60 protein-coding genes and 1 pseudogene (2 of these 61 only partly in view) are annotated in these 57,671 nt (G+C 40.8%); 2 read left to right on the top strand and 59 right to left on the bottom strand.

Translation table 11 applies throughout. The features are described from left to right. The 27 genes from BPOF4_RS05765 to BPOF4_RS05635 all read right to left on the bottom strand — a co-directional run. A protein-coding gene (locus BPOF4_RS05765) for a PhoH family protein (protein WP_041822273.1) crosses the window boundary here: on the bottom strand, positions 1 to 230 show its start. 745 nt of this gene lie to the left of the window's left edge; the window shows 230 of its 975 coding nt (coding positions 1–230); its start codon is at positions 228 to 230; its stop codon lies beyond the left edge, outside the window. Continuing rightward, positions 230 to 1,417: a sporulation protein YqfD gene (gene yqfD, locus BPOF4_RS05760; protein WP_012958143.1), complete on the bottom strand. Its 1,188-nt coding sequence runs from the start codon at positions 1,415 to 1,417 to the stop codon at positions 230 to 232. The genes BPOF4_RS05765 and yqfD overlap by 1 nt, the downstream gene beginning before the upstream one ends. 36 nt (positions 1,418 to 1,453) lie before the next feature. Continuing rightward, positions 1,454 to 1,738, bottom strand: coding sequence for a sporulation protein YqfC (yqfC, locus tag BPOF4_RS05755; protein ID WP_012958142.1), 285 nt, complete (start codon positions 1,736 to 1,738; stop codon positions 1,454 to 1,456). 122 nt (positions 1,739 to 1,860) lie between these two features. Then, positions 1,861 to 2,427 (bottom strand): hypothetical protein, encoded by a 567-nt coding sequence (locus BPOF4_RS05750; RefSeq protein WP_012958141.1) that lies wholly within the window; start codon positions 2,425 to 2,427, stop codon positions 1,861 to 1,863. A 37-nt stretch (positions 2,428 to 2,464) separates the two neighbouring features. After that, a complete protein-coding gene (floA, locus tag BPOF4_RS05745) occupies positions 2,465 to 3,469 on the bottom strand; it encodes a flotillin-like protein FloA (protein WP_012958140.1) in 1,005 nt (334 codons plus the stop codon). An 18-nt stretch (positions 3,470 to 3,487) separates the two neighbouring features. Next, complete coding sequence (locus tag BPOF4_RS05740) at positions 3,488 to 4,828, bottom strand: NfeD family protein (RefSeq protein ID WP_012958139.1); 1,341 nt, start codon at positions 4,826 to 4,828, stop codon at positions 3,488 to 3,490. Positions 4,829 to 5,008: 180 nt separating this feature from the next. Continuing rightward, entirely contained in the window at positions 5,009 to 5,452 is a 444-nt protein-coding gene (locus BPOF4_RS05735) for a GatB/YqeY domain-containing protein (RefSeq protein WP_012958138.1), read from the bottom strand. 21 nt (positions 5,453 to 5,473) lie between these two features. Beyond that, positions 5,474 to 5,647, bottom strand: a complete 174-nt coding sequence (gene rpsU / locus BPOF4_RS05730) for a 30S ribosomal protein S21 (RefSeq protein WP_003323311.1) — start codon at positions 5,645 to 5,647, stop codon at positions 5,474 to 5,476. 251 nt (positions 5,648 to 5,898) lie between these two features. Continuing rightward, positions 5,899 to 7,107 (bottom strand): ABC transporter substrate-binding protein, encoded by a 1,209-nt coding sequence (locus tag BPOF4_RS05725; protein ID WP_012958137.1) that lies wholly within the window; start codon positions 7,105 to 7,107, stop codon positions 5,899 to 5,901. 38 nt (positions 7,108 to 7,145) lie between these two features. Further along, complete coding sequence (locus BPOF4_RS05720; RefSeq protein ID WP_012958136.1) at positions 7,146 to 7,853, bottom strand: ABC transporter ATP-binding protein; 708 nt, start codon at positions 7,851 to 7,853, stop codon at positions 7,146 to 7,148. Beyond that, positions 7,840 to 8,610, bottom strand: a complete 771-nt coding sequence (locus BPOF4_RS05715) for an ABC transporter ATP-binding protein (protein WP_012958135.1) — start codon at positions 8,608 to 8,610, stop codon at positions 7,840 to 7,842. The genes BPOF4_RS05720 and BPOF4_RS05715 overlap by 14 nt, the downstream gene beginning before the upstream one ends. Then, positions 8,594 to 9,589 carry a branched-chain amino acid ABC transporter permease gene (locus tag BPOF4_RS05710; RefSeq protein WP_148229568.1) on the bottom strand — a complete coding sequence of 332 codons (996 nt, stop codon included), beginning with the start codon at positions 9,587 to 9,589 and terminating at the stop codon, positions 8,594 to 8,596. Before BPOF4_RS05710 ends, BPOF4_RS05715 begins: the two co-directional genes overlap by 17 nt. Before the next feature lie 7 nt (positions 9,590 to 9,596). Further along, the gene (locus BPOF4_RS05705; RefSeq protein ID WP_012958133.1) at positions 9,597 to 10,460 is read right to left on the bottom strand and encodes a branched-chain amino acid ABC transporter permease; all 864 of its coding nucleotides are present in this window, start codon (positions 10,458 to 10,460) and stop codon (positions 9,597 to 9,599) included. A 139-nt stretch (positions 10,461 to 10,599) separates the two neighbouring features. After that, the gene (locus BPOF4_RS05700; protein WP_012958132.1) at positions 10,600 to 11,583 is read right to left on the bottom strand and encodes a quinone oxidoreductase family protein; all 984 of its coding nucleotides are present in this window, start codon (positions 11,581 to 11,583) and stop codon (positions 10,600 to 10,602) included. A gap of 13 nt (positions 11,584 to 11,596) precedes the next feature. After that, complete coding sequence (locus BPOF4_RS05695) at positions 11,597 to 12,403, bottom strand: enoyl-CoA hydratase/isomerase family protein (RefSeq protein WP_012958131.1); 807 nt, start codon at positions 12,401 to 12,403, stop codon at positions 11,597 to 11,599. Positions 12,404 to 12,419: 16 nt separating this feature from the next. Beyond that, positions 12,420 to 13,184, bottom strand: a complete 765-nt coding sequence (locus tag BPOF4_RS05690) for an SDR family NAD(P)-dependent oxidoreductase (RefSeq protein ID WP_012958130.1) — start codon at positions 13,182 to 13,184, stop codon at positions 12,420 to 12,422. 25 nt (positions 13,185 to 13,209) lie between these two features. Continuing rightward, positions 13,210 to 14,973, bottom strand: a complete 1,764-nt coding sequence (locus BPOF4_RS05685) for an acyl-CoA dehydrogenase family protein (RefSeq protein WP_012958129.1) — start codon at positions 14,971 to 14,973, stop codon at positions 13,210 to 13,212. After that, positions 14,954 to 15,709, bottom strand: coding sequence for a 2-phosphosulfolactate phosphatase (locus BPOF4_RS05680; protein WP_012958128.1), 756 nt, complete (start codon positions 15,707 to 15,709; stop codon positions 14,954 to 14,956). Before BPOF4_RS05680 ends, BPOF4_RS05685 begins: the two co-directional genes overlap by 20 nt. A gap of 29 nt (positions 15,710 to 15,738) precedes the next feature. After that, the gene (locus tag BPOF4_RS05675) at positions 15,739 to 16,797 is read right to left on the bottom strand and encodes a phosphotransferase family protein (protein ID WP_012958127.1); all 1,059 of its coding nucleotides are present in this window, start codon (positions 16,795 to 16,797) and stop codon (positions 15,739 to 15,741) included. A gap of 12 nt (positions 16,798 to 16,809) precedes the next feature. Next, on the bottom strand, positions 16,810 to 17,589 hold the full coding sequence (locus BPOF4_RS05670) for an enoyl-CoA hydratase (protein ID WP_012958126.1): 780 nt from the start codon (positions 17,587 to 17,589) through the stop codon (positions 16,810 to 16,812). Beyond that, a complete protein-coding gene (locus BPOF4_RS05665; RefSeq protein WP_012958125.1) occupies positions 17,589 to 18,473 on the bottom strand; it encodes a 3-hydroxyacyl-CoA dehydrogenase family protein in 885 nt (294 codons plus the stop codon). The genes BPOF4_RS05670 and BPOF4_RS05665 overlap by 1 nt, the downstream gene beginning before the upstream one ends. 70 nt (positions 18,474 to 18,543) lie before the next feature. Next, complete coding sequence (locus BPOF4_RS05660) at positions 18,544 to 19,107, bottom strand: TetR/AcrR family transcriptional regulator (protein ID WP_012958124.1); 564 nt, start codon at positions 19,105 to 19,107, stop codon at positions 18,544 to 18,546. A gap of 139 nt (positions 19,108 to 19,246) precedes the next feature. Further along, positions 19,247 to 19,987: an SDR family NAD(P)-dependent oxidoreductase gene (locus BPOF4_RS05655; RefSeq protein ID WP_012958123.1), complete on the bottom strand. Its 741-nt coding sequence runs from the start codon at positions 19,985 to 19,987 to the stop codon at positions 19,247 to 19,249. 12 nt (positions 19,988 to 19,999) lie between these two features. Continuing rightward, on the bottom strand, positions 20,000 to 20,773 hold the full coding sequence (locus BPOF4_RS05650) for an SDR family oxidoreductase (RefSeq protein ID WP_012958122.1): 774 nt from the start codon (positions 20,771 to 20,773) through the stop codon (positions 20,000 to 20,002). 810 nt (positions 20,774 to 21,583) lie between these two features. Continuing rightward, positions 21,584 to 22,864, bottom strand: coding sequence for an IS110 family RNA-guided transposase (locus BPOF4_RS05645; protein WP_012958121.1), 1,281 nt, complete (start codon positions 22,862 to 22,864; stop codon positions 21,584 to 21,586). 381 nt (positions 22,865 to 23,245) lie between these two features. Further along, the gene (locus BPOF4_RS05640) at positions 23,246 to 24,889 is read right to left on the bottom strand and encodes a long-chain-fatty-acid--CoA ligase (RefSeq protein ID WP_012958120.1); all 1,644 of its coding nucleotides are present in this window, start codon (positions 24,887 to 24,889) and stop codon (positions 23,246 to 23,248) included. Between the two features lie 3 nt (positions 24,890 to 24,892). Next, positions 24,893 to 26,128, bottom strand: coding sequence for an acyl-CoA dehydrogenase (locus BPOF4_RS05635; protein WP_012958119.1), 1,236 nt, complete (start codon positions 26,126 to 26,128; stop codon positions 24,893 to 24,895). Positions 26,129 to 26,341: 213 nt separating this feature from the next. Here BPOF4_RS05635 and BPOF4_RS05630 point away from each other — a divergent pair, with 213 nt between their 5' ends. Beyond that, positions 26,342 to 27,292, top strand: a complete 951-nt coding sequence (locus BPOF4_RS05630) for a Na/Pi symporter (RefSeq protein WP_326237930.1) — start codon at positions 26,342 to 26,344, stop codon at positions 27,290 to 27,292. A 158-nt stretch (positions 27,293 to 27,450) separates the two neighbouring features. Here the strand turns inward: BPOF4_RS05630 and BPOF4_RS05625 are convergent, their stop codons facing one another. From BPOF4_RS05625 to BPOF4_RS05525, 21 genes and pseudogenes are all read right to left on the bottom strand, one after another. Beyond that, positions 27,451 to 28,533 (bottom strand): NAD(P)H-dependent flavin oxidoreductase, encoded by a 1,083-nt coding sequence (locus tag BPOF4_RS05625; RefSeq protein ID WP_012958117.1) that lies wholly within the window; start codon positions 28,531 to 28,533, stop codon positions 27,451 to 27,453. A 123-nt stretch (positions 28,534 to 28,656) separates the two neighbouring features. Continuing rightward, complete coding sequence (locus BPOF4_RS05620; RefSeq protein ID WP_012958116.1) at positions 28,657 to 28,998, bottom strand: zinc ribbon domain-containing protein YjdM; 342 nt, start codon at positions 28,996 to 28,998, stop codon at positions 28,657 to 28,659. Between the two features lie 99 nt (positions 28,999 to 29,097). Further along, entirely contained in the window at positions 29,098 to 29,988 is an 891-nt protein-coding gene (gene spoIIP / locus BPOF4_RS05615) for a stage II sporulation protein P (protein WP_012958115.1), read from the bottom strand. 1 nt (position 29,989) lies between these two features. Continuing rightward, positions 29,990 to 30,520 carry an RNA polymerase sigma factor gene (locus BPOF4_RS05610; protein WP_012958114.1) on the bottom strand — a complete coding sequence of 177 codons (531 nt, stop codon included), beginning with the start codon at positions 30,518 to 30,520 and terminating at the stop codon, positions 29,990 to 29,992. Positions 30,521 to 30,655: 135 nt separating this feature from the next. Then, positions 30,656 to 30,991 (bottom strand): YrdB family protein, encoded by a 336-nt coding sequence (locus tag BPOF4_RS05605; RefSeq protein ID WP_012958113.1) that lies wholly within the window; start codon positions 30,989 to 30,991, stop codon positions 30,656 to 30,658. A gap of 146 nt (positions 30,992 to 31,137) precedes the next feature. Beyond that, entirely contained in the window at positions 31,138 to 32,124 is a 987-nt protein-coding gene (locus BPOF4_RS05600) for an LLM class flavin-dependent oxidoreductase (protein WP_012958112.1), read from the bottom strand. Between the two features lie 126 nt (positions 32,125 to 32,250). Next, entirely contained in the window at positions 32,251 to 32,631 is a 381-nt protein-coding gene (locus BPOF4_RS05595; RefSeq protein WP_012958111.1) for a rhodanese-like domain-containing protein, read from the bottom strand. A gap of 24 nt (positions 32,632 to 32,655) precedes the next feature. Next, positions 32,656 to 33,132, bottom strand: coding sequence for a DsrE/DsrF/DrsH-like family protein (locus BPOF4_RS05590; RefSeq protein WP_012958110.1), 477 nt, complete (start codon positions 33,130 to 33,132; stop codon positions 32,656 to 32,658). 90 nt (positions 33,133 to 33,222) lie between these two features. Next, a complete protein-coding gene (locus tag BPOF4_RS05585) occupies positions 33,223 to 33,768 on the bottom strand; it encodes a carbonic anhydrase (RefSeq protein WP_012958109.1) in 546 nt (181 codons plus the stop codon). A 17-nt stretch (positions 33,769 to 33,785) separates the two neighbouring features. After that, positions 33,786 to 35,453: a SulP family inorganic anion transporter gene (locus BPOF4_RS05580; RefSeq protein WP_012958108.1), complete on the bottom strand. Its 1,668-nt coding sequence runs from the start codon at positions 35,451 to 35,453 to the stop codon at positions 33,786 to 33,788. Positions 35,454 to 35,525: 72 nt separating this feature from the next. Then, the gene (locus tag BPOF4_RS05575; protein WP_012958107.1) at positions 35,526 to 35,753 is read right to left on the bottom strand and encodes a sulfurtransferase TusA family protein; all 228 of its coding nucleotides are present in this window, start codon (positions 35,751 to 35,753) and stop codon (positions 35,526 to 35,528) included. A gap of 89 nt (positions 35,754 to 35,842) precedes the next feature. Continuing rightward, positions 35,843 to 36,973, bottom strand: a pseudogene (locus BPOF4_RS05570) (MBL fold metallo-hydrolase). A 65-nt stretch (positions 36,974 to 37,038) separates the two neighbouring features. Then, positions 37,039 to 37,605 (bottom strand): sulfurtransferase TusA family protein, encoded by a 567-nt coding sequence (locus BPOF4_RS05565; RefSeq protein ID WP_012958105.1) that lies wholly within the window; start codon positions 37,603 to 37,605, stop codon positions 37,039 to 37,041. Between the two features lie 116 nt (positions 37,606 to 37,721). Then, positions 37,722 to 37,982 carry a metal-sensitive transcriptional regulator gene (locus BPOF4_RS05560; protein WP_012958104.1) on the bottom strand — a complete coding sequence of 87 codons (261 nt, stop codon included), beginning with the start codon at positions 37,980 to 37,982 and terminating at the stop codon, positions 37,722 to 37,724. Between the two features lie 166 nt (positions 37,983 to 38,148). Further along, positions 38,149 to 38,850, bottom strand: coding sequence for an MgtC/SapB family protein (locus BPOF4_RS05555; RefSeq protein ID WP_012958103.1), 702 nt, complete (start codon positions 38,848 to 38,850; stop codon positions 38,149 to 38,151). A 120-nt stretch (positions 38,851 to 38,970) separates the two neighbouring features. Beyond that, complete coding sequence (locus BPOF4_RS05550) at positions 38,971 to 40,386, bottom strand: MBL fold metallo-hydrolase (RefSeq protein ID WP_012958102.1); 1,416 nt, start codon at positions 40,384 to 40,386, stop codon at positions 38,971 to 38,973. Between the two features lie 108 nt (positions 40,387 to 40,494). Continuing rightward, positions 40,495 to 41,781, bottom strand: coding sequence for a GntP family permease (locus BPOF4_RS05545; RefSeq protein ID WP_012958101.1), 1,287 nt, complete (start codon positions 41,779 to 41,781; stop codon positions 40,495 to 40,497). 31 nt (positions 41,782 to 41,812) lie between these two features. Continuing rightward, positions 41,813 to 43,351, bottom strand: coding sequence for a class I adenylate-forming enzyme family protein (locus BPOF4_RS05540; RefSeq protein WP_012958100.1), 1,539 nt, complete (start codon positions 43,349 to 43,351; stop codon positions 41,813 to 41,815). Between the two features lie 15 nt (positions 43,352 to 43,366). Then, complete coding sequence (locus BPOF4_RS05535) at positions 43,367 to 44,104, bottom strand: SDR family NAD(P)-dependent oxidoreductase (RefSeq protein WP_012958099.1); 738 nt, start codon at positions 44,102 to 44,104, stop codon at positions 43,367 to 43,369. Next, on the bottom strand, positions 44,101 to 44,511 hold the full coding sequence (locus BPOF4_RS05530) for a MaoC family dehydratase (protein WP_012958098.1): 411 nt from the start codon (positions 44,509 to 44,511) through the stop codon (positions 44,101 to 44,103). The genes BPOF4_RS05535 and BPOF4_RS05530 overlap by 4 nt, the downstream gene beginning before the upstream one ends. Positions 44,512 to 44,564: 53 nt before the next feature. After that, positions 44,565 to 45,767, bottom strand: a complete 1,203-nt coding sequence (locus tag BPOF4_RS05525) for a thiolase family protein (protein WP_012958097.1) — start codon at positions 45,765 to 45,767, stop codon at positions 44,565 to 44,567. Positions 45,768 to 45,988: 221 nt separating this feature from the next. Here BPOF4_RS05525 and BPOF4_RS05520 point away from each other — a divergent pair, with 221 nt between their 5' ends. Beyond that, positions 45,989 to 46,579, top strand: coding sequence for a TetR/AcrR family transcriptional regulator (locus BPOF4_RS05520; RefSeq protein ID WP_012958096.1), 591 nt, complete (start codon positions 45,989 to 45,991; stop codon positions 46,577 to 46,579). Positions 46,580 to 46,636: 57 nt separating this feature from the next. Here BPOF4_RS05520 and BPOF4_RS05515 read toward each other — a convergent pair whose 3' ends face one another. From BPOF4_RS05515 to dnaK, 11 genes are all read right to left on the bottom strand, one after another. Beyond that, complete coding sequence (locus BPOF4_RS05515) at positions 46,637 to 46,897, bottom strand: metal-sensitive transcriptional regulator (RefSeq protein WP_012958095.1); 261 nt, start codon at positions 46,895 to 46,897, stop codon at positions 46,637 to 46,639. A gap of 96 nt (positions 46,898 to 46,993) precedes the next feature. Continuing rightward, a complete protein-coding gene (locus BPOF4_RS05510) occupies positions 46,994 to 47,509 on the bottom strand; it encodes a redoxin domain-containing protein (protein ID WP_012958094.1) in 516 nt (171 codons plus the stop codon). Position 47,510: 1 nt separating this feature from the next. Next, positions 47,511 to 48,188, bottom strand: coding sequence for a hypothetical protein (locus BPOF4_RS05505; protein WP_012958093.1), 678 nt, complete (start codon positions 48,186 to 48,188; stop codon positions 47,511 to 47,513). A 77-nt stretch (positions 48,189 to 48,265) separates the two neighbouring features. Next, positions 48,266 to 49,240 carry a DMT family transporter gene (locus BPOF4_RS05500; protein WP_012958092.1) on the bottom strand — a complete coding sequence of 325 codons (975 nt, stop codon included), beginning with the start codon at positions 49,238 to 49,240 and terminating at the stop codon, positions 48,266 to 48,268. A gap of 225 nt (positions 49,241 to 49,465) precedes the next feature. Further along, positions 49,466 to 50,194, bottom strand: coding sequence for a TspO/MBR family protein (locus tag BPOF4_RS05495; protein WP_012958091.1), 729 nt, complete (start codon positions 50,192 to 50,194; stop codon positions 49,466 to 49,468). A 181-nt stretch (positions 50,195 to 50,375) separates the two neighbouring features. Beyond that, a complete protein-coding gene (gene deoC, locus BPOF4_RS05490) occupies positions 50,376 to 51,050 on the bottom strand; it encodes a deoxyribose-phosphate aldolase (protein ID WP_012958090.1) in 675 nt (224 codons plus the stop codon). Between the two features lie 479 nt (positions 51,051 to 51,529). After that, positions 51,530 to 52,879, bottom strand: a complete 1,350-nt coding sequence (gene mtaB / locus BPOF4_RS05485) for a tRNA (N(6)-L-threonylcarbamoyladenosine(37)-C(2))-methylthiotransferase MtaB (RefSeq protein ID WP_012958089.1) — start codon at positions 52,877 to 52,879, stop codon at positions 51,530 to 51,532. 5 nt (positions 52,880 to 52,884) lie between these two features. Continuing rightward, positions 52,885 to 53,637, bottom strand: a complete 753-nt coding sequence (locus BPOF4_RS05480) for a 16S rRNA (uracil(1498)-N(3))-methyltransferase (RefSeq protein WP_012958088.1) — start codon at positions 53,635 to 53,637, stop codon at positions 52,885 to 52,887. 28 nt (positions 53,638 to 53,665) lie between these two features. Then, positions 53,666 to 54,598: a 50S ribosomal protein L11 methyltransferase gene (gene prmA / locus BPOF4_RS05475; protein WP_012958087.1), complete on the bottom strand. Its 933-nt coding sequence runs from the start codon at positions 54,596 to 54,598 to the stop codon at positions 53,666 to 53,668. A 129-nt stretch (positions 54,599 to 54,727) separates the two neighbouring features. Beyond that, positions 54,728 to 55,843 carry a molecular chaperone DnaJ gene (gene dnaJ, locus BPOF4_RS05470; protein WP_012958086.1) on the bottom strand — a complete coding sequence of 372 codons (1,116 nt, stop codon included), beginning with the start codon at positions 55,841 to 55,843 and terminating at the stop codon, positions 54,728 to 54,730. Positions 55,844 to 56,017: 174 nt separating this feature from the next. Beyond that, on the bottom strand, positions 56,018 to 57,671 hold the 3' portion of the coding sequence (dnaK, locus tag BPOF4_RS05465; RefSeq protein ID WP_012958085.1) for a molecular chaperone DnaK. The gene runs 179 nt beyond the window's last position; only the last 1,654 of its 1,833 coding nucleotides appear in the window; its start codon lies off the right edge, out of view — the gene reads right to left on this strand; its stop codon occupies positions 56,018 to 56,020.

The following is a 57,671-nucleotide window of genomic DNA, read 5'->3' as shown; positions in this document are numbered from 1 at the left end:
AAAGAAATCCCTTTACGAATAAGCTTAACAAAGCTCGCCAATACCTTTTCTACTACTTCTATCATAGTGGAATCTCCACTAACAGACACTTCTTCACCTCTTGTTACAATAGAAACGTCAAGAAGGTCTTCTAAACGCTTTAAATGTCGATCATTTGGACCGAGAAGCGCTTGTGTCTCATTTGTGTTTTTAACTTCTAGTTGAATCGACTTCGTCTCTGACAATAACATCAATCCCCTTGAATGATCGGTTGTGCCGATGTGATATCTTCTAGTACTTGGTAGTGAATCTTTAATTTAACTTTACCATTCTCTGAGGCTTCGTGCAAAACTTTTTCACCAATGATTTCCGCATCTTGAGGCAGACGGCTGACAAGTTCAACTCGCGCCATACGCTTAGCCTCTTCAATTGCTTCTTCTTTTGTATACGTGCGGTTATATGATGAGGTTTCACGAAATTCCTTACGCGTATACTTCAAAGGGAGAGTCCATTTAAAAAAGTGAAATTCCTTCTGTTCGGAAAATTCTTGAACCTGCTCAAATTCATGGGATCTAAAACCCCAAAAAGGAATGTTAATATTAAACATAGAAAGATAATGGCGATTTTTTGATTCTCCTGTAAGTGTTGTAAAAAGCCTTTCTATAGGGATTGAAGCAGTCGATTTATACCAAATTTCACCACGAATATCAGCTACTGCAGCAACAATCTCCGTTTTCCCTTCTTTACCAATCTCGCCGCTTACTAACATATCTCCTTTTTCCACAAAATCATTTGGTTTCACTTGCGCTTGTCCGTGCTCTACAAAAATATCATGGATGATCGCTTTCTTTTTGGCCACCAGGTGTCTCGGACTGACCCTTTCAGCCTCTTCAGGCAACTTTTGTTCAACTACTTCAAATTGATAGGTCGTCCCTTTTTGACGCACACCAACCCACGTAGCCCCGCTTACCTGTTCTGTCACATCCCGCTGAATTTGTTCGACACTTGGCAACGAAAATTGAAAGGTCCAAGGTTTAATTCCCATTTCCGCGACTACTTGCCTTAACTCGTGTTCAACATGCGGAGAAGCCCCTTCCACTTCGACCTTCCATACCATATTTGAGAGAACAATGATTACTGCCAAGCAAGCAGCCAGTCCAGCTACAAACCCTGCTCGCAAACTTACTTTACGAAGAACAGCAGGAGTCCCTTTTCTTTCAGCAAACGTTACTTTACAATCTGTTTTTCTAAGCAATGGCCTGATTTTCTTAGCATCTTCAATATCCATATAAAAGACAATACGCTCATCGCCGACTCTTTTTATCTTCCAAATGGAGAGCCTTTCTTCAATACAGCGGTTTAAAAACCTTTCCGGATATGCACCATCCACCCTCACTCGAACATAGCCCTTCCATGCCTGCACCCAATTATTCCGCATGCCCGGTCCCCCTTTTACATATGTTAGTTCTTCTAACTATTGCTCATTTAAATAAATGACTTGGTCAATCCGCCCTTCAAGCAGAAGCTCTTCTGGCAAAATGGTTTTAATAACAAATTGATCTCCTTTTATTAGAAGCTGCCCTTGTTTTAACAAGAGCCTTAATTCTTGGTTTGAAAATCGGAGGACCCCTCGATGATTTTCTATATAAATATGTAGCTGGCCAATCATTGTAATTCGAGGCAGATCCATCATGACATCTGCTGGCAGCTGCATGTTTTTCGTCATCCACACTCTCATCTGCTGTCTAATCTTTTTCATGGCACGACCCTCCCCTTCTCTCATTTTTATGTAGGAGCTGTGCCGGTTATCACTTAATTCTCTTTTCCATTTATTTTTTCACACAAAAAAACCCGTACAGATGAATTCTGTACGGGTTTCTCTTATCTCTGACGTCTTATTTGCGAAAAGGTTTGATGAGGATTCTTCCCTCTAGGCTTTCCTAACACCTCAGCCCAAACAACTGCCTTCATAGCTTCTTTATTTGAAAGCCGGTTAAGCTCTAGATCCAACTTCGAACGCTTCTCACTTTTCTCGGCAGGCTTCTGTGGTACCGTTCGTTCAAATTGATTGACCGCTTCACGCTTCTTATCTTTTAAGCGCTCATAACGGTCGTACAATTCTTGCTGACGATCGACCCCTTCAGCTACTTCTTTTTGTTGTGAGACAGGCTCAAAAGATACCGGCCTTTCTTCAAAACGAGGCTCAGGACGATCTTGCTCCGTCCTAGCTTGCGGTTGTTCCTGCTTAAAGATTTCTCTCCAATCAACCTGTTCTTCTTGACGTTGCTGCCTTTGACCAGGCGGCGGTTGTTGCTGCCTTCCTGGTCGATTCTGTTGTTCACCTTCTTCACCGCCACTAGACATCCGGTTAAAGAAGCTCATAATCCCACCGATGACTAAAATGACAAAAAAGAGGTTTGAGAAAATAAAATCAAACAGAGACTCCACTACGTTCTCCTCCTTCCGTTACAAGAAGAGAGATGCATTATTGCCCACGCTTCTCGTTTGAGTCATCTTCTCCTGTTGCTTTACTGATTGATCCACGCATGTCTGTATCAGCCATTACATTTTGGTAGTTCATGTAATCCATAACTCCCATATTTCCTTTACGAAGGGCATCAGATAATGCCATAGGAACTTCTGCTTCCGCTTCAACAACCTTCGCACGCATTTCTTCTACTCGTGCTTTCATTTCTTGTTCTTGAGCTACAGCCATTGCACGACGCTCTTCGGCTTTTGCTTGAGCAATTTTCTTATCTGCTTCCGCTTGATCGGTTTGTAATTCAGCACCAATATTTTTGCCGATATCAATATCCGCGATATCAATAGATAAGATTTCAAATGCTGTTCCAGCATCCAAACCCTTTGATAAAACGGTTTGTGAGATCATATCTGGGTTTTCAAGCACCTTCTTGTGGTTAGTAGCTGAACCGATCGTAGATACAATCCCCTCACCTACACGTGCAATAACGGTATCTTCACCAGCACCACCGACAAGTCGGTCGATGTTTGCACGAACGGTAATACGCGCTTTAGCTTTTACTTCAATTCCGTCCATCGCCACACCGGCAATGAATGGTGTTTCAATTACTTTAGGGTTAACGCTCATTTGAACAGCTTCTAATACATCACGACCTGCAAGATCAATTGCTGCCGCACGTTCGAAACTAAGATCAATGTTTGCACGTTGAGCAGCAATTAGCGCATTTACCACACGGTCAACATTACCACCTGCTAAGTAGTGTCCTTCTAATTTAGAAGTGCTAAGGTCAAGACCTGCTTTAACCGCTTTAATTAACGGATTTACAACACGTGCAGGAATAACTCGACGTAACCTCATCCCTACTAATTCAAAAATGCCGATTTTAACTCCTGCAGCTAGTGCAGAAATCCACAGCATAACTGGTACAAATGTGAAAAGCACTGCTAGGAAAATAATTAAAATCCCCAGCCCAATTAATAAACCAATACTACCTGGATCTAATACCATTTTGTTTCCTCCTTTAAATTATGAGTTCTTTTTTACTTCACGAACGACAATTCGCGAACCAGACGTATAGACAACCTGGATTTTCCTACCCTGTTCAATATATCCTCCCTCAGAAACAACGTCAAGGCGTTCACCACTAAAAACCGCAGAACCTGAAGGTCTTAAAGGCGTTAATGTTTCGCCTTCCATCTCGAGAAGCTCCGCTCGTGTATGATTTGAGATATATCCTTTTTCACTGCTCGTTGAATCTGTGAGAATCAACTTTTTCCACGGTCCCCGATTACCAAAGTATCTAAAGATAAATACGGTTCCAATGGCTGTTAAGATCACAGCAATAAAAATCGAAATAACCATCGATGACATTGAGAAAGATGCTAAAAGCATTCCTCCTATAACCGCCCCTATCCCAAGGACCCCGAAGATTCCAAATCCCGGTATAAATATTTCAATCATAATAAGCAGAAATCCTATACCGAATAATAAAATCGATTCCCATCCGGCAAACCCTGCGAACAAATGACCAAAAAAGAACAGCCCAAGAGCTAATAGTCCCATAAAGCCTGGCACCCCAAAGCCTGGAGAATACAACTCTAACACAAGTCCAAGACTTCCAATTGATAATAATATCGGAATGACAACAGGGTGGGTGACAAATCTCGCAATTTGTTCAGCAAAACTGACTTGCATGTCACGTTCTGATACTTGTTCAAGCCCAAGATATTCGATCAACTCAGCACGGTTAGAAGCAATCGCTTCTGCATAACCTACCTCAATCGCTTCGCTTGGGGTAAGAGTTAGAAACTCTTCATCACTCACACCAAGATCAGGGATTTCAATGGAGCGATCGGCCATGGCTAATGCATAAAGAGGATCTCGATCATTTAATTCGGCAGCTGCCCGCATTTCAGCCAGCCAATATGACTGCGCTTTTTCTTCTGCAGCATTCCCTGCTCCATCTATCACTCCTGCAGCTCCCATCGTCGTTCCTGGGGCCATGACAATTTCATCAGCATTTAAGGCAATATACGCACCTGCTGATATCGCTTCTTTTGTTACAAAAGCGATAATCGGTATATCGGTATTTTGCATCAGCCGAGCAATTTCTCCAGCTGCATCGACCGCTCCTCCCGGGGTATGGATTTCTAAAACAATATAGTCCGCCCCTTCATCAGCTGCTGATTGAAACGAGCGCTGCATAAAAGCCGCCAATCCTCTCTCTACAGTTTGTTCAACTGGTATGTAATAAACTACGGTATCATCTGAGGTATTCGTCTCACTATAAACAAAGGATTGAAGCGGAATGAGCAGCATTGCACACAGAATAAAGAGAAGAGAAATGTTGAGCCTAATTCTATTCACTATCTAACCTCCTTTCTCATTTGTCATACTTAGATTTACGGTATAGATTAATAAAAGTTTCAACTTTTTTTAGAATGCATCATTATCTTATCATGAATGATAAACGGAGTTCCACTTAGGACAAGCTCAATTAAAAAATGCCTCGCTTCTATAACAATAGAAACGAGGCATTTGTGTCATTTATGATAAGTGTTGTTGCACAAGACGATTCACAAGACCACCATCAGCTTTTCCTTTAACCTTAGGCATGATTGCTCCCATGACCTTACCCATGTCTGCTTTAGTGGAAGCACCCACTTCTGCAATCGTCTCTTTAACGATCTCAGAAACTTCATCTTCAGAAAGCTGTTCTGGCATATAGTCCTCAAGCACAGCGATTTCATCACGCAGCTTGGAAGCTAAATCTTCACGGTTTGCTTGTTCAAACTCATGGAGGGAATCCTTGCGTTGTTTCAGTTCGCGATTCAGCACCGTAAGGCTATCATCGTCCGTCAACTCACGTCCGAGCTTAATTTGCTCGTTTTGCAACGACGACTTTACCATACGGATGACAGAGAGTTTTTGCTTGTCTTTATTCTTCATCGCATTCTTCATATCTACGTTCAACCGTTCAAGAAGATTCAATGAATACACCCTCTCACTTCTTTAGAACTTACGTTTTCTTGCTGCTTCAGATTTCTTCTTACGCTTAACACTAGGTTTTTCGTAGTGCTTACGCTTTTTAACCTCAGCCAACGTTCCTTCTTTAGAGAGTGATCTCTTGAAGCGACGAAGTGCAGCATCAATCGATTCGTTTTTGCGAACACGAGTTTCTGCCATTTTATTTCCCTCCCTCCGAAACAACCAACTCAAACGGCACATCCATCGAGTGCACGTCTTTTTAAATTATAATATAGCAATTTAGATTGGTCAACCCAAAAATTACTTAATTCCGCGTTAAATCCGCTTTTATCTCCTTTTTCATGAATAGAACCGACCTCTCAATGGAGTCGGTTCTATTTATCAGATTGATTCTATCGGATTTATTCTATCGGATTTATTCTTCTATTAAATTAATTCTTCTATTAGGTTTATTCTTCTATCAGCACAATCTCTCCATCTTCAATAGCCGCAATCGAAGCCATCCAATCAAACCCGTTATTTTCTACACCCGTCAAATGCCACACAAATTTATCATCAGACAAAGCTTTAACTCCTGCATCCATCTGAGCCATGATCGCTTGCGGATCTTCGACTGTCTCAGCTAATTTCATTGCTTCAACAAGCACATACATAGCCTGATAGTTAAATGCTGATTCAGCAGTAGGTACACGTCCTAACTCATTTTCAAAAGAAGTAATAAAACTTTCAGCTCCAGGGGCATCGCTGCTTATAATTGGAAGCATACCAATCGCTCCTTCAATGTCATCGAAGTTACCAAGCACACCGTCCATTTCTTCAAATTTAGCCTGATCCATCACCATAAACCCGCCTTCAAACCCAAGATCCCGTGCTGCCTTCATAAGAAGTGCAGTTGGTTCAGATGGCCCGCCGACAAAAATGACGTCTGGATTTTGATTAAGAGCATTTGTAACTATTGGGAAGAAGTCTGTATCTTTTCCGAAATCAACTTCACCGTCATATACAACTTCACCGCCAAATTCTTCCCAAACCGGCACCAGCTCCTCTGTCCAATCTTTGCCGTACTGTGTGGCAGTAGGGAGAAGTGCAAGCCTTGTTCCAAAACGTTCTTGTTGATATTTTACAAAAGGTTCTGGGTACTGATCATACGCCGGGGGGATACGCAACGTTAATTCATTCCCTTGATTAAGAATTTCAGGCTCGCTTGTGTAAGCGGCAATCATAAAGTCTTCCTGTTCATTAAACACTTGTGTTGCAAGAACTCCGCCGCTATGTGGAACGAAAACAACCGGAGTATTATGCTCTTGTACGAGGCGCCTCGCATTTGTGGCCGCTTCGTTAGGTAAGTACTGATCATCATAAGTGACGATATTTAATTTGTATGTGGTCCCGCCTACTTCAAAGCCCCCAGCCTCGTTGATTTCATCAGCTGCCATCCTTACTCCGCTTACCGTATTTTCCCCGTAAAAGGCAGCAGGCCCGCTTAAAGGACCAGTGTAGCCAATGTTAATAATCTCTTCTCCTGCGCTTACTTCAGGAACCTGTTCTTCCCCTTCACTTGAGCCCTCCCCGCTTTCTCCTCCTGTCGTTCCGCTAGCACATGCACCTAAGAGCATAGACATCACCACTGCACCTGAGATCAGCCACTGTTTCTTCATTTTTCATTCCCCCATTTTTTTTGATATCTATCGAAATCCTAGGCACCGATGTATGCCTTGCGAATTTCTTCATTTTGAAGTAGCTCCTCTTTTGTTCCCTCCACATTTAAGCGGCCGCCTTCTAGCACGTACCCCCTTGTTGATACAGAAAGTGCAGCATAGGCGTTTTGCTCGGCAAGAAGGACTGTGACACCTTCTTTGTTAATCTCTTTTATAATAGAAAACATTTGTTCAACGATTAAAGGAGCAAGACCTAGTGATGGCTCATCTAGTAGTAGAAGCTTTGGTTTAGCCATTAGCGCGCGACCGATAGCGACCATTTGCTGCTGCCCTCCTGATAAACTGCCCGCAGGAGAATGACATTTCTCAACCAAGTCAGGGAAAAGAGTATACACATAATCAAGCTGTCTCATTAGCTCTTTTTTATTTCGTTTATACGTAAAGGCACCCATTTTCAAATTATCATGGACACTCATCTGATCAAAAAGCATTCGTCCTTCGGCACACTGGACAATGCCATCCCTTACAATTTGACTAGGGGAACGGCCTTTCAATGAATTTCCCTTAAAAGACAACTCACCGCTAGTTGGCCTCACTAAGCCGCTGAGCGTATGAAAAAGAGTACTTTTCCCAGCTCCGTTCGCCCCAAGCAGAACGACGAGTTCTCCTTCTTCTACCGTCAAATTCACTGAGCGAAGAACGTCTTCTTGACCATGTGAAACGATTAGATCTTTAAGCACTAACATTCGAATTCCCTCCTAGATAGGCTTCAATCACACGCTCATTTTTTTGAATGTCTTTTGGTGTGCCATCTGCGATTAATTCTCCGTGATTGAGAACTAAGATATGGTCAGCCAGGGACATGACCATTGGCATTTTATGCTCAATTAAGCAAACTGTCTTTCCATGCTTCACCATTTTCTTCATCACTTCACTAAGACCCTCTGTCTCGTCTGGATTGACTCCAGCTGCCGGCTCGTCTAGTAAAACAAGTTTTGGATCGGTTGCAAGAGCGAGTGCAAAGGCAACTCTCTTTTGCTGCTCCTGAGTAATGGAGTGAGCCTGTTCGTACGCAAGCGATGTTAAGCCAACAAATTCTAGTGCTTCAAGCGCCTTATCGAGACATTTTTTCTTCTCATCCCTCTCGCGCTTTGTCCTGAAGATTGCATCAAACAATCCAGCTTTTGTTCTGAGCCGATGGCCAATCATTACATTATCTAATACGGTTGCTTGTTCAAATAGATGGGTCGTTTGAAACGTCCGTCCTACCCCTAGCCTCGCCACATGTTCAGCTCGCATGTTGGTAATATCCTGACCTGAAAGCTCTATCCTACCTGAAGTAGGTTGGTGAAACCCGCTAATTAAATTGAAGAATGTGGATTTCCCAGCTCCATTTGGACCAATAATGGCTGTTATTTTACTTTCTTCAATTACAGCACTAACGTCATTGACTGCAGACAGCCCCCCAAATTGCTTCGTAAGCTGATTAATGGTTAACAGCATTCCCATTCTCTCCTTTCGTTGAACTTGCCTCTGCCACCTTTTGTTTCTTCGCTCGTTTAGCACGCCACATTAAATACCCCCCAACAATCCCACGCGGATAAAATAAAATCAGGAGTACGACAATCGGACCAAATACGAGCATTCGAAACTCCTCTAAAAATTGAAGCATTTGAGTAAGCACTACGACGATAAATGTTCCAATGAGCGGACCTGCCAGCGTCCCTATCCCTCCTACCAGGAGATAAAGCAAAATCTCAAATGCCACGTGAATATCAGCCATTTGCGGACCTAAGAATCTGACATAAGAGGCATAAAGAGCTCCTGATAAACTAGCAACCCCAGCTGAGATGACGAAGGCAAGTAGCTTATTTCTCATTACGGAAATCCCTAATGTTTCAGCAAGCTCTTCGCTGTTACGGATTGCAACAAACGTTTTACCTAACAATGAATGGAACAAACGATACATAAAGAAAATGGTCAGTAGAAGGAAGAATAGCATCAAATAGTAGTAAGACTGGATGGATTCAAAGGTAAGTGGTCCAATGGGTGCTGGATTCGGTATGCCGATCAGCCCGCGAACCCCGCCAGTCAGCTCCGATTTGTAAATAATTAAGTAAATTAGAAAGCCAACTGACATGGTATAAATCGCAAAAAAGTGTGATTTTGTTCTAAGCGCCACTATCCCGATAAAAAAGCTGATGATTGTAGTAATGACTATCGCTAAAACGAAGGCTGCCCAAAAGGGAATACCAGCATTAATCGTTAATAACCCAAGACTGTAGGCACCAATTGCGAAAAAACCTGCATGTGCTAAAGAGAGCTGCCCTGTGAGTCCGGTAATTGTATTTAACCCGTAGACGGCAATCGTCCAGATAAAGACGAGAATTAAAATTTGAAGATAATATTGATTGGGTACTAGAATAGGAAACAGCAGAGCAGCCACGAGCAAGGCAAGCAAGAGATACGTTTTTTTAGTCATCTTCAAATCACTTAACCCCCTTTGCAAATAACCCGTTTGGCTTCATCGTTAAGATCAACACAAGAAGAACGAAAGCAATTAAATCTTTGTAATCTCCGGATATATACGTTGCTCCGAGACTCTCTGCCATACCTAAAATATAACCTCCAATAATTGCGCCTGGTATGCTGCCCATTCCGCCAATAATAATAATGACGAACGCCTTCATGATCACCAAGTTACCCATACTTGGAAAGACTAGATTAATAGGAGCTGCAAGAGTTGCTGCGGCGGCAGCTAAACCGCCTGCAATCGCAAAGGTTAACATCGACACCCGTGTGGCATTAATTCCAACAAGAAAAGCACCATTTTTACTTTGTGACATAGCGATAATCGCTGCTCCAGTCATCGTTTTTGTTAAGAACAGATGGAGAGCATACATTAGGGCAACAGCAGCTATGATGACCAATAAACGCTGCATCGTAACAGTTAGGCCGAAGATCTGAATCGTATCTCCATACGGGGTAACCATTCGCTGGTACTGGCTTCCCCACATATATTGAGCGAAAGATTCAAGGAAAAACAGAATACCGATGGAAGCAATCATAATTGGTAAAGGGTCTTTCGAATCTAGACGACTAAATACAAGACGCTCCATTAAAACAGATAACAAAGCGATCACAATGACGGCAATAATTAAACCAATCCAGTAATGTACCCCAAGTGCTGTCATGACGGTCAAAGCAATGTAGGCTCCTACCATATAAAGTGCTCCGTGGGCAAAATTAGGAACATGCAATATTCCAAAAACAAGCGTCAATCCTAATGCAACCAGACTGTAAACGCTTCCAATAGTGAGTCCGTTTAAAATCTGCTGAAAAAAAAGATCCACCACTACTCCCCCTCAACATAATCTACGCCCGCAACATACTGACTAGATAGTATTAATATTAGTGATGTATGCCTGTGTCCAAAGAACTATTCCAAAAAAAAGCCAGACTCATTCTCATTCGTCTGGCTCTCTCTAGATGTTATGGCTTTAAAATTAATTTCCCTGTCGTCTGTCTTCCTTGCATTAACTGGTGAACCTTTGCTGCTTCATCAAGCGCATACGTACCACCAATTTGAAGCTTTAACTGTCCGCTTCCTACATAGTCTAATAGCTCTTTCATGCTTGATTGCAAGAGTCTTGGCTTTCTCATAATTTGTGGTAAGAAAAAGCCAATGACAGATTGGTTACGGGCCATTAAGGAAGATGGGTTAAAAGGACTTTGCTCTCCGCTTGCAACTCCGTAGACAACTAATCTTCCAAAGGTCGCTAAGCATTTAAGGGTATCAATAAATACCCGGCCGCCTGCCATCTCAAGGGCTACATTAACTCCCCTTCCGTTCGTAGCCTCAAGGACTTGTTCATACCAATTATCCTCGGTGTAATTTACAAGTACATCTGCTCCAAGCTCACGAGCAAGTTCAAGCTTTTCTTTCGAGCTGGCTGTAGCGATGACTTTTCCTGCACCCATTAACTTTGCAAGTTGAACAGCGATCGTTCCTACACCGCCGGCTGCTGCATGAACGAGCACCGTATCACCTTCTTCAAGCTGCCCCATAGTTTTTAAAATATGGTAGGCACTTAACCCCTGCAGCGGAAGAGCCACTGCTTGTTCAAAGCTGACCCCATCAGGAATCGGCATTAATCCACGTTCATCCGCAATCGAATATTCAGCATAACCTGTCGCTTTTTTTGATCCCAATAGGGTTACGACTCGATCTCCTGCTTTAACCGTACTGACATCACTGCCAACTTCATCAACAATACCAGCGACCTCTGCACCGGGAACGAACGGGAGTGGAGTAGGTACCACATATTGCCCTTCACGTCTTGCTGTGTCTGCATAATTCACACCAATTGCTTCTATTTTTATGATTACTTCGTTTGCTTCTGGGTTAGGCTTATCTAGTTCAACCATCTTTAATACTTCTGGTCCGCCGTATGTTGTAAATTGAATAGCTTTCATCATTTTTCCTCCCTTATTTCCCTTTAAATTGGGGTCTGCGTTTTTCTATAAAAGCTGCAACACCTTCTTGGTGGTCATGTGTGGTGACCATCATCGCTTGAGTTGTTCGTTCTGCCTCAAGTACATCCGTTAAGGAGGCCGTATCAGCTAGGTTGGTTAGCTTTTTCATTAAACCAATCGCTTTTGTAGGACGCTGCGTGAAAGACAGTGCATATTCACGAACCTTCTCCTCCATTTCAGCTAAAGGATAGACATGATTAACCAAGCCCCACTGCTGGGCTGTTTTTGCATCGAGCGGTTCGGCCCTAAATAAGAGCTCTTTCGCTTGATACGGTGATAAAGATTTTGGAAGGAAGTAATGCCCCCCGCCATCTGAAACCAGACCGACTTGTGCAAAGCTTAAGATGAATGAAGTATCTTCTGCTGCAACAATCAAATCGCAGGCAAGAGCCAAATTAAATCCAGCTCCGGCAGCAAAACCATGTACTGCGGCAATAATCGGCTTCTCAAGTGATCTCATCTGCTTAATCAGCTCATTTAAATGTCCGATATGGTTATACACGTCAACCGGTGCTGCCTCTCCCATCGTCTTCACATCACCGCCAGCACTAAAAGCACGGCCATTTCCGCGCAGCACGATCACTTTTACCTCTTGGTCTCCTTCTGCATTCAGAAGAGCTTCTTCGATGCCTAGGATCATTTCCGGGCTAAATGCATTCAAGGCATTCGGCCGGTCTAATGTAATCTCCAATACCCCGCTTTCTTGTTTTACGAGAAGATCCTTGTATTCTTTTACATTCTTTTTGCTTTCTACACTCATGCCCTCATCTCCTTTATTAAACGGTTAACCAGCCGCCATCTATTAATAAATCCGTACCGGTGATATAGCTTGCATCACTTGACGCTGCAAATGCGATCGTTTTAGCGACTTCCTCGGGCCTGCCGACACGACCAAGCAACGTATGTCTCTCAATCGCTTGAGTAAACGCCGGATTTTTTAAACCGTTTTCTGTCATAGGCGTTTCAACAAAGCCTGGAGAAACCGAGTTGACACGCACATTATGCGGCGCAAGTTCTCCTGCAAGTGATTTTGTTAAATGAATAACGGCAGCCTTGGCAGTACTGTAGCTTGGAATCTTTGCCCCTGCTTTATGACCTGAAAGTGAAGCAATATTAACGATCGCTTTATTCTCGGATTCTGATTTAATCATTAATTTACCTAAATGCTTCGACATCAAGAACACACTTGTTACATTTGTTGTTTGGACGTGATTCCAATCCTCTTCTTCTAGAGAAAGAATTGCTCCGCCTTGAGATGTTCCGGCATTATTGATTAACACATCAAGCCTCTCAAAATTGGATTCCACATAATCAGCTAATAATTCCACTTCTTCTTCTACCGTGACATCACAAGTGTAAACATACGCCCAGCCTTCACGTAGTTGATTATTCATCTCACCTGCTGTCTCTTCTAATTTTTCTCTCCGGCGCCCGACTAGGATGACCACTGCCCCTTCACTTGCCAGTTGAACAGCAGAAGCCTTCCCGATCCCGCTTCCTGCACCGGATATGAGTACAATCTGATTTAGAAAACGCTGCAATCGGCACACATCCTTTTGTAATGAGTTAAGATCCTATACGAATATAACGACCACTTTCATTAACAGAACTTGCAATAGAACGATTTCTAGCTACTCGATCAAGGAATGTAATCTCATTAAATAGCTGATTAATTAACTTCCTTATTCCCTCTACTTCTTTTGATGCCGTCATCCCATTTACTAATTCATCACAAGCCGTTCTAACCCGGCTGACAGAAGACTCTAGTACTGTTGTAGCAAGCTGAACTTGAAGGTCATTTTCACTTTTAATTGCCCTTAGTACAGCTGATTCAGAGGCATAGAGCTCAATTCCAATGTCTGCAAGCTTGATTAAAATTTCCTGCTCAGACTCAAGCTCTTTACCAAATTGCTGATACGAAAGGCCAGCTAAAGCTAAGTAAACCGTACGCAAGGAATCAACAACTCCTCGCTCATTGCTTAAAATTCCTGAATAGGATTCTTGCTTCCCCTTCTTCAAACGATCGATCGCCTGATTTATTGCTTGTTGAACAGGAAGTTCTCCTTTCGCTCCTTTTTTCAAGAAAAGACCGGGAACAAGCAGGCGGTTAATCTCATTGGTCCCTTCAAAGATGCGGTTAATACGAGAGTCGCGATACATCTGCTCAATCGGGTATTCTTTTATAAAGCCTGCCCCGCCATGCAGCTGAAGAGATTCGTCTACAACATAATCAAGTGTTTCTGAGCCATAAACTTTACAAATTGCACATTCGAGCGCGTATTCCATCATCCTTTTTCCAACTTCACCGACAGAATGCGTATCATCTATTTCACCTAATGCGCCTTCTAGCAGGTCAGCCGTTCGGTATTGAAGCGATTCTGCGGCAAAGATTCGTGCAGCCATTAAAGCTACTTTTTCTTTCGTAATTCCAAATTCGCTGATGCGCTTTTTAAATTGCTTGCGTTCGTTTGTATGCTCTATAGCAAGCTTTAGGGCACCTTTAGCAGCACCCATGCAGGCAGACCCTAAATTAAACCGCCCTAAGTTCAAGACATTAAAGGCAATCACGTGCCCCTTCCCAACTTCACCGAGCACATTTTCAACCGGAACCTCGCAATCTTCTAAAATGACGCTTCGAGTAGAAGACCCTTTAATCCCCATCTTTTGCTCTTCTGGACCTAAGGTGAGCCCTTTGAAATCTTTTTCTAAAATAAAGGCGGTAAATTGATCCCCGTTTACTTTTGCATACACAATAAACGTATCCGAGAACACCGCATTCGTTATATAAAGCTTCGTTCCGTTTAAGATATAATGAGTTTTTTCCTGACTAAGAACTGCTGTTGTTTTGGCTGCGAGAGCGTCTGAGCCTGATGAAGGCTCCGTTAAACAATAAGCCCCTAAATAGTCACCTGAGGCAAGCTTAGGCAAGTACTTATTTTTCTGCCTTTCATTTCCAAAGTAGGTAATTGGCAGGGTAGCAATACATGTATGATTCGAATGGGCAACACCGTAGCCGCTTGACCCGCCGATCTCTTCGCCAACGATTCCTTTACTGACTTTATCTAAACCAAGCCCTCCGTACGCTTCAGGAATGCTATGTGCTAGAAGCCCAAGCGATCCTGCTTTTTTCAAAAGCTGGACAATCTTTTCAAAGTCTTGATTTTCAATCTCCTCACGGTAAGGTGCTACTTCTCTTTCAATAAATTGTCTAGCCGTCTCAGCAATCATTTTTTGTTCTTCATTTAGATCTTCAGGTGTAAAAAGATCCTCCACTTTCATACTCTCTACTAAAAAGCGCCCGCCTTTTAACTTACGCTTTGTTTGTTCCACTGCGAACAGCTCCCTTCTTAGTAATCTGTTTATTCTGATAAATCGGTACAACATGATCTACTCCTAGTTCCACAACCTCTCTCACATCTTCTTCAAATCCGTGACTTAAAATAAATTCACCGACTGCTGATTGGATGAGAAGGTCGTATGCTCCAGCATTACTATGGAATAAAACTTCTGCTGCAAGACCAGCATCATTTATAGTGAATGGACCCCGAAGCTGATCTCTTAAACAAGAAATGAGGTAACCCGCACCGTAAAAATCTTCAAGACAAAATTGATTAGAAGAACCAGAGCAAACAATGATAATTTTTTGCCCGGGCTTAAGGTGGGAAACAACGTCTCTCGTAACTGCTTCGCCGTTCCGTAAGCAAGCCGGGTAAATAATTTCTGCTCCAATCGACCGGTTCAATGCAACCGTTCCATTGGTCGTCGCTAAGATGACTATTTTATCTTTTACATAACTTTTTAATAGAGATGGATTGGGCGGTAGAAAACCGTCAATCACCCTTCCTTCTTTCTCACCGACCAGCACAAATTCATCTGGGTGATACTGAGCTGAGAGTCTATGAGCGTCTATATCATTTAAAACCGGAATGACAGCTTTGGCCCCGTAAGATAAAGCTAAAGCAATTGTAGAAGTAGCCAGCAGAACATCTAAAACGATGACTGCCTCTCCTTTTAATTTATCTGGTTCAATCTCTTCTTTCTTTAGAAGCACATGTATATGTGTCAACCATCAACACTCCTTCTGATTCAACCCGATTACAATTTAGTACTAGCCGTATGCCTTCCATGAAGAATAAGAGCTTGCACCGTATGATTAAAGTGTTGGAAGCGCTTATCATTCGTTTGCCCTTTGTGATAACGATAGTAAATCTGCTGGGCAATTACAGCCAATTTAAAGTAAGCAAATGTTAAGTAATATTCAATATTCTCTACTTCTCTTCCGCTCTTCTTTGCATACTCGCTAACCCAGTCCCTCCTCGTTAAAAATCCTTCATTAACTGTAACAGGAGGTTTGCCGAAGCCTCGCTTTAAAAGGTCAGGATCATTAGACTCAATCCAGTAACTTAAAGCAACACCCACATCACAAAGCGGATCACCGACGGTCGTCATTTCCCAATCAAATAATCCAACCATTTGTTGACCATCTTTTGAGAACATTGCGTTGTTAAGCTTATAATCGTAATGGATCACTGTCGTATCTTTTGAAGCTGGAATGCTTTCCGCTAGATAAGCTGTTAATTCTTCTAACCCTTTATGATCATCGGTTTTAGCTTGGTGATAGCGTTTAATCCAGCCATGAACCTGTCTTTCTAAAAAACCCTCAGGTCTAGTAAAATCTACAAGCTTGGTTTTCTTGTAATCTATAGCATGCAGGTCTACAAGCCGATCGACCATTTGAGTAGAGATGGTATGGCCCAATTCTTTTGTAGGTTCTAGATCACTAGGAAATTCTGTATCAAGAACAATGCCCTGTTTTCGTTCCATCAGAAAGAACGGGGCACCTATAATCGATGGGTCTGAACAAAAGTGGAGCGGTCTTGGTATGATTGATAAATGTGGAGCAAGTGTTGCCATAACCGTTGATTCACGTGCCATATCATGAGCACGCTTGGCAACTGGCCCCATCGGCGGTCTTCTAAGTACTGCTTCATAATCACCTATTTGAAGTAAGTATGTGAGGTTTGAATGACCTGCTTGAAATTGAGTAATGACGAGATCCCCTTCAGGCAGATCTTTCACTTCCTTTTTAAGATAAGCCAAGAGGGAGCTTGAATTCAGCTCCTCCCCAGTCCTAGGCACTTTCGTTTGTTCCATCACACTCCCCCCTTAACGATGCTTGAATTCAGGTTTTCTCTTTTCAATAAAGGCACTAACTCCTTCTCTAATATCTTCCGTTTGAAAAACTTCCGTAAAAAGGTCGGCCTCATGTTCGATCGCTTGCGGGAAGCTCATATCCATCCCTTCGTCTACCGCACGTTTAATACATGAGAGTGCCGGAAGAGAGTGACGTCTAATTTGCTTAGCAATCTGGACTGCTTTTTCTAAGCCTGCCCCGCTTTTTGTGACATGGTTCACCAGCCCGATCTGCTGCGCCGTCTTTGCATCAATTGGTTCTCCTGTATACATTAATTCCTTCGCCTTCGCTTCTCCAATTAAGCGCGGCAAACGCTGTGTTCCGCCTCCACCCGGGAATAATCCTAACTTAATTTCCGGCAGCCCGATTTGTGTATGCTCTTCTGCAATACGAATATCAAAGGTTAATGCAAGCTCACAACCGCCGCCAAACGTGAGACCATTTAAAACCGCAATGGTCGGCTTTTCAAAAAAGTCAATTTGATTTAGCACAGCATGTGTTTCCATTACCGGTTCTTTCATGTTCGGGTGATCCATTAATTGAGGGAATTCTTTAATATCTGCCCCTGCCATAAAGGCTTTATCACCTGCACCAGTTAAAATAACAACGACTGTTTCAGGATCTTGCGACAGCTGTTGAAACGTATCTCTTAAACTAGCAATCACATCTTTATCCATCACATTAAGAGGCGGATTATTAATTGTAACGATAGCCAATCCTTTTTCTTTTTCTACGCTCACTTTAGCTCCCATTAACTCTTCACCTCTTTTTTAGAGTAGTCATACCAGCCTTTACCTGTCTTTCTTCCTAATTCGCCTGCTTTTACTTTTTCTTCAATACATTTTGCCGGTAAATCTTCAGGGTCGTTCGTTTCGGCATAACGCTGCTGGTTCACAAAATACGCTACATCAATTCCTGATAAGTCCATTAGAGCAAAAGGTCCTATTGGATGATTCAATGCTTTCTTGCAAATAAGATCAATATCTTCAAAGCTTGCATATCCTTCTTCATATAACGCCACAGCTTCCTTTGTTAATGCACCGAGAATCCGATTTGCAATAAAACCTGAGATTTCTTTATGAAGGAGGACAGCCGTGCGATTCATTTTTTCACTTACTGCCATCGCAGCCTGAGCTGTCTCATCGGACGTTAGATCACTTTTCACTACCTCAACACAGTCCATCACTAGAGGCGGGAAGAAAAAGTGCATATTGCATACTTTTTCTGGACGTGAAGTAGCTTCAGCAATTTTCGAATTAACAATGGTTGAAGAGTTCGTTGCTAAAATGGTATGCTGCGGTGTTAGTTCGTCTAGCTTTGAAAAAAGCTCTTTTTTCACATCCAGTTTTTCCACGACAGCCTCTATCACAAAATCAGCCTCACGAACAGCTGCATTTAAGTCTGTTGTGAAATGAAGCCGATTAAAAGCCGTTTGAAGCGATGCTTCGTCAATCTTACCTTTTGTTACCCATTTACTCATTTGAAACTCTAGACTTTCCTTTGCTTTGTCTAACGAAGACTGCTCGATATCCTGCAAATGGGTCTCATATCCTCCTAAAGCGGATAACATGGCAATTTGATGTCCCATCGAACCTGCTCCAATCACTGCTATTCGTTCAATTTGATACTTGTTCATGTAATACTCCCCTCCATTAATACTAACCAGTTAGTATGTTGCATTCGTAAAAAGTCCTAATACAGGACTATTACGCCTTTTTCAAGCCATTTAGCATGAAGTCAATATAGATGGTAGAAACAGCTTTCTCATCAAGAGCTCCTTTAGGGTCAAACCAATGATAACTCCAGTTAACCGCACCTAAGATAGCCAGTGTGACAATATTGACATCAAGGTCTTCCCGGAATTCTCCTGACTCTACTCCATCTGCAATAACTTGATTCATATTCAATCTGAATGCATCACGTTTTTTGAAGATGTCTTTTAAATGTTCTTCATTTAAGTGCTGCATCTCCCTGAAGAATACTCGCGCACTTTGTCCCTGTCCCTCGATGTGTTTCATTAACATATAGACCATATCGAATAATCTTGCCTCAGCGGTTTTTGTTTTTTCAATAATCTCACGCTGGCTCATTAATAGATCTTCTATATAACGCAAATGAATTTCCATCAGCAGTTCTTCTTTGCTTTTAAAATAATAATAGAATGTTCCTTTCGTTACACCAAGAACATCTACAATATCCTGGATTGAGGTTTCTGTAAAACCATTTTTGCCAAACAAATCAATACTAACTTCAATAATTTTTTCTTTCATTCATAAACGCCTCACTATCTATCTAAACTGATCCGTTTAGTATACCACAATCCAGACCAAATCTTTGCATCATTTGGCTTTGAATTTAGCGGCCGCCGGTTATGTTTAGGCAGTATTTCGAAGGCTTAAGCAGATTAGATTAATACGTCAGCCCTCCGCCATCCACCATTAACGTTGTACCCGTAATATATGAGGCTTTATCAGAAGCTAAAAACTCAATTGCATGTGCAACCTCTTGTGCTTCCCCTACGCGTTTTAATGCATTTGCTGTGCTAATGATTTTCCATTTTTCTTCATGAGTTCTCCATCCATCCACAATAGATGTGTCAATCACACCAGGAGCAACAGCATTTACACGAATACGGTCTCTTCCATATTCAAGAGCAGCATTCTTCGTCAACGTAATGACACCAGCTTTAGACGCATTATATGGCGCGACAAATTTCTTCCCTTTAAAACCTAACAGACTAGAAACATTTACAATTGCCCCGCCGTTTTTCCTCATAAATGGAATCGAGTGCTTCATCCCGAGAAACACACCTGTCAAGTTCACATCAATCACTTTCTGCCATTCAAAAAGTGACATCTCCGTTAAGGTTGTTTCGTTATTGCCAATCCCGGCATTGTTTACTAAAATATCTATTTGACCATATGTTTCGGCTGCTTTTTGACATGCATTCTTTACTTCCTCTTCATTTGAAACGTCACAACGAACAAATGTAACATCTCCCCCGCTGCCACTTAGTTCCTCACAAGCTGCCTTTCCTTTTTCCTCATCGATATCAAGGATCACCACAGATATTCCTTGGTTAAGAAAACAATGAGCTGTTGCTTGCCCAATTCCTCCTGTCCCCCCGGTTACTAAAGCTACTTTGTTCATCCTCTTCACCCCTTACATCGCGTGCATCCCGCCATCAACTACGATCACTTCACCAGTGACAAAGTTTGAAGCTGCTGAAGCTAAAAATAACGCAGCCCCTTGCAGATCCTGCTCACCGCCTAGACGTTTTAGCGGAGTCCGGTCAATAACAAAGGATTCCCCTTTAGCTAAGAGCCCTTTAGACATTTTTGTAGGGAAAAAACCAGGTGCTATAGCATTTACATTAATGCCGTATTGCCCCCACTTTGTTGCAAGATCCTTCGTAAAGGTGATAACTGCTCCTTTACTCGTGTTATAGCCGATTGTATCCATAAAACGAGGATCAGCTCCGCCTAGACCCGCTACCGAGGCAATATTTATGATTTTGCCTGATTGTTGTTTAATCATCACTTTGCCTGCAGCTTGAGCCATTAAAAATGAGCCTGTTACATTCACATTCATTACTTTATTCCATGCTTCAAGAGGCATTTCATCTGCTGGGGCTCCCCAGGTTGCCCCGCTGTTATTCACAAGAATATCGATCGAGCCGAATGTATCAACTGCCTGCTTAATCACTCGGTCGACGTCTTCTTTACTTGTTACATCACATGCAGCGGCAATGGCGTTTACACCTTTAGCTTTTAATTCTTCTGCCACTTCATTGCATGCCTCTACTTTTCTTGAGCATAAAACTAGGTTTGCTCCTGCATCAGCAAATGCATGAGCCATTTGTTTACCCAGGCCGCGACCGCCGCCTGTAACAATCGCTGTTTTCCCTTTTAGATCAAATAGAGATAATGCATTCATACGCTTCACACCTTCATTTTTAAATTTGGATGAGACTAGGACATAAATAAAGTGTTTGACTTAGGATTCGAACAACACACTAATCTAACGTATGAAATATACGTAGACTCATAGAAGGTATAAGGAACTTAAAAAAGACCCACCTTATAGTAGTTGTTGATCTCCGCTGCAGACACTCGCTTTCCGCGGGCGGTCCGGGAGCCTCCTCGTCGCACGCTCCTGTGGGGTCTCCCCTGGCCACGCACCTTCCGCTCCAATCAACGGAGGGAGAATGTTGTTAAGTTACTCCCATTTTTATAAGAAGAGTTCAGTGACCTCAGCGGTTGAACCTAAGGATGTCTGCATTTTTAAAAGTCTGAACTGAACCATAACTAAATCGCCACTTAATAATTACAAAACGCAATAACCTAGCGGATGAAATATGCGTAGACTCCCTCAGGAAAAGTTAATCTGACGGGGGTTTCTTTGGTTTTTAACACTACTAAAAAAAATTTTTTAAGACTATACTCCGATATCCATATACACATTACGGAAGATTAAGAAGGATATGGCTGTTATGCTTACGCGTGGCGTTGGCAGTTTGTAAACTACTACCAATTCAAATGGTATTTGCACGAGTGATCTCTGCTGCTTCAGGGGACGTACCCTCCCATATCTCCTGGCATCAAGTGCCTACATTCCTTCGTTGGGTCTTTCCTGACGCAGAGCTCGGCTTCTACTCCTGCATGGACTCACCTATCCTAGGCGGTCTTAAGTCTACGCTTGCCGAGTCTCTGTGCATATGTTGTTAAAACGAAGAAAGCTTAACACTTACGCTGCTCTACTCTCTGTGATATAGGAGAGGTCCGCTAACATCCTTTCAGGATTGAAGCTTGCTTGATTCCTACTCAGTCCATGAAACACTTGAATGAGCTTTCTGCATAATACGACCATCGCTTCTTTCTTCTTCAATGGGTTATACTGGCGCGAGTGATAATAGGTATACACGCTGTTGAACGCCTCATTATTATGAATCAGCGGAAGGATGGCTTTGTAAAGAAGTGCCCTTAATCTTCTTCTGCCACGCTTAGAAATTCTCTTGGTTCCTTGATGGTTCCCTGAGCTATTCTCTCTTAATGTTAACCCCGCTAGTTTAATAATTTGGCGTGGGTGTTCGTAGTTCTGAAGAGAACCCGTCTCAGCTAACAGCTCACTGACCGTGTTTTCACTAATTCCTTTAACAGAAACAAGGTATTCAAACTCCGGTAAGTATCTTGCCTGTTCAACCATTTGAGTCGTGACTTCTTCGAGTTGAGCATCTAATAGCTCTAATTGATGAACCAAGCTTTGGATTTCTAACCGCGCCATTTGCGCTCCTTCTGTTAGTCCAATCGAATGACGGGCCAAATTAATGAGCTTCGCCATTTTAGGTTTACCCGCGTACTTAGCTCCAGCCTCTTTCTGTTTGAGGACTAACTCCTCTGCAGAGGCTTCTTTGATATCTTCTGGAAGGGGAGTAAGCTTTAGAACCGTCAGTTCTTGTTTTCCAAAATTCTTAAAGGCTTGTCGAAATTCCGGAAAATAAAGGGCAATCCAACGCTGTATTCTATTTTTTACTGCCCCAATGTCTTTTCGTAGACGTTCTCGAATGGCTGATCCTTGACGCAAAGAATGATCTACCGGGGTCATGTCTCTTGGTACACTAAAGTAGCCGTTTGGAAGTAATTTCGCAATGACTCGGGCATCTTTGGCATCATTCTTTGTTTGAAGGTTATCATCCATTTCCTTCGAATTTTTCACGTGTAGTGGGTTCACTAAGACGAATGGAAAGTCAATTGCCTTTAAGAAATGAGCTAGGTTCATCCAGTAATGACCGGTTGCCTCAAAACCAATCAGAACATCTGTCTTTTGATGTTGGTTCATTAACATGTGAATGTACTCTTCAAACTGGATAAAGCCTTCTCTAGATTGATGAATCCTCCACACTTTAGCTAATTCTCGACCGCGGCTATCAATCGCGCAGGCATAGTGGTTCTCCTTTGCGATATCAATTCCAATGACAAGAGTGCTTTCTTGAACTTGATTAATTCGTTTCGTTCGATTATCCTTCATGTGAGGATCCTCCTTTTTTAATGTTTGTTTTGAGACACAAGCATCATATCGGAGGATCCTTTTCTTTTCAATAGGTTAAAACTCATCTGACAGGAATGCTCCTGTGTGTACTAGAGCAGGGGTGAGATCCCACAGGGCAAAAGCCCGAGGAAGCTCACCAGCTCCACACGGAAAGCGAAGCATATTTCAGGAGCGGCGAGTAAGCTATAACCAATGTTTCCAAGCTTTTCAGTTCGTTGACTAGAGCAAGTATGAGATCACGCAGGGCGAAACCCGAGGAAGCTCACTAGCTCCCCACGGAAAGCGAAGTATAGTTCAGGAGCGGATACATTGGCCGCATCCGCATTCAGATTCCCTTAAGTCCCAGCCTCAACCTTCGTTTTAAGACGACTGTTCCGCTTTTACTTTTGCTACCTCTTCATCACGAAGCTTTCGCTTTAACAGCTTTCCTACAGCTGATTTTGGCAGTTCCTCACGGAATTCAACTGCCGTCGGTACTTTATATGCCGCCATTTGTTTCCTGCAGAAGTCGATAACCTCCTGGCTTGTTAGAGTACTATCTGGCTTAGGAGTAATATAGGCTTTTACTGTCTCTCCTCTGTATGGATCAGGCAAACCTAGTACAATCACTTCCTGAACGCCTGAATGCCCATAGAGCACTTCTTCAATTTCACGCGGGTAGACATTATAGCCGCTTGCTAGAATCATATCTTTCTTACGGTCGACTATGCTGAAATATCCCTCTTCATCCATTTTCGCTAAATCACCAGTGAAGAGCCAGCCATCTCTCAGCGTTTTCTTCGTTTCTTCAGGCTTTCTCCAGTACCCCTTCATCACTTGCGGCCCATTGATAATCATTTCTCCCACTTCTCCAACGCCAACTTCTTCCCATCCTGCATCCGTTTCAGCAACCACTTTCGCATCCGTGTTAGGAAGAGGGATACCGACACTTCCTGCTTTTCTTTCTTGGAACGAAGGATTAAAGTGAGTAACCGGTGCTGCTTCACTGAGCCCGTACCCTTCACAAAGCTTTCTTCCTGTTCCTGCTTCAAAAGCTTCAAGTGCTTCTACTGGTAAGGATGATCCCCCGCTGACATAGCTTTCAACTAGATCTAAACCAAATTCTTTATACTTCCCAACTTGGTTAAAGCCGACATACATCGTTGGCACGCCCCCAAATTGAAACGGCTTTTCACGTTTAATCGTCTCTAGTACTTCAGGCATGTCAAAACGTGGAATGAGTATCTGATTTCCGCCATGACGGATCGTGACAAAGTTACAGCAGGTCAAGCTGAAGATATGAAATAATGGCAGAACATTAACCACCTTTGCATTATGAGGAGGGCTAACATCCCCGCTAAACATGAAGTCATATGTTTGCTCCGTATTAGAGATGAGATTCATATGAGTGAGCATAACCCCTTTTGATACGCCAGTCGTTCCCCCTGTATATTGCAATACAGCAAGGTCCACTTCAGGATCAAGAGAGTGTTGTGGCGCCGGTGCAGATGCTCCTTTCAAATAGGAATCAAACAAGATGTCATCACCCTCAAGCTCCACCTCTGCATCCGGCTTAAGAGCAACAACGATTGCTTTTTTTGTTGGTACTTTATTGCGTACAGATTTAAAAAGAGGATATAAATCTGAGAGAATCACAATATGGGTTGCTTCAGAGTCATTTAAAATATACTCAAGCTCCCTGGCAACATACATTGGGTTTACTTGGACAACCACGCCGCCTGCGCGAAATGTACCAAATAATGAGAATAGATAATGTGGACAGTTTGGCAGCATGATCGCTAGACGATCCCCTTTATCAAACTGATCTTGATGCAGCGCACCTGCTAATGCTTCACTATATTTTTGGAGCTCCTGATACGACCACGTTTTCCCGTAAAAGGTAATAGCCGTATTCGTTCCATGTTTGTTAGCTGTATCGTTTAATAAGTCAGTTAAGGTTCTTTTCTCAATGGTAGATTTCGCCTCTAAATTATTCTCATATAAAGCAAGCCAACGTTTATCCATCTCTTATTCCTCCCCAACAGTAATAGGTGATTGTAAGTACGGTTTTAATTCTTGCTTAGCAATTGCTGCTAGATGGACTTCATCCGGCCCATCTGCAATTCTTAACGTACGAATATTGGCATACATCGCTGCGAGCGGAACATCTTCGCTCACACCAGCTGCACCGAAAGCTTGTATGGCACGGTCGATTACTCTGAGAGCCATTTGCGGTGCAATCACTTTAATCATCGCAATTTCTTTTTTCGCTACTTTATTTCCAACTGTATCCATCATCGAAGCAGCTTTTAACGTAAGAAGCCTCGCCTGTTCAATCTCAATCCTAGAGGTTGCAATCCACTCTCCTACGACACCTTGCTTCGCTAGAGGCTTGCCAAAAGGAGTTCTTTTGACAGCTCGTTCACACATTAACTCCAAGGCGCGTTCAGCTGCACCAATCGTCCTCATGCAATGGTGAATCCTCCCTGGCCCTAGTCTTCCTTGAGCAATTTCAAACCCTCGCCCCTCACCTAGAAGAAGATTAGACTTTGGCACTCTTACATTTGTAAACTCAATTTCAGCGTGTCCATGCGGGGTATGGTCATATCCAAAGACCGGCAGCATCCTCTTAATTTTTACCCCTTTAGTGTCCATCGGAACAATGATCATTGACTGCTGCTTATGTCTGTCAGCATGGGGATTGGTTTTACCCATTAGAATAAGGACTTTACATCGCGGATCACCAGCTCCAGATGACCACCATTTACGACCGTTTATAACGTATTCATCTCCATCAGATTGAATATCAATCGAAATATTTGTGGCATCAGATGAAGCAACATCAGGCTCTGTCATTGCAAAAGCTGAACGAATCTCACCATCAAGCAAAGGCCTCAGCCAGAGAGCTTTCTGCTGTTCTGTGCCATACCTCACAAGAACTTCCATATTCCCTGTATCAGGGGCGTTACAATTAAACACCTCAGGTGCGATAAATGAACGGCCCATAATCTCACAAAGCGGTGCATATTCTAAGTTTGTCAGCCCTGCTCCCTCTCTCGCGTCTGGCAAAAACAAGTTCCACAATCCAGCTTCTTTCGCTTTAGCTTTTAACTCGTCCATGATCTGTGGATTTCCAGAAAATCTGTCTGGAAATTGATTTAACTGTTCTTCAAACAACATTTCATTCGGATAGATATGTTCGTCCATAAATGATGTCAATTCTTGTTGTAAGCGCTTTACTTTTTCACTAAAAAAAAAGTCCATATACAACACCTCTCCCTGCTATTCGACAAACTTACTAACCAGTCGGTATGTTGAAGATAAAAAAATATACTCCTATGTATAGAACCACCCCTCTATAATCCACAAGAGTTAATCTCATTTATTACTATACCTAAAAATATCTGAACATTCAATCATTAAATAAACTTTTTTTCAGTCATGCCTCCTGATGTTTGTCCATAGAGTGGTAAAGAGGTGATTCACTTGTTCAAGGAATTATTTTCTCTTTTTGCCGTATTTATTGCTCTGTTTCTATTTGGAATGATCATCATGCGAGCAGGGCTGCTTCCACTTGGAGGAGAACTTTTTCAACGAAATGTACACCGATTTACAGATAAAGCATGGAAAGGCTTACTCATTGGAACAGTGGCGACCGCCATGCTCCAAAGCAGCTCAGCTGTTCTTGTGATGACTGTAGGACTCGTTGCAGCGAATCTTTTAACCTTCAGGCAATCGATCGGAATTATTCTTGGAGCGAATATTGGGACGACCATTACAACAGAAATATTGGTCCTTGATCTCTCTCACTTTATTATTCCCTTGCTTCTAACGGGTCTTGTAGCTTTATTTATTCCAAAGAAAAAAGCATTTAGCATCGGTTGTCTTACCTTTGGCTTGGCATGTATCTTTATAGCAATGGATGGGTTGGAGTCGCTTGCGTATCCATTAAGCAACCTTCCCTCTGTGCACACGTTATTTCACTTTACAAATGATCATTCATTTACAGGAATTTTAATAGGGGCTGCATTAACCGGTCTTGTCCAATCAAGCACAGCAACTACTGCTATTGCGATGGGATTTATGAGTGATCATCTCCTAACCTTAAAATCTGGTATAGCGATTATGCTAGGGGCAAATATTGGTACATGTATTACTGCATTTCTCGCTACAATCGGGGCTAGTAAACATGCAAAGCTTGTGGCATTTGCAAACATATGGCTCAACCTATTAGGGGTTATCATCTTTTTACCAATAATGGATGTGTTGGTACAGGTCGTGACGTCTATGACTGATGACAAAATGCAGCAGCTGGCTCATTCTAGTGTCATTTTCAATACAATCTGCTCTGTCGTTCTGCTTCCATTTGCTCAAGCATTTGCTCGTTTTGTCGAGTGGATTCATTCCAAGAGTCAAACCTATCAATAAATGTTAACACAACACTTAAATTGTTAAGCCCATAAAAAACAAAACGTTTTTTATGGGTTCTTTTTATGTATAAATGAAACAAAATTACTATAAGCTGGCTTCCAATTACAAAGAAATGAAATGAGAAGCAAGCTTCAGTAAGCCGGCCTCTCTCTTCACTAATCATTTATGTTCGAAACTACCTCTCCAGCTTCCTGTATTGTAAGCTCAATTAATGTTTTTACCTTCGTATTCTTCGTTAATCTCGGACTTTGTCCTGACCATAAAGACATGTATTCTTTATTATTCATTTGGCTTGCAGCTTTTCTCATCGGTTGTGTGAGGGCATTTTGTACAGGGAAAGAAGGAAGGTTGTCTTGATACTTTTTCATTTCTTGTGTAAACGTATTGCTAATTCCCCTTGCCCATTTGCCAGAAAAACTTTTAGTCAAAATAACCTCATCTTCACCTGCACTCATAATCGCCTCTTTGTGAATAGCAGGTGCCCCGCTTTCCACACATGTTAAAAAAGCCGTTCCCATCTGCACCGCCTCTGCCCCAAGACATAGAGCTGCTGCTAAGCCGCGGCCATCCATAATTCCGCCGGCCGCTATTACAGGAATGCTCACTTGATCAACGACTTGCGGGAGAAGGGACATTAAACCGATCGAACTTTCTTCTACGCTGTCCATAAAATGACCTCGATGACCGCCTGCTTCACTCCCCTGAACAACAACAGCATCCATTCCTGCTTTCTCAGCTGCGATTGCTTCTTTCACCGTTGTAGCCGTTGCAATAAGAATGATATTTTCCTTTTTTAAACGTTGAATGATATCACTTGCCGGTAACCCAAATGTAAACGAGCAGATTTTCACGTCCTTCTGAATAATGGTCTCAATATGCTCGTTATAAACAGCAAAAAGCTGCTGATAATCAGGAATAATAACTTCTCTATTCTCGACTTTTAATTGCTGATAGATCGGCTCTAGCTGCTGCAAGGTGTGATCAATTTCTTTTTGAGATGTTCTAAATGCAGAAGGGACAAACACGTTTACCCCAAATGGTTGTGTTGTTCCTTCTTTCACTTCATCTATTTGAGCAGCTAGGGCCTCAGGTGTTAAATAGCCAGCAGCTATCATCCCTAAGCAGCCATTATTTGCAGCTTCGCATATCAGTTCAGTAGTGGTAATTCCACCTGCCATTGGCGCTTGAATAATGGGATATCTTACATTGAGTGCATTGATCCATTTATTCTCTACCATCATAACACCTCATATATGTATTATTTAATGCAAGCATACTTACTATCAACCTACCATAAGCAGCTGTAATTTGGTATATATCTCCACAAAAAAGAGCTTAGAAAATTCTAAGCTCCAGCATAGTTAGATCTTTTTTACAAATTCTGATTTCAGCTTCATCGCCCCAAAGCCATCAATTTTGCAATCAATGTCATGGTCGCCGTCAACCAAACGAATATTTTTCACTTTTGTCCCGATCTTTACAACCGACGACGTTCCCTTTACTTTCAAATCTTTTATCACAGACACGTTATCCCCATCTTTTAAGGTATTGCCATTTGAGTCGCGAATAACCTTCGCATCTTCTAGAGCTTCATTTTCATCTTGAGGCGACCATTCATGTGCACATTCAGGGCAGACTAAAAGGTTACCATCTTGATACGTGTATTCAGAGTTACAATTCGGGCAGTTCGGTAAAGTAGACAATGCATTCATTCCTCCATTAAAATTCTATAGGCCCGTTTATCTTATCATAAAACAAAGTCAGAAATTTGGAAGAGTTCTTCAGACTAGGATGTAGTAAGGTTAGGATGGTTTTTCTTCTTTTAAATATTCAGTCACTATTTCTGCTAAATATTCGGCTGCTTGGTTAAGTTCACCAAAAGAATTTTGATACCCTCCTATTTCAATTAAGACAGATTGATCTAACAGATCTTGATTGTAATTAAGATTTCTATTATGCCAATGACCTTTCATAAGGACCCCTCTTGATAAACCTGGATATTTTTCTTCTGCTCTCTCATATAGGTTTTCTGCAAATTTCAGATTTGTATTATAGTTAGGATGGTCTTGACTTACTATAAAAACAATCCGAGCTACTTCCTCATCATTAATCGTGGTAGTAGTCTTACTTCTACCTATTTCATCGCGGTGGATATCAAACATCATTTTTATTTGATCGTTCTTATTTAACATGTTGTTTACCACATCTCGGGAAAGCTGATATGAGTGCTCATAGTTAACATTTTTCTCAACTAGCTGTTCTTGAAAATTAGTTTTATCATGAATAACTCCTATTCCTCTTTTTTCGAATTGTTTACTTAAATACTCCCCCACGTTTGTTACATTAATCTCATCATGAAATGCATTTTCTGGCCTATCCGACTCTCCTACTACGCCCTCTAATTCAGGTGAGAAAGACTCGGTATTATGTGTATGATAGATGAGTATCTCAGGATCGTTTGTAATAGTTGCTTGCCCCATCATCGGCAAAATGTCGGAACTAATTAATAATATAAAAAATAGCAAACTAGCAAAGCTGCAGGTTAGCAGTATACTAAATCGATTCTTTCTTCCTTTACCTGAAAACCTTTGGGTTAACTTTTCTTCTAATTCAAATGAAAATTCTTTTCGTGGGTTTATCTTAACGGACTCTCTTTTCAATTTCTGAATAATGTCTTTTTCATTCTCATTCATTTTATACCCACCTTTCTTCAATTTCTGAGTTAAGCTCTAAAATGTTTATCTTTAACTTTTTGATAGCGCGGTGGTAAGTTACTTTTACTTTAGACTCACTCCACCCCATAATGGAGGCTGTTTCTGCGATACTGCACTCTTGAATTCCTCTTAGTATGATTACAGCTTTGTACGTGTGCTTTAATTCTTTTAAGGCAACATACAAACTATTCACATCTTCTTTGGAGGTATACAGGTCCTCTGGGGACTTGCTTATAGAAGGGATATACTTAAAAAGCTGTTCTTGAATGATTTTTTGCCGTTTTCGTTTTTTAGAATAATCAATTGCTACATGTTTTGCGATAGAAAATAACCATGTTTTTAGTTCCGACTCTCCTCTAAAAGACGATAATGACTTAAACAAACGTATAAATACTTCTTGCGTCAAGTCTTCAACTTCATTTTGATCATAAGTAAATGCAGCAAGAAATCGGTAGACATCGGTAAAATACAGGCGGTAAATACGCTGAATCTCTCCCTCTGATTTCTTCAAAGCCTCACCCTCCCAATCCTTTTACGCATATGTCTTTCTCAAACTAAAAAAGTTACAGCTTAGGTAAAACTTTTTTTCTTTTTCCACAAACAAACCTCAATCCCTTCTACATAAAGGATTGAGGTTAAATTGTCACTATAAGCCTGTCAACTTTAACACTCGAATCAGTATACTAATAACCATTGCCATTAACATGAATATAACTGAAAAGTATTCAAACCCTGATCCATACATGGCTGCTGCAGCTAGAGCAAACAAGGCAATTTCTAAAAAAAGTCGAGGTCCTTCATGCAGACGTTTAGGTGCTTTAGGAGAAATAAATGTACCCCATAAGGCTGCCATTAGTATCGGAGCAGTGAACCCAAACAAGACCTTATGCCACACTTCCGTCCCTGCTTCAAAACCCCAATACCCTAAAGCTAGTAAAGCTGTTACTTCTAGGATAAAACGAACGATAGCTATAATAATCATAGCTTGCTCTGTAATCTATCTGGATATATGATAAAGCCAATAACCTGATTGTAAATTAAAGATGAACTCGATAATCGCATAACTATCCCTCTACTCCATCAATGACCTAGTTTTAATATTTTCTACTTGTGAAATAGATCAGTAAGCTATTTGAATGCATCTACAACTAATTCATAAGACTTTATACGGTCCCGATAGCTATGTGTAATCGTTACGATCATGACCTCATCGACCTTGTACATGTCTTTAAATTCTAACAGACGTTGTGATACTTCATCGGGATTACCAATGATCATTTTTTGACTTAGCCTTATCTTCTCTTCAGCATTGAATGAATACTTTTTTGCTTCCTCAATAGAAGGAATTCCTTGCCTGCCTTCACCAGCTTCTACTTGACGCTTCCACAGCAAATAGCTTGAAGCGACCTCTTCTGCGCGCTCGGTTGTTTCCGCACATATGACTGAAACAGCTAAAATAGTCTTCGGTTGCTTGTGCTCAGGAGATGCCTGGAATGATTCTTGATATGTTGCGATGCTTTTCTTAACATCTTTATCACTCATAAAATGACCGAATGCATAGGCCATTCCCATTTTAGCTGCGAGGGCGGCACTCCGTTCGCTTGTTCCGAGCAGCCAAGGAGCTGGTTCCACTGGCGGGAAGGGAGAAGCCGTCACCTTTTGGAAAAGGTGATCCGAGGAGAAATCATTCCGTATAAAATGCAATAATTCTTCAAGTGCTTCAGGCAGCTCCCTCACCCCTTTTAAATAATTATCTGATAGAGCCATTGACGCTTCCGCTGATCCGCCAGGTGCACGGCCGATACCAAGATCAATACGCCCCGGAAATAATGTAGCAAGTAAATGAAAGGTTTCAGCTACTTTATATGGTTTGTAATGCGGTAATAGGATGGCACCAGCTCCTATACGAATCGTTTTCGTTTGTGCTCCTAGGTAGGAAAGCATGACTTCTGGCGCCGGACACGAAAGAGCAGGAAAGTCATGATGCTCAGCAATCCAGTACCTTTCATAACCTAGTTCCTCGGCCTTTTTTGCTAGATGTACGGATGCTTCTAACGCTTCTTTTGGTGTAGATCCAACCGAAATGGGAGATTGGTCTAGAATGCTTAATTTCATACAGGATCTCTCCTTTTTTACAGCTTCTTTATCTATCACTATAAATCAACAAAACCTAATAGAAAATGATTATGCCTAAATAAAAACCCTAACCACCTGATATAGGTAATTAGGGCTTACATTACTTTATTTAACTGGACCGTCCCAAGCAAGCATACCGCCTGATACATTTATTACATTTTTGTACCCTTGTTGTACTAAATACTCTGCAGCTTGCATACTGCGATTTCCGCTGCGGCACATGACAACAATTTCTTTATCCTTTGGAAGTTCTGAATACGTTTCGGTAAAGCTTGATAGCGGCATGTTTTTCATACCTTCTACGTGTCCGTCTTCAAATTCATCAACCTCACGAACATCAATGTATACTGCTGTTTGATCAGTCTTCATTTGCTCTTTTAACTCTGTTGTTGTGATTTCTTCTACGTTATTTGATGATTGATTAAACAAAGAGAACACTCCTATTCCGATTAGAATCGCTAAAACTGTTAGTGAGAGAAACTTCATATGCGACACCCTCATCATAAGTCCTTAGATAAATAAGTTTACATTACCATCTTCTGCTTCTGCAAGGTATGTTGCTACACCTGCATATTCAATGCCATCAATCAGCTCTTCTTTATGAATACCCATAACATCCATCGACATTGTACATGCAACCATTTTAATATCTAGGTCTTGTGCCATTTCGATTAATTCTTTTAATGATACAACATTGTGCTTTTTCATCATTTTCTTCATTAATTTTGCTCCGATACCACCATAGTTCATTTTTGATAATCCTAGTTTTTCAGGACCACGCGGCATCATTTTCGCAAACATTTTCTCTAAGAAGTTTTTCTCCACTTTTACATATTGCTCTTTACGCAGCACATTTAAACCCCAGAATGTGAAAAACATTGTCACAGGTTTCCCCATTGCCGCTGCCCCTGTTGCAATAATAAAACTTGCCATTGCTTTATCTAGATCCCCATCAAATACGATCATTGTTGCTTTCTTTTGTTCCATTTATAATCTCCTCCTAGTAATATACTTGTGTAGGTATTTCTTATAATTTATATACTATACCCAGTTAGGTATAATGTCAACTAAAATTTTTTAGTTCATCCATTCAATCTCTCCAGATTCGACATGGAAAACTGCACCAACAATAGATACTCCTTGCCCGTATTGTTGGTAAACGGGGTGCTTTTCTAAGCGCTCCATCTGAGTTTTTACATTCTTAATAGAAGCAGCTTCTCCTAAACCCTCGCATGCTGCACCCCCAAGAGATTCTCGTACAGATGCTAACCAAGGTGCTAGCGCATCCTCTGTATTTCCTTCTGCAGCTGCACGCACGCCCCCGCAGCTCGTATGACCAAGAATCAGGATATCAGCTACTTTAAGGTGTTTCAGAGCATAGTAAAGACTTGCAGTAAAGCTTTCATCAGCCACATTTACTTGATTGGCAATATTACGGTGAATAAACATTTTTCCAAGCGGCATGTTTGTAATGACAGAAGGACTGACACGAGAATCACTGCATGCTAGGACAAACATTTCTGGCTGCTGCCCCTCTTTAAGCTTCTCAAAGAAGTGAGGATCTTGTTCCCTCATTTCTTTGAGAAATGTCTCATTCTGATGTTGAAGTTGTTTTTTTTCCATAGCCTTCACCTACTCATCTACACCGATTTTAAATAAGCAATTACATGCTCTAGATCTTTAAATTCAATTTTTCCCTTAAACGTTTCATACCATCCTGCTTGCTTTAATGTGTCTCGAACCGGACCTTTGACATCACATAAATAAATGTTCTTATTCAGTTCCTGATACGTATTCATTAGTTCTTCAAGATGATCAATAGCTACTGCATCGATATCATTTACCCCTTGAAAATCTAAGATTAACGTATCTATTTCTTCAGACTTCAAAAATGATTGTTGAATTCGTGACTCCACTCGTTGGATATTAGCAAAATACAACGGAGAATCAATTCGTAAAATCGATAGATGATCTACTGTTTTGGCATTGTTAAAGCGAGCTGTGTTGCGATAGGCATCCATCTCCTCAACATAACCTAGTTCTGCCATATGCGGATTCGCACTTCTCCATATAAAGACAATCAAAGAAAAAACAATCCCAATGAAAATTCCCATCTCTATACCTAGGGTTAATGTTGCAGCAAATGTAATCAATAAGGTGAATCCATCGATCTTCTTCACTTTAAATAAATGTTTAGCCTCACCTACATCGATCAGCCCATACACCGCCACCATAATAATGGCTGCAAGTACTGCATTTGGCATGTAGTAGAACCAAGATGTAAAAAATAATAAAGTTAATACAATTAAAATAGCTGTAATGATAGCCGCTAATCCTGTTTTAGCACCTGCTCCATAGTTTACTGCAGAACGAGAAAATCCTCCTGTAACAGGGTATCCTGAGAAAGTTGAAGCGGACACATTAGCAAGACCAAGTCCAACTAATTCACGGTTCGCATCTACTTTGTATTTTTCTTTTGTCGCTATCACTTTTGCCATAGCGAAACTTTCCACAAAACCAATAATGGCAATCGTAATCGCTACTGGCATTAAAACACTAACTGCTTCAAAACTCCATGAAGGCAGTGATAAAGACGGCAGTCCATCCGGAACTTCCCCTATAATACTTACACCTTTTTCATGTAAATCAAAAAGGTAAACAACTACGGTGCTATATACAACAACAACCAATGGAGCCGGCAGCTTAGGCACATACTTTTTCATAAGAACTAAAATTAAAATGCTTGTAAGACCGATAAATAATGTATAAGAATTAATAGAACTAAGTTGTCTTCCTGCTTCAAATAGTAGTTCGAAAACATTCTCAGAAGACGGCAATTGAATGCCTAATAGATGTTTTAATTGACTAAAACCAATAACGATCGCTGCAGCGGATGTAAAACCGCTAATGACTGCGTGAGAAATAAAATCAGTAATAAAACCTAACCGAAGGAGTCCTAGACTTAACTGGATCACACCGACCATTAAAGCTAACAGCAATACAAGTGAAATATATTCGGATGACCCCGGTTCAGCCAACCCTTGAACACCTGTTAAAACTAACAATGACACCATTGCAACCGGCCCGACAGCAAGCTGTCTAGATGAGCCAAATAATGCGTAAACAAGCAGTGGAATGGTTGAAGCATATAAGCCAATTACAGGCGGCAATCCCGCAAGCATTGCATATGCCATCCCTTGAGGTATCAGCATAATCGCTACAATCAGACCAGCGGAAAGATCCCCTCTAAGGTCGTGCTTTTGGTATGTTAACATCCATTCAAGACCTGGGAACAATTTCTTTAACATCTTTTAAAGTCCCCCTTTCATTAAAATGAGTGAGCAGGTCTCTATTAGACCCACTCACTATTACAGCTAGTATTAACCTTTTTTAATCCAGAATTTAAATACATTTCCGTCTTGTTCTTGATGAATTAATTCGTGTCCAGATGTTTTAGCCCAAGCTGCCATATCAGCCTCAGCACCTTTATCAGTTGCATGGATTTCAAGAATTTGACCTGATTCAAGTGTATCCATTTCTTTCTTTGTTTTTACTACCGGCATTGGACAAGCTAGACCTTCTGCGTTTAATACTTTGTTACTGTTCATTAAAAATCATCTCCTTAGATTGGTTAAATTAATTGGTTAAATAGATTTGGCTAAATAGATTTAGTTAAATACTAAATATCATTTATTGATTAAGATACGGCACAACGGTTTGGACCGATCTCCATCTCTGTTTCTTCCTCTTTATTAGGTGTTAAGATACCCATGTTCGTTTTTCTGATTTCTTGATAAGAGTTCGGCTGCGGCGGCAGGTTTTCAGATACTACACGACGAAACTCCTCTTCATCATCAATCATTAACCCATGATTTTCTTTATATAGGTCACCTAAACGAGCAAATACTCTTCCTTGATCATCCAACTCTTTCAATTTAGCAAAATGAGCTGGCAAGACTAATAAATCTTGATCTAAGTTTTTATAGCGGACATACAATGATTCGCGTAAATCTCCTACCCAATCTTCTGCAAGTCCAGCAAGATCCGGACGACCGATTGAATCAAGGAATAGAATGTCACCTGTGAATAAATACGTATCATTAACGATTAAAGACGTGCTTCCAATCGTATGACCAGGTGAATAAACGGCTTTCACTCGTACATTTGCCTCGCCAAAAGTCACTTCCATTCCGTCTTCAAGAGGCTCAAATTTAAACGTTACCTCCCCAGCATCCTTTGGCGGCAGGTAATACGTACCACCTGTTGCTTCCGCTAAGCGGCGTCCGCCAGAAATATGATCTGCATGCAGATGAGTATCAAACATATGAAGAACTTTGATCCCTAATTTATTGGCAAAAGCGTCATATTGATCTACAAGACGAAGCGGGTCAATCATGGCCCCTTCATTTCCAGATACAATCATGTAAGAAAGACAGCCCTTGCCTAGGCGGACAAATTGATACAAACTGCCGCCGCCGTCAAGTTCTCCAACTTTAACCGGCTCAAGATGCTCACTCCACGCTTTCATTCCACCTTCAAGGTAATGAATGTCACGCCCTGTTGCCTCTGCTAATTGCTCAGCAACAAAGATAGATGAGCCTTCCTTCGCACAGACGACTAATACCTCTTTATCTGCTGGGATTTGATCAAGAATATCATCAACCCCTTCAATAAGGTCAAAGTATGGCTTATTCATCGTTACAATCCCATCGCCTTCAACTTTCCAATCATCATATTGGTCCGTATTTCTGACATCAAGAATAAATAATTCTCCTTATTTGATAACCGTCTTCGCTAAAACTCCTGCTTTCATTGCTTTTACAGCCATGAATCACACCTCCATAGTATTTGTTCATCTGTTGCATTTATTAGTCCATTCTTTTCAGAAAAGAATTATTTACTTTCAGTTTTACCATTCCATGCTGTCATTCCAGGCTTTACATTTGTCACATTTGTAAAACCATTGTCTTGAAGCAATTGGGCCGCCATCGCACTTCTAGAACCTGTACGGCAGACAACATACACTTCATGATCTTGGTTCAATTCACCTAAGCGTGACTCAAGCTCACCTAAAGGAATAGAAGCTGCTGTTGGGATATGCGAGAATGCATATTCAGCTGGTTCACGCACATCAAGGATTGTTACATTCTCACTGCCGATTTTTGCTTCAAGCTCTTCATTAGAGATCACATTTGCGAAGTCAACTTCTTCTTTTTCCTCATTTGCACTCGCTTTACGAATGTAATGAACAAGCGTGTCTCCTTCTTCAATAGTGCCTAAATATTGATGGCCTGTTGAGCCAGCCCATGCTTTAAGATCAGCAAGTGAGCCTTTATCTGTTGCTTGAACCTCAAGTACTTGGCCTGGTTCAATTCCATCTAACGTTTTTTTCGTTTTAACAATTGGCATTGGACAAGATAATCCTTTTGCATCTAATACATGATCTGCTTTGATTGTCATTTTGTTTGCCTCCTTTTATAATACCCTTACCCGTATATCTATATTATACATATGATTTTTAATTAGTCAACTCTTTTTTACTTATACCCGTTTAGGTATATTTAAAACCAAAAAAATTATCTAGATTTCACTAACAGTTGAATGGCTTCTTCTACGACTTGATCCGCTTGCTCGCCTTTTTCTACTTCATCGATAATACATTGCTGCATATTTTTAGCGATAATATAGGCCATGGCACGATCTGTTGCAGACTTTACTGCAGACATTTGGGTAATAACATTCTTACAGTCTTTTTCTTCTTCCATAAGACGAAGAATCCCACGAACTTGACCTTCAATACGCTTTAAGCGGTTTTTCATATCTTGTGAATACTCCATAGTAAATCCCCTTTCTGCTTGTAGTCATTTATATTATTCATCTATTCTAATTGCAAGATAGTATCAATAATCAGATACCCTATGACCTATAATAGCACACACACAAAATATACACAAGGGGGTATATAACTTTATATAAAAAGCCACTTTGAAAAGTGACTTTCTCTTAGGTGATATTCTCAACCTCCACTTGTAATACATTTTCAGAGGATTTTAATGCGTAATAAACATCTGTCGTATAGACATCTCTGCTCGTAACCACAATACATGAAATAATAATATCTTCTGCTTCTTCTTTTACTTTTACGCGCCTGATTCCAAAGTTTTTATTTTTCACTTCTTTTAGAAAGCTAGTTAAGTCTGTATCTTTTTTAATATAAATTTTTGCTCGCACTTCAATATTTTTTAATTTCTTCGGCCCTATCCAAGACATGAGATCAGGAATAATTCGTACGCCAAGAATCATAAAGAAGACTCCTAATAATGCTTCTACATAAAAGCCCACCCCAATGGTAATGCCTAAGCCAGCAGATGCCAATACAAGAGATGCGGTCGTTAATCCAGAAATCGCATCATTATTTCTTCTCAAAATAACACCGGCTCCTAAAAACCCAATTCCGCTAATCACATAAGATGGAATACGCCCCGGATCCATCGGACGTGAATAAGCTTCTGAAAACAAAAAGGCTGATTCATAGGAAACAATCGTTAGAAGACACGCTGTTACTGCAACGATTAAGCATGTTTTCAGCCCTAAAGGCTTACCTTTTAATTCACGCTCAAGACCGATGATAAGACCGGCAGCTGCAGCTAAGGATAACTTATGTAATGCAGGATTATAAACAATCATTTCAAAAATATCTTCCATTTAACCGACTCCTCTCTATATTAATGTTTTCTATTATACATCAAATGTTCTTCCACCTATTAAAAGAGAAGGGAAAAAGCACCCTCACGCATAGTGAAGGTACTTAGCAGATACTCGCTATCATGATTCATCTTTTGTGACAGGGAGATCTGCCCCTACCCAAGCAGTAAACCCGCCTTTAACATTAACAACTCGATCAAATCCGTGTTTTTGCAGTACACTTACCGCAATAGCTGAACGGACACCCGAGCCACAAAGAACATATAAGGGTTGATCTTTTGGCAGATCTTCCAAATGGTCTTCAATGTGGCCTAAAAAAGCATGGATCGCTTCAGGTGCATGGCCGTTTGTCCATTCGTCGTCATTTCTCACATCAATCAAGGCCGCCTCACTTGATCGAACAGTTTGGTAAGCTTCATGAACATCAACTTGTTTGTACATTGGCAGTGTGACATCTTGTTCGATTGTTTTTTGATCGATAAACGCAATGGTGCGATCAAGTCCTATAGATTGAAGAGCAGTGATCACTTCATCTAGTTTCTCTTCTTCTACAACTACAATTAAATCTTTATCATAAGGAACAAGCCACCCTGCCCAGTTTGTAAATGACTTTTCAATCGATATGTTCACAGCCTCTTTAATATGACCATAAGCAAACAATGGAGACTTTCTTGTGTCTAGAACATAGACATGATCATCAATCATTTCCTTTAGGTCCGAAAGTGACTGAAGTCTTCTAGGCATGTTGCCCGGCTTTTGTTCTGCCCCTTTTTTATTTAATTTTTTCATTACGCCAAAATACGTTGGCGGCTCTGGCTGGCTCGATAATAGTTCATCCACAAACTCATCTTCATCAGTTATTTGAAATGCCCAATTATGTTTCCTTTCATAACCAATTGTACTTACCGGAACAGCACCGAGAGATTTTCCACAAGCACTCCCTGCACCATGAGCAGGCCATATTTGCAGGTCATCTGATAAATTTCTTGCCTTTTGCAGTGATGCAAACATATCCTTTGCTCCAACCTTAGCAGTTCCTGCAGAGCCAGCAGACTTCTCTAATAGATCAGGTCTGCCGACATCACCAACAAATAAGAAATCACCAGTAAATACCCCCATTGGTTCACGAGCTCCGCCGCCTTTATCTGTTAATAAAATAGAAATACTCTCAGGCGTATGACCTGGCGTGTGCATCACTTTTAAATGAACACCGCCAATCGAAAATTCATCGCCTTCTTTTACAAGCGTGGCACCTACATCTTTTGCAAATTCATACTTCCAATCTTTATCCCCCTCATCGGATAGATAGAGATGTACATTAAACAGCTCAGCTAATTCTTTTGCACCTGATGCATAGTCGGCATGAATATGCGTTTCTGTTACAGCTGATATAGTGAATCCTTCTTTTTTTGCTACTTCAAAATAGGGTGTCAGGTTGCGGCCTGGGTCGACAATGATAGCTTCACCCGTTTTCTGACACCCAATCAAATAGGACATGTGAGCTAACTTCTCATCAAAGAAAGAACGAAAGAACATAAAATATACCTCCTATGGTTTATAGTCTACCGTTTATGTTCCCCGTTTTCATGAGAGTTAATCCTAAAATAAGGCGAGAGAAAAATCTCTCGCCTTAAGATTAGAAAATTACAGGATACCGATACTAGCTAAGATAATAGCTGGTATGACGGACAGTACCGGAATTAAAACAGCCACGACTGCAATGTCCTTATATGAATCTTTGTGCGTCATTCCAGTAATAGCAAGCAGCGTGAGGACAGCACCATTATGAGGGAGTGCATCTAAACCGCCTGAAGCAATCGAAGCTACCCGGTGAAATGCTTCTGGACTCATCCCTGTTGCTTGGGCAATTTCATAATACCGACTTCCTAAGGCTTCTAATGCGATACCTAACCCTCCAGATGCAGAGCCAGTTGCCCCTGCTAATACGTTTATAGCGACTGCTTGTGATATGAGCGGGCTGCCTTGAATACCGAGAAGAAAATCTGTTAACCTCTCAAACCCAGGCACCGTCCTAACCACTGTACCAAATCCTACAGCGGCACTTGTATTAATAATCGCAATAACTGAACCACTTGCCCCGCCATTAATAGCTTTTACAAATCCTTTCCACTTATGGAAACTAAGCAGCATAATTAATACAATTCCAGTGAGAAGAGCAATGACAATATCCAAATCTAGAAAATTCAATGTAAATACTACAGAAATAAGAGGTAATATAGATAAAAGAATATGAGGATTTTTTTCTTCTTTTTTATCCTGTGTATCTGATCCTTTAGGTTCTGTATACCCTTCCCCTGCTGCTTTTAAAGATTTCTCTCTCCATCTAAGATATAAGAAGCCGCCAACTCCCATTACTAAGGCTGACGAAACACCCATTATAGGTGCTGCAGCAGCAGATGTGAAATAATAATCCATAGGAATAAGATTTTGAATTTGCGGCGTCCCTGGCAAAGCCGTCATCGTAAAGGTAAATGCACCTAAGGCAATTGTTCCTGGCATAAGTCGACGGGGTATATTGGCTTCTCTAAATAAACTTAGAGCTAGTGGATATACCGCAAATACGACAACAAATACACTGACTCCCCCATACGTCAACACAGAGGCTGATAAAATAACAGCTAAAATAGCATGTTTAGTGCCTAATGCTTTTGTGATCCATACGGCAACTGATCGTGCCATACCGGTATACTCCATCAATTTCCCAAAAATAGCTCCTAGCATAAATACCGGAAACCACGTTTGTGCAAAACCTACAAATCCACCCATGTAGGTATCTTTGTAAGCTTCAAGTAAATCCAATCCGCCAGTAATCGCTACCACACCTGCACAGATTGGAGCAATCCAGATTATGGACCACCCTCTATAAGCAAGTACCATTAAGAGTATGAGACTTAAAAATATTCCTATCATAATATGTCTCCCTTCTACTTATACTAGGTTACTATTTTAAGGATTTTTGATACTGCTCTCTTATTTGTCTTTTTAAGATTTTACCTGAAGCATTTTTTGGCATATCACCTACAATTGATAACGCTTTCAATCTTTGGAACTTTGCAGGAACCCTATCATTAACCCAGAGCATTAATTCTTCTTCTTGAATGTCTATCCCATCCTTAAGAACAACTTGCGCTAAAGGTATTTCACCCCATTTTTCATCAGGGATCCCTACAACAGCGACTTGAGAAACCGCCTCATGTGTACTAACAATTTCTTCAATGTCTCTAGGGAACACATTGACTCCCCCAGAAATAATCATGTCTTTCTTTCGGTCGACTAGATAAATGTATCCTTCCTCATCTGTGTATCCCAGATCACCTGTTTTGATCCATTTATCATCAAGCATGGAGGCATTTGTTTCTTCTTCTTTATTTAAATAACCACTCATTAAAGTTGGTCCACGACCTACAATTTCCCCCACTTCTCCAATGGGCACTTCCGCTTCCTTTTCATCAATGATTTTAAACTCATTAAAAATCATTGGCGGACCAACTGATGTGGGTTTTTCAAGAACAAAATCGGGACGCAGCGTAGTGAGAAAACCTTCTGTTAAGCCATATAGTTCAAATAACCTGCCGGGCAGCTCTTCGCCTATCTGTTCTTTTCGATTTCTTGGCAGAGGAGAACCTAATGTCAGCAACACTTGTAATGAAGATAATCTCTCCGGCTTATAATCAGGGTGATCTAACGTTGTAATGACTTGAGTAGGGACCATCATTGTATGTGTCACTGACTCACGCTCAATCGTATTCATAACAGTGTCTTTATCAAATTTAGATTCGAGGATATATGTGGCACCAGCACATATAGCAGGATACATAAAAGCTACAGATCCATTAAAAACCAGACTTCCTGTTGCTAATACTTTACTGTTATACGTTACTCCATATTCCATCCCCCATAGAAAAGCGTACATAATTCTCGTTTTGTGAGTATGAATAATTCCTTTAGGCAAACCAGTCGTGCCAGATGAGTACATAATATTCGCCACATCTTCCTCACTTACACTTACGTTTGGCTCGTTGTCATGACTGCTTTTAATAAAAGCTTGATAGTTTGTGAAGTTAGTTGAGTGCTCACATGTAGAAATAAAAAACTCAATGTAATCAAGTTGATCTTTAATTAAAACGATATCTTGTTCATATGTTTTATGAAATACGATCATTTTAGGACAACAATCATTTAATTGATAAACATTATCTTTCCCGCGTACCATTGGATTTAAAGGCACGATCACTACACCTATTTTTGCAGTGGCCCAAAACAGTTCAAGCATTTCTAAACTATTAGGTAGAAGCATTGCAATACGGTCACCTTTTGTTAACCCGTTTTTTAATAAGGCATTTGATAAACGATTGACTCTTCTGTTAAATTCTTTATAAGTTAGTCTATCCTCACCATGTACTACCGCTAATTTGTCAGGATAATGGATGGCATTACGCCTTAACATCATTCCAACATTTAAAAAATCCATATTAAACATGTTACAGTCATCCTCTCATCGTAAATTTAATCCTGTCGTCAATCCCCCATCTACTTCTAGCAATGTACCTGTAATATAGCTAGAAGCATCTGATGCATAAAATAATACAGCTTGAGCAATTTCCTCAGGTTGACCTACTCGCTTCATAGGGATCTTATTAATAAATTTTTCTTTCCCTTTTTCATCCATGGATTGAAACAAAGGGGTATCAATGGAGCCAGGTGCAATTACATTAACTGTAACTTCTGGTGCAAGCTCTAGTGCTGCTGTATTCGTAAGTGAGACGAGCCCTGCTTTTGATGCCGAATAGTTCGCTTGACCAAAATTCCCTTTGTGAGACACAGAAGAAATGTTAACGACCTTTCCGTAACCTTGCTCTTTCATTAAAGGGCTTATTTCTTTTAAAGTTAAAAATGCCCCCTTAAGATTAACGTTCATTACTATTTCCCACTCTTCTTCAGTCATTTTCGTCAGCTTTTGATCTCGAAATATACCCGCATTATTTATCAGAATATCAATACGCCCAAACCTTTCTAGTGCACGCTGTACCCCATTCTTTACGTCGTTTTGATCCGCTACATTACCTTGTACAAACAGACAATCATTACGTAATGAATCTGCTACTTGTCTTCCTTCTTCGTTGAGGTCAAAAATAATAACAGAAGCGCCTTCGCGGTCTAGTTTTTGTGAGATAGCAGCTCCAATCCCACTCCCTCCTCCAGTGACAAATGCAATTTTACCTTCAACATTCATTTGTTTTTCCCCCAATTCTCAATATCTTCAATGACTAATAACTTCGCTTCCCCTGATATCACTTTGTCACCTGCTTGATTAAACGCAGAGGTTAAAAGTGTTACTTTATCACCATTTATTTGCTTTATCTCGCATTCTGCTGTTACGGTATCATTTAATTTTACCGGCTTTAAAAATTCGATATTTTGGCTTAGATATAATACAGGTTTATCAAACATCTTAGAAAATATGGTCGCAAAATAGGAGGATGATAACATACCGTAGGCAATTCTCGTTTCAAATTTTGTTTTTTTACAGAACTCTTCATCAAAATGCCAAGGGTTAGAATCACCAATTATTCCTCCAAATAAATAATTATCACTTTCTGAAATTGTCCGAGTATAATGCTTCTTATCTCCAACCTTCATTATCCCTTCCCCCCTTTATTTAAGAGACCATAGTCTCTAAATGAACAAAAAAATTATGGATCAACTTTAATCAAAATAGCTTCTCCTTGAGCAAGTCCACCACATATACTAGCAACCCCGTACCCTCCCCCTTGACGTTTAAGTTCATTCATTAAAGTTAGAACAATCCTAGCACCGCTAGCTCCTACTGGATGGCCTAAAGCAATTGCCCCACCATTAACATTCATCTTTTCGCGTATTTTCATTGCTTTTTCTTTATCTCCTTCCGCTATGACTAGTGAACTAACGAGAGGTACAGCTGCAAAAGCTTCATTAATTTCTATGACTTTTACAGTGTCTATTGAAAGGTTTGCCTCTTTAAGAACTTTCTGTATAGCCCTGCCAGGTACAGTCGCTATATTTCTTGGGTCATCTGCAACACTAGCAACTCCCATAACTTCGGCTAAAGGCGTGATACCTTTCTCCATTGCAGTATCCCTCTTCATTAACACCATGGAACACGCACCGTCACTTAGCCCTGGTGCATTGCCCGCGGTGATTGTCGGACTATCAAAAACCGTCGGTAGGGATGCTAATTTTTGTAATGTCGTCCCCGGTCTTGGGGCTTCATCCATATCAAAGATTACTTCTTTTTTGCTTCCTTCTATTACAAGTGGATAAATTTCAGCTTTAAACTTTCCAAGGGAGTTAGCTCTCTCCCAATTTAATTGGCTCATATAGGCAAATTCATCTTGCTCATTCCTATCAATTCCATACTCCAAAGCAACCTCTGCAGCATCTTGTGAAACGAGGTTAAAATCATGATAACGAATGCCGTATGCAGGGTCATGAATGGTCATATGCCCCATTCTATTTCCCCATCTTAATGCCGGAACAACCATCGGTGTACGGCTCATTACTTCTGCGCCACCAGCTAACACGACCTCGCTCTCTGCTCTTTTAATTGAATAGTAGCTTTGTTTTAACGCTGCTAACCCTGAACAACAAGCTTGATCAATCGTTTGTGATATAGTTTGTGGAGAAAGTCCAGCTTTAAGCAGCGCCTGTCTGGCAATAATAGGTGCAATCACTTCCTTTGCCTCTGCTTGTGTACATACTCCCCAGTTAACTTCTTGAACTTCTTCGGGTGCTATCGCTAGGTTTAAAAGCACCCCTTTCATTAATTCTTGACTTAATTGAACGGTTGAAAAATCTTTTAAACTTCCGCCAAATTTACCAAAAGCAGACCTTTTCCCCGCTACTATCACACATTCCATTAAAATAATCACCCTTCCCACACAATTAAAGCGCTTACAATATTGTAATCCATTTTGGCAAAACCTTTCGAATACGATAAAATAATACATGAAAAGTCATTAAATGTACTTATCTATTATCATTCAATAACAGACCAGGGTCTCTTAATAGGGATTTTAAATCCTTTTCTCCGAATTGTCAAACTATTTAAGAAAATTTCAAGAGAAAGAGTGAAGTACTTATGCAATATCGCCAGCAAAAAGCCATGTTAACTAGAAAAAAAATCTTAGATGCAGCTTTAGAATTATTTACTGAAAGAGGATTTGATGAAGTAAAAGTAAGCGATATCGTCAAAAAATCAGCCACTTCGAAAGGGGCCTTCTATACTCACTTTTCATCAAAGTATGAGATCTTTTTAGAAAAGTTTAAAGAAATTGATGATTTTTACATAGCTTATGAGCAAGAACAAATAACACAGCTCACTCCTCTAGAGTTTCTTTCAAATCTCCATAAAGCCCAAGTTCACTATCTCGAAAATGAGCTTGGAAAAGATACAGTTCGAACAATCTATATGAATGTTTTACGTTCTGATCAAAACAGCTTTGTATCAGATAGGAAAAGGCCTTATTTTCATATAGTAAAAAAGTTTATAAAAAAAGGGCAAGAAGATGGCAGCATCCGAGATGATATGACATGTGAAGTGCTTGCTGCTCAAATGACAAAAGCAGTAAGAGGGAATATTTATGACTGGTGTTCGAATGAAAAGTTTGATTTGGAAAAAGAACAAAATTACTTATTATCTATCCTCTTAGAAGGTCTTAAGAAAACCTAACCAACTTAAAAACCCCCTTCTAACAACTGAAGGGGGTTGGTTAATGTATTGAATTAATTATCTGCTTTTTACTAACAGTTGAATGGCTTCTTCTACTACTTGATCAGCATCTTCACCTTTTTCCACTTGATCAAGGATACATTGCTGCATGTTTTTGGCAATGACAAATGCCATCGCACGGTCCATTGCTGATTTTGTTGCAGACATTTGTGTAATCACTGATTTACAATCTTGGCCTTCTTCCATGAGGCGTAATACACCTCGTACCTGACCTTCGATTCTTTTTAAGCGATTTTTCATTTCTTGAGTGTATTCCATCTATTCCAACCCCCTTCAACTAAAGGTTTTGCTGTATTCTTTCTATATTCTATTCTAACCGATTCTAGAAAAATTGTACACGAACACCCATTTTTACTAAAGCTCAGCTAACACCCGCTCCATCATTTCTTTATTCATCGCACCAACCTGTACATGATGGACTTCGCCGTCACGGTTAATGAACACAGACGTTGGCAGAGGCTGGACACTATAAAGAGAGGCAGCTTCCCCTTTTTCATCTAAAAGGATCGGGAAGGTTAAATTTAATTCGTCCGTAAATGATTGAACACCCGCAACCGATGCTTCAGAACCTGTTTGGTTGACTGCTAAGATAATGATATCAGTCTCTTGATAAAACCTCTCCATATCGGGCATCTCAGCTCGGCATGGAGGACACCATGTTGCCCAGAAATTAATCATGACCGGCTCTCCTCTAAAATCTGATAAAGAAAGCTTGTCACCAGTTAACGTTTCTAATGTAAAATCTGGTGCATAGCCGGAACCTCCGTCCCCTGTTTTCTCTTTGCTTAATGAAGATTCACTCGTTATAGAATCAAACACTCCAAATGCAAGGAACCCTGTCATGATAAGTAAAACTAGCTTGGCACGCATCTTAGGATACCTCCTTGCGCTTTGTTTCGTTTGATAAAATGATTAATCCAGCAATAAAATACATAAAGTAAAACCAGCTCGGAACAGAATAATCAAGCATTCTTATAGGGATAAAAAAAGAAAGCAGGCCCTTTATCAATCCAAATAAAATGAGGAACTGGCCTAGCATACGAGTATGCGTCTCTTGCCGTTTGGATTGTATATAGATAAACAAAAGAGCTAACGTATTAATTCCCATCAAGATCACATTTGTACCAACTATTCCCTCCATCGTATTGAATGGAAAGACTGCATAATACATCGTCTCAATGATTAAATAGGTACCTGCTATTTTTATAAAGACGGTTGTATTTAGTGCAGCATCCTCTTTCGTACTCCACCATAAATAGACACACATCACAACCCAAGCGAGCATCCATTCATTTGCCCCGCTTGGGGTCGCTAATACGGCGATAGGGTCACCAATTGCCACTGCAGGATTTAAAATTAACTTAGAAAATTGAAACGTAACAAAAAAGGCAAAAAAACCATTCCAAAAAACTTCAGAATCTTTCTTTGTACTATTCATCATCTCATAAAAAAATTGATTAGCTAAATAATAGCCGAGTAAAACAATGACGATGAGGGCGACCCATGATTGTCTAACAATAAAAGGGCCGACCGACCATACCTCATTCATATTATTACCACCCTTCAAACTACCTATAGGGGTATCATAACTAACTCTGGTTATGTTGTAAAGAAGACAGGATCTAATTAGACGGACTTTGCAGCTGCCGTTTTGGCATGCTTAGGTTTTCCTCTTGAATGAAAGCTATGAATAATCATGCCGGTGACAATGGTTAGCAACCCGAATAACCCAACTATAGACGGGAATGCTCCTCCGAGTAACAATAACTCGCCTAAAAAAGCAAAAACAACTGAACCGGACTGTGTCGCTTCTACAGCTGCCAATTTTTGCGGCTCATGTCTAACTAGATTGGTTGCAAAGAAAAATAGGACAGTCGCTATAATCCCTGAGGACAAAGCTACGATAAATGACTGCGTTACCTGACTCTGGCTCGGAAGGCCTTCTGCTATAATGCCATAGCCGGCGAGTAACACCCACCAAGGAAGACTCATTAATGTCATACCAAGTACCCGTTGAAATGTGTCAATTGAACCATCAACGAGCTCAAGCATCTTTCTATTACCAAGAGGATAAGCAAAAGCTGCAATCACAACAGGGATAACGCTTCCTAGTAAAATAAGAGCAGACACCCCTGAACTCTGTTCAAGCTGAACAAAAAATACCCCTGCTAATATAATGACAGAAGGCCATAAAGAATGAAGTAATATCTTTTGACGTTTGCGTACAACCCCGTCTGTCGTCCGGATCGTTTCATAGAATAGCGGAGCTAAAAGGAGTCCCGCTACAATCGTTGTTTGCCATGTTCCTGCAATTAACCATCCTGGTCCGAAGCCAGCAGCATACGTAATCGGAGCATAAAACACCACAAACCCAAAAAAGCTCCAAATAAACCATTCACGTGGATGCTTTTTCATTTCTTTAAATAAATCAGCCAGGCCTCCTCTCAGCCACACAATCAAGAGCAGAAAAGGCACCATAAAAAAGAAACGCAGTGATGCGCTCCAATACCAGCTTCCCCCCTCAAGCTCCATTGATCGGTTTAAAATAAAGGTAAGTGAAAAGAATACCGATGCAAGCAGTCCAATTAAAATAGCTTTCAATGTTAACACCTCTTCTTAACTCTTATAAAGGTACATTTAGTTTGACGAAATTTAATTCAGTTTAACGCATTAAAGCTCAAGTGTAAATGAAATAGATAGAAAAAAAAGGCAATTTAATCATGTATGGTTGAATCACCTTCCTTATATATAAAAACTACACTCCTAATTATTAGTGATGTCTAACAACTAGAGTGCAGTTTCAAAAGATATAATTGTGTTAAGTAATTAAGCTCTTCTTCTAAAGAATTGAACAATAATTAGTACTGCAATAAGACCAACCATTGCCCATGCTGTATAAACGATGATTAGATATTCAGATCGCTCAACAGCAATACCGATAAACGCCCAGATGAATACCATTGGATAGATCACATCATTATTATAGGTCATAAACCAGATCGCAAGAGCCGTACCTACCACTAATAAAATAGCTGTCCACACTTCGGGTGCAATACCAAATGTGCTTACATTATTAACCGTAAGGACAATCCCCACATTAACAATCGTAGCTACAGACACCCAACCTAGATAGACAGAAAAAGGAATTCTAAATTTTGAAGGATCCTTCACTCCATCCATTCGAATGTAGATCACAATCAAGCTTATAAGAAGTGCAGCCATTGCCACCATCGTCAGGTTGAAGAACTCATAATGGAACAGCAGCAGCCAAGCTATATTAAATACACAGCTGATGACAAACCATAATCCCACTTTTTCATAGACTGGATTGTTTTTCGTTTTAGGGAAGAACTGCGCCCCTACCCAAATGACAAGCAATAAATAAATAAATCCCCAAATGGAGAATACATATCCAGCCGGTGTAAACATTACGTTCAGGCGGTCTGATATCTCACCTGCTGTTTGACCGTTGATTGGCAGGGCATTAGATAAATAGTTTACGATTAATACGGCAATCAATGCAGCTGCGTTGAAAAATGCTAAAGATCGATTCATGTTGAACACTCCTCCCAAGTTGTAGAAACATTGTCTTGTCATACATATACCCTACTTATTGGGAGAATATGTTAAGAATTAAACAAACGGGCTACATTCCTCAATTAGACCTATCCTTTAACAAAATAAAAAGCAGGCAACCGAGTATCCCAGTTGTCTGCTTACATTTTTTCATACAGAATTAATAGTCTGAGTTAGACTTTTCACCGTTCACAATAGAAACGCCGGCACTTGCTCCAATTCTAGTGGCACCAGCATCAACCATTGCACGCGCACCTTCAAGGTCACGAACGCCGCCTGAAGCTTTCACGCCTAGCTCTGGACCAACAACCTTACGCATTAGAGCGATATCTTCAACTGTAGCACCGCCTGTTGAAAAACCAGTAGATGTTTTAACAAAGTCAGCGCCTGCTTTAACAGAAAGTTCACAAGCACGGATTTTTTCTTCTTCCGTTAATAGACAAGACTCAATAATTACTTTCGTTAAAGCTTTCCCTTTCGCCGCTTCTACAACCGCACGAATGTCACGCTCTACAAGCTCATTATCTTTGTCTTTAAGTGCTGCGATGTTAATCACCATATCGACTTCAGTTGCACCATTTTCAATCGCATTTTTCGTTTCAAATGCTTTAACTTCTGGAGTACTTGCACCTAGCGGGAAGCCAATAACCGTACAAACTTCTACACCTTCTGCATCTTTTAACTGCTCTGCTGCAAGCGCTACCCAAGTTGGGTTTACACATACTGATGCAAACTTATATTCTTTTGCCTCAGCACAAAGAGTTAGAATTTGTTCTTTTGTTGTATCCGCTTTTAAAGCTGTGTGATCGATTAAATTAGCAATTGATTGACTCATTTTACAGCGCCTCTTTTCTTTAGCATTAGTTGTACGTACCTCTTTATTATCGTAGCATAAAAGTTCTAATTAGACGAGCTTATTTTTACACAAATGCTAAATATGTATCCTGAAATGGATGAAAGCTTCTAAATAACCATAGATAAGAGCCTTATATGACATTCTATTGGAAGCGATTACCTCTTTAGACCCTGGCTAGAGAGCATTTAAAATTGCTGCCATTTTATGATTGTGCCGATGTAAGGTCTTATTGTGTTGCTTTCATTTATAATTGCGTCCGTCCAATGCGTTATTGTATTCTTTGTACACGTAATTGCGTCAAAGCTCAGTAATTGCGCCGGTCGAGAAGTAATATGTGTCATAGTCAGTCTCTATTGTATAGACCGTGACGATTATTGCGCCAGTTGGAATCTAGGGACCCTTTCCTTCCACTCATAAGAAAAAGACCATGATCACTCATGGTCTTATCCTTCCTTACGTTATCCGTTTACCGCTTGCTTTATCTCGGCATCATCTAAGACGCGGACAAATTCACCTTTGTTATAAGGGTATCCGGCTTTTGCAATTTTTACTTTAACGATCTTACCGATCATCTCATCCGTTGCTTTCACTTTTACTTTTAGGTAATTATCGGTATAACCAATATACAAACCGCTCTCAGGATTCTCTTTATCACGTTCTTCCGGAATCACTTCAAGAACCTCTCCTTCAAATTGAGAAGCATATTCTTTTGCTAATTGATTGGAAAGTTCAATTAAACGGTGTACACGTTCATTCTTTACTTCTTCATCAATTTGGTCATCCATGCGCGCTGCTGGTGTCCCTGTACGTTTTGAATACGGGAAGACATGAAGCTCACTGAATTTATGCTTTGCAATAAAATCAAATGTTTCTTGGAATTCTTCTTCTGTCTCACCAGGGAAACCAACAATGACATCTGATGTAACGGCAAGACCTGGAAGCACTTCTTTCAAACGATCAAGACGTTCAGCAAAGAATTCCATTGTGTATTTACGGCGCATACGCTTAAGAACTGTATTTGAACCTGATTGTAGCGGAATGTGTAAGTGACGTACGACTTTTTCAGAGCGATCAATCACCTCAATCACTTCATCTGTTAATTGACTAGCCTCAATTGATGAGATACGAATACGTTTTAAGCCATCTACCTGCTCTAAATCTTCCAGGAGACGAGCAAGGCTGTAATCCTTTAGATCCTCGCCATAGCCGCCTGTATGAATTCCAGTGAGAACAATTTCTTTGTATCCTGCTTCTACAAGCTGAGTTGCTTGTTTAATCACATCTTTCGGGTCACGTGAACGCATAAGACCGCGCGCCCAAGGGATGATACAGAAGGTACAGAAATTGTTACAGCCCTCTTGGATTTTTAAAGAAGCACGAGTACGATCGGTAAATGCCGGGACATCAAGTTCCTCATATACACGAGACTTCATAATGTTTCCTACCCCATTGATCGGCTCACGCTCTTTTTTGAACTGCTCAATGTAGCCGATCATTTTCGTACGGTCTTGAGTCCCGACTACAATATCAACCCCAGGAATGGCCATAATTTCAGCTGGAGAGGTTTGAGCATAACAACCTGTTACACAAATAACCGCGTCTGGATTTTTACGAATCGCTCGACGAATCACTTGACGGCTTTTTTTATCGCCTGTATTGGTTACAGTACAAGTGTTAATAACGTAGACGTCTGATGTTTGCTCATACTCTACTTTCTCGTAACCTTCTTGTTTAAACAGCTGCCAAATTGCTTCTGTTTCATAATGATTTACTTTACAACCTAATGTATGAAAAGCCACAGTAGGCATTATCTTCACCTCATTAATTCTAAATGATAAGAAATAGCCGCCATCACATAAAGCGGGGCTGTTTCTGTTCGAATGATTCTAGGACCAAGCCCGCATAATACGGCGCCTTTCCCTTCAAGTGCACTTACCTCTTCTTCTGTTAATCCGCCTTCTGGACCAATGACGATTAACACGGAGTCCCCTGACTTTACCTGGTTCAAAACGTTGTGCAGATTACTTGCCTCACCCGTCTTTGCGCTCTCTTCATAAGCTACAATAGTATGCGTGTAGCTTTCAATCGTTTCTAAGAGCTGGGTAAAAGAAGCTGCTTCCTTGATAGTAGGAATGATTTCTCGGTATGACTGCTCAGCCGCTTCTTTTGCAATCTTCTCAAGGCGTTCAACTTTCTTTTTTGCCTTTTTCATATCCCATTTTACGATCGAGCGTGAGGCTTGAAAGGGCTGAAAGCAGCTGACACCGAGCTCCGTTCCTTTTTGTGTAATTAACTCTAGTTTATCACCTTTAGGCAGTCCTTGCGCAACTGTTACCTTAATGGGTAATTCTGTCTTTGGATCCAGCTCTTCTAATACTTCAGCTTGGATGTCACTTTCACTCAATTTCTTGAGCTTAGCCAGCACCGTTCTTCCTGCATTATTTGAAACAATGATCTCTTCGCCCTCTTGCATTCGCATCACTCTGGCAATATGTTTGACATCATCACCAGTAATGGTAACAATTGAGCCATTTAATTGATCTTCTGAGACAAAATAACGTTGCATTGTATCGTCCTCACTTTAACAGCAGTGGTTATTTCCTAGCAATGATGGCTACCCAGTCATCCATTTCAATCACTTCATCAATGGTAAAGCCAGCAGAAACTAAAGAATCTTTTACTTCTTGTTTTTTACGCTTAATGATTCCAGATGTAATAAAAGCACCGCCTGGTTTAAGAATCGCTGCCGCATCTTGAACAAATTGAACAATCACTTCCGCTAAAATATTGGCAACTACTAAATCATAGCTTCCATCAATTTGCTCAAGCAGGTTGCCTTGACGAACTGTTACGGTATCATGTACCTGATTTAACTCTACATTTAATGCAGCACTATCTACCGCTACTTGATCCAAATCTAGGCCGATAACGCGTTTTGCGCCCAGCTTTGCCGCAGCGATACTTAATACACCTGAGCCTGTCCCTACATCAATGACTTCTTCCCCGCCCTGCATGACACTTTCCAATGCTTGAATACAAAGAACGGTTGTTGGATGAGTTCCTGTTCCAAAGGCCATACCCGGGTCAAGTTCAATGATCATTTCATCTTCTGTAGGAGTGTAGTCTTCCCATGTTGGTGTGATCGTAATGGATTTAGAGATTTTAACAGGCTTATAGTATTTCTTCCATGCAGTAGCCCAGTCTTCTTCGTTCACTTCTGCTAGTTGAACGCTATTGCGGCCAAGATCAATCTCATAAGTTGTTAAACCGTTTATTGATGCTTTTACTTCATCAATGGTCTCAAGTAAAAAGCTGTTCACCGGAAAATAAGCTTTTACAATGACGCCGTCTTCTGGGTAATCATCAGGAGAAAGTTGATAAATTTCGCCGTAGTGCACGCCCCAGTCTTTAATCAGGTCAATCGGGTCCTCAATCACAACTCCGCTCGCTCCTGCTTCATGCAAAATATTACACACTGGTTCTACCGCTTCCTCTGTCGTATGGATACTAAACTCCGACCATTTCATTCTTGCCCAACTCCATCCTTATCATTTTTCCTAAGTCATTTCCCAAATACAGACGTCACATAACAGGGAGAAAGCAGCAAAGGGCTAGTGTCCTTTGCTGCTTCGCTTCATTTTGTTATAAACCAAACATTAATCGCCTTTAAACGCACGTTTTACTTTTGCAAAAAAGTTATCATTTTGCTCATCAGGCTGTCCGCCTGACATTTTAGCAAATTCACGAATCATATCTTTCTCTTTTTCTGTTAAGTTCTTCGGAGTCACAACACGTACTTGTACATGTTGATCTCCTTGACCACGCCCATGTACGTTCGGTACACCTTTTCCACGTAAACGGAAGTTAGTACCCGTTTGCGTACCTGCTGGGACTTTAAGTTTCACTTTGCCGTTTAATGTAGGGACTTCAATCTCGTCACCTAATGCTACTTGAGCAAATGTAAGAGGCATTTCGCAGTATATATCATCCCCGTCACGCTCAAAGAATTCGTGCGGTTTCACATTAAAGACGACAAATAAGTCACCCGGAGGTCCACCGTTTACACCAGCTTCTCCTTGTCCAGAGACACGGAGCTGCTGTCCGTGATCAATACCAGCAGGAACTTTCACGCTGATCTTTTTACGCTTGCGGACTTTTCCTTTTCCGCCGCAAGTAGAACATTTATCCTTAATGAATTTACCTGTTCCGTCACAATGATGACATACACGACGATTCACAACTCGGCCAAATGGTGTATTCTGCTCCACATTCAGTTGTCCAGCCCCGCCGCAATGTGAGCAAGTTTCAGGCTTCGTTCCAGGCTTAGCACCTGATCCTGTACATGTTTGACAGGTTTCTTCACGAGGAATTTCAATTTCAGTATCTTTACCAAAAACGGCTTCTTTAAACTCAAGTGTCATCGTATACTGAAGATCTGCTCCTTGACGAGGAGCATTTGGATTGCGGCGACCGCCTCCGCCTCCAAAGAACATATCAAAGATATCACCAAATCCATCAAAGCCGCCAGCTCCGCCTCCGCCAAAGCCTTGGTTTGGATCAGTGTGACCGAATTGATCATAATGCGACTTCTTTTGGGGATCGCTTAATGTATCATAGGCTTCTTTTACTTCTTTAAATTTATCTTCTGCATCCGGTGCTTTATTGACATCTGGATGATACTTGCGAGCAAGCTTACGATAAGCTTTTTTCACTTCATCAACAGATGCATTTTGATCGACACCGAGAACTTCATAAAAATCACGTTTACTCATGTCAACACTCCCGATTCTATTCCATAACGTACATCATATCATTACCCGTTTAAGATGCGCAAGCACTTTAAGTGCCCCAGCTTTCAAGTCATCTCAGAGAAAAAGTCAAAGTCATACGAGCTGACTTTGACTTTTCAAAGAGGTCTTACATTTCATTATGATTGTACTGCTGTCTTACTTTTTCTCTTCTTCTTTTACTTCTTCGTAATCAGCATCGACTACGTTATCATCTTGCTTTGCATCTGCACCTTCAGCACCTTCTGCTTGTTGTGCAGCTTGGGCTGCTTGCTCATAAAGCTTTGTTGATAGAGCCATAACAATTTCTTGCAGCTCATCTTTAGCCGTTTTGATTTCTTCAAGATTGTCAGCTTCGATTGCAGCTTTCAATTTATCTTTTGCCGCTTCTGCTTTATCTTTTTCTTCTTGCTCCACATTATCGCCAAGATCTTTTAATGTCTTTTCAGTAGTGAACACTAATTGATCTGCTTCGTTGCGTAGCTCTACTTCTTCACGACGCTTCTTATCTTCCTCAGCGTTCGCTTCCGCATCTTTCACCATTTTTTCGATCTCTTCGTCAGATAGACCTGATGAAGAAGTAATCGTGATCGATTGCTCTTTATTTGTTCCAAGGTCTTTTGCTTTAACATTTACGATACCATTCGCATCAATATCGAATGTTACTTCGATTTGAGGAACTCCGCGTGGTGCTGGAGGGATATCTGTTAATTGGAAACGGCCAAGTGTTTTGTTGTAAGCAGCCATTTCACGCTCACCTTGTAGTACATGAATGTCTACAGACGGCTGGTTATCAGCAGCTGTTGAGAATACTTGTGATTTAGATGTAGGAATCGTTGTGTTACGGTCAATTAATTTTGTGAACACTCCGCCCATCGTCTCAATACCAAGTGATAATGGAGTAACGTCAAGTAATACAACGTCTTTTACATCTCCAGTTAATACACCAGCTTGTACAGCAGCACCAAGAGCTACTACTTCATCTGGATTAACTCCTTTATGAGGGTCTTTACCAGTTAATTTCTTGATTGCTTCTTGTACTGCAGGAATACGAGTAGATCCACCAACTAGAACGATCTTGTCAATCTCGCTTGCAGATAGACCAGCATCTTGCATCGCACGGCGAGTCGGGCCTAATGTACGCTCTACAAGTTCAGAAGATAATTCTTCAAATTTAGCACGGCTCAGGCTTAACTCTAAGTGCTTAGGACCTGTAGCATCTGCTGTAATAAATGGTAATGAAATTTGTGTTTGCGTTACACCAGAAAGATCTTTTTTAGCTTTTTCAGCGGCGTCTTTTAGTCGTTGCATAGCCATTTTATCTTGAGAAAGATCAATTCCGTTGTCTTTTTTAAATTGGTCTACAAGGTGATTGATGATCACCTCATCAAAGTCATCCCCACCAAGCTTGTTGTCACCAGAAGTTGCTTTAACTTCGAAGAAACCTTCTCCAAGCTCAAGGATTGACACGTCAAACGTACCGCCGCCAAGGTCATAAACAAGAATTGTTTGATCTTCTTCTTTTTCAAGACCATATGCAAGTGCAGCTGCCGTTGGCTCGTTGACAATACGCTCTACTTCAAGACCAGCAATTTTACCAGCATCTTTTGTCGCTTGACGTTGTGAATCATTGAAGTAAGCAGGAACTGTAATAACAGCTTTTGTTACTTTCTCGCCAAGGTATGCTTCTGCATCAGACTTTAATTTTTGAAGGATGATTGCAGAAATCTCTTGTGGAGAATACTCTTTACCATCGATTGTTTCTTTATAATCTGTTCCGATATGACGCTTAATTGACATAATTGTGTTAGGG

Source organism: Alkalihalophilus pseudofirmus OF4 (genome assembly GCF_000005825.2).
In the GTDB taxonomy this organism is placed as follows: Bacteria; Bacillota; Bacilli; order Bacillales; family Bacillaceae_D; genus Alkalihalophilus; species Alkalihalophilus pseudofirmus.
Note: the sequence above shows the minus strand (reverse complement) of the source record. Positions and strands in the feature narration are given on the sequence as shown.

What these genes read in the sequence shown, in the direction of transcription:
- yqfD (WP_012958143.1), bottom strand. Translation starts at nt 1,417, where the DNA reads ATGCGGAATAATTGGGTGCAGGCATGGAAGGGCTATGTTCGAGTGAGG.
- yqfC (WP_012958142.1), bottom strand. Translation starts at nt 1,738, where the DNA reads ATGAAAAAGATTAGACAGCAGATGAGAGTGTGGATGACGAAAAACATG.
- floA (WP_012958140.1), bottom strand. Translation starts at nt 3,469, where the DNA reads ATGGTATTAGATCCAGGTAGTATTGGTTTATTAATTGGGCTGGGGATT.
- rpsU (WP_003323311.1), bottom strand. Translation starts at nt 5,647, where the DNA reads ATGGCAGAAACTCGTGTTCGCAAAAACGAATCGATTGATGCTGCACTT.
- BPOF4_RS05725 (WP_012958137.1), bottom strand. Translation starts at nt 7,107, where the DNA reads ATGAAGAAACAGTGGCTGATCTCAGGTGCAGTGGTGATGTCTATGCTC.
- BPOF4_RS05720 (WP_012958136.1), bottom strand. Translation starts at nt 7,853, where the DNA reads ATGTTAGTGCTTAAAGATCTAATCGTTTCACATGGTCAAGAAGACGTT.
- BPOF4_RS05715 (WP_012958135.1), bottom strand. Translation starts at nt 8,610, where the DNA reads ATGCTGTTAACCATTAATCAGCTTACGAAGCAATTTGGGGGGCTGTCT.
- BPOF4_RS05710 (WP_148229568.1), bottom strand. Translation starts at nt 9,589, where the DNA reads ATGACTAAAAAAACGTATCTCTTGCTTGCCTTGCTCGTGGCTGCTCTG.
- BPOF4_RS05700 (WP_012958132.1), bottom strand. Translation starts at nt 11,583, where the DNA reads ATGAAAGCTATTCAATTTACAACATACGGCGGACCAGAAGTATTAAAG.
- BPOF4_RS05695 (WP_012958131.1), bottom strand. Translation starts at nt 12,403, where the DNA reads ATGAGTGTAGAAAGCAAAAAGAATGTAAAAGAATACAAGGATCTTCTC.
- BPOF4_RS05675 (WP_012958127.1), bottom strand. Translation starts at nt 16,797, where the DNA reads ATGGAACAAACGAAAGTGCCTAGGACTGGGGAGGAGCTGAATTCAAGC.
- BPOF4_RS05670 (WP_012958126.1), bottom strand. Translation starts at nt 17,589, where the DNA reads ATGGGAGCTAAAGTGAGCGTAGAAAAAGAAAAAGGATTGGCTATCGTT.
- BPOF4_RS05665 (WP_012958125.1), bottom strand. Translation starts at nt 18,473, where the DNA reads ATGAACAAGTATCAAATTGAACGAATAGCAGTGATTGGAGCAGGTTCG.
- BPOF4_RS05660 (WP_012958124.1), bottom strand. Translation starts at nt 19,107, where the DNA reads ATGAAAGAAAAAATTATTGAAGTTAGTATTGATTTGTTTGGCAAAAAT.
- BPOF4_RS05655 (WP_012958123.1), bottom strand. Translation starts at nt 19,987, where the DNA reads ATGAACAAAGTAGCTTTAGTAACCGGGGGGACAGGAGGAATTGGGCAA.
- BPOF4_RS05650 (WP_012958122.1), bottom strand. Translation starts at nt 20,773, where the DNA reads ATGAATGCATTATCTCTATTTGATCTAAAAGGGAAAACAGCGATTGTT.
- BPOF4_RS05645 (WP_012958121.1), bottom strand. Translation starts at nt 22,864, where the DNA reads ATGAAGGATAATCGAACGAAACGAATTAATCAAGTTCAAGAAAGCACT.
- BPOF4_RS05640 (WP_012958120.1), bottom strand. Translation starts at nt 24,889, where the DNA reads ATGGATAAACGTTGGCTTGCTTTATATGAGAATAATTTAGAGGCGAAA.
- BPOF4_RS05635 (WP_012958119.1), bottom strand. Translation starts at nt 26,128, where the DNA reads ATGGACTTTTTTTTTAGTGAAAAAGTAAAGCGCTTACAACAAGAATTG.
- BPOF4_RS05625 (WP_012958117.1), bottom strand. Translation starts at nt 28,533, where the DNA reads ATGGTAGAGAATAAATGGATCAATGCACTCAATGTAAGATATCCCATT.
- spoIIP (WP_012958115.1), bottom strand. Translation starts at nt 29,988, where the DNA reads ATGAATGAGAATGAAAAAGACATTATTCAGAAATTGAAAAGAGAGTCC.
- BPOF4_RS05605 (WP_012958113.1), bottom strand. Translation starts at nt 30,991, where the DNA reads ATGATTATTATAGCTATCGTTCGTTTTATCCTAGAAGTAACAGCTTTA.
- BPOF4_RS05600 (WP_012958112.1), bottom strand. Translation starts at nt 32,124, where the DNA reads ATGAAATTAAGCATTCTAGACCAATCTCCCATTTCGGTTGGATCTACA.
- BPOF4_RS05595 (WP_012958111.1), bottom strand. Translation starts at nt 32,631, where the DNA reads ATGAAGTTTCTCTCACTAACAGTTTTAGCGATTCTAATCGGAATAGGA.
- BPOF4_RS05590 (WP_012958110.1), bottom strand. Translation starts at nt 33,132, where the DNA reads ATGGAACAAAAGAAAGCAACAATGATCGTATTTGATGGGGATCTAGAT.
- BPOF4_RS05585 (WP_012958109.1), bottom strand. Translation starts at nt 33,768, where the DNA reads ATGGAAAAAAAACAACTTCAACATCAGAATGAGACATTTCTCAAAGAA.
- BPOF4_RS05580 (WP_012958108.1), bottom strand. Translation starts at nt 35,453, where the DNA reads ATGTTAAAGAAATTGTTCCCAGGTCTTGAATGGATGTTAACATACCAA.
- BPOF4_RS05575 (WP_012958107.1), bottom strand. Translation starts at nt 35,753, where the DNA reads ATGAACAGTAACAAAGTATTAAACGCAGAAGGTCTAGCTTGTCCAATG.
- BPOF4_RS05565 (WP_012958105.1), bottom strand. Translation starts at nt 37,605, where the DNA reads ATGACAATCAAAGCAGATCATGTATTAGATGCAAAAGGATTATCTTGT.
- BPOF4_RS05560 (WP_012958104.1), bottom strand. Translation starts at nt 37,982, where the DNA reads ATGGAGTATTCACAAGATATGAAAAACCGCTTAAAGCGTATTGAAGGT.
- BPOF4_RS05555 (WP_012958103.1), bottom strand. Translation starts at nt 38,850, where the DNA reads ATGGAAGATATTTTTGAAATGATTGTTTATAATCCTGCATTACATAAG.
- BPOF4_RS05550 (WP_012958102.1), bottom strand. Translation starts at nt 40,386, where the DNA reads ATGTTCTTTCGTTCTTTCTTTGATGAGAAGTTAGCTCACATGTCCTAT.
- BPOF4_RS05545 (WP_012958101.1), bottom strand. Translation starts at nt 41,781, where the DNA reads ATGATAGGAATATTTTTAAGTCTCATACTCTTAATGGTACTTGCTTAT.
- BPOF4_RS05540 (WP_012958100.1), bottom strand. Translation starts at nt 43,351, where the DNA reads ATGTTTAATATGGATTTTTTAAATGTTGGAATGATGTTAAGGCGTAAT.
- BPOF4_RS05535 (WP_012958099.1), bottom strand. Translation starts at nt 44,104, where the DNA reads ATGAATGTTGAAGGTAAAATTGCATTTGTCACTGGAGGAGGGAGTGGG.
- BPOF4_RS05530 (WP_012958098.1), bottom strand. Translation starts at nt 44,511, where the DNA reads ATGAAGGTTGGAGATAAGAAGCATTATACTCGGACAATTTCAGAAAGT.
- BPOF4_RS05525 (WP_012958097.1), bottom strand. Translation starts at nt 45,767, where the DNA reads ATGGAATGTGTGATAGTAGCGGGGAAAAGGTCTGCTTTTGGTAAATTT.
- BPOF4_RS05520 (WP_012958096.1), top strand. Translation starts at nt 45,989, where the DNA reads ATGCAATATCGCCAGCAAAAAGCCATGTTAACTAGAAAAAAAATCTTA.
- BPOF4_RS05515 (WP_012958095.1), bottom strand. Translation starts at nt 46,897, where the DNA reads ATGGAATACACTCAAGAAATGAAAAATCGCTTAAAAAGAATCGAAGGT.
- BPOF4_RS05510 (WP_012958094.1), bottom strand. Translation starts at nt 47,509, where the DNA reads ATGCGTGCCAAGCTAGTTTTACTTATCATGACAGGGTTCCTTGCATTT.
- BPOF4_RS05505 (WP_012958093.1), bottom strand. Translation starts at nt 48,188, where the DNA reads ATGAATGAGGTATGGTCGGTCGGCCCTTTTATTGTTAGACAATCATGG.
- BPOF4_RS05495 (WP_012958091.1), bottom strand. Translation starts at nt 50,194, where the DNA reads ATGAATCGATCTTTAGCATTTTTCAACGCAGCTGCATTGATTGCCGTA.
- deoC (WP_012958090.1), bottom strand. Translation starts at nt 51,050, where the DNA reads ATGAGTCAATCAATTGCTAATTTAATCGATCACACAGCTTTAAAAGCG.
- mtaB (WP_012958089.1), bottom strand. Translation starts at nt 52,879, where the DNA reads ATGCCTACTGTGGCTTTTCATACATTAGGTTGTAAAGTAAATCATTAT.
- BPOF4_RS05480 (WP_012958088.1), bottom strand. Translation starts at nt 53,637, where the DNA reads ATGCAACGTTATTTTGTCTCAGAAGATCAATTAAATGGCTCAATTGTT.
- prmA (WP_012958087.1), bottom strand. Translation starts at nt 54,598, where the DNA reads ATGAAATGGTCGGAGTTTAGTATCCATACGACAGAGGAAGCGGTAGAA.
- dnaJ (WP_012958086.1), bottom strand. Translation starts at nt 55,843, where the DNA reads ATGAGTAAACGTGATTTTTATGAAGTTCTCGGTGTCGATCAAAATGCA.